The sequence below is a fragment of the Actinoplanes sp. NPDC051411 genome (genome assembly GCF_040682075.1).
Taxonomy (GTDB): domain Bacteria; phylum Actinomycetota; class Actinomycetes; order Mycobacteriales; family Micromonosporaceae; genus Actinoplanes.
This window is the reverse complement of sequence record NZ_JBFBAD010000008.1, coordinates 113,348-166,567: the sequence shown is the minus strand read 5'-3', so window position 1 is coordinate 166,567 and position 53,220 is coordinate 113,348. Positions and strand designations below refer to the sequence as shown.

The 53,220-nt window shown below is 71.5% G+C and carries 54 protein-coding genes and 2 pseudogenes (1 of these 56 running past the window's edge); 24 read left to right on the top strand and 32 right to left on the bottom strand.

Annotated features, from left to right (window positions below; translation table 11 throughout):
* Positions 1–801 precede the first annotated feature (801 nt).
* The 3 genes from AB0M88_RS07000 to AB0M88_RS06990 are packed head-to-tail and all read left to right on the top strand — an operon-like array spanning position 802 to position 4,760.
* Positions 802–1,581 (top strand): enoyl-CoA hydratase-related protein, encoded by a 780-nt coding sequence (locus AB0M88_RS07000; RefSeq protein ID WP_364096607.1) that lies wholly within the window; start codon positions 802–804, stop codon positions 1,579–1,581.
* Between the two features lie 42 nt (positions 1,582–1,623).
* Positions 1,624–3,096 carry a glycosyltransferase family 39 protein gene (locus AB0M88_RS06995; protein WP_364096604.1) on the top strand — a complete coding sequence of 491 codons (1,473 nt, stop codon included), beginning with the start codon at positions 1,624–1,626 and terminating at the stop codon, positions 3,094–3,096.
* Positions 3,097–3,125: 29 nt separating this feature from the next.
* Positions 3,126–4,760 (top strand): amidohydrolase, encoded by a 1,635-nt coding sequence (locus AB0M88_RS06990; RefSeq protein WP_364096602.1) that lies wholly within the window; start codon positions 3,126–3,128, stop codon positions 4,758–4,760.
* Positions 4,761–4,818: 58 nt separating this feature from the next.
* Here the strand turns inward: AB0M88_RS06990 and AB0M88_RS06985 are convergent.
* The 5 genes and pseudogenes from AB0M88_RS06985 to AB0M88_RS06965 form a co-directional block, all read right to left on the bottom strand.
* A pseudogene (locus AB0M88_RS06985) lies at positions 4,819–4,914 on the bottom strand (hypothetical protein); the annotation flags it as partial.
* A 734-nt stretch (positions 4,915–5,648) separates the two neighbouring features.
* Positions 5,649–5,952: pseudogene (locus tag AB0M88_RS06980) on the bottom strand (IS5/IS1182 family transposase); the annotation flags it as partial.
* Positions 5,953–6,055: 103 nt separating this feature from the next.
* Positions 6,056–7,537 (bottom strand): alpha-amylase family glycosyl hydrolase, encoded by a 1,482-nt coding sequence (locus tag AB0M88_RS06975; RefSeq protein WP_364096599.1) that lies wholly within the window; start codon positions 7,535–7,537, stop codon positions 6,056–6,058.
* 236 nt (positions 7,538–7,773) lie between these two features.
* Positions 7,774–8,031 carry a hypothetical protein gene (locus tag AB0M88_RS06970; RefSeq protein ID WP_364096596.1) on the bottom strand — a complete coding sequence of 86 codons (258 nt, stop codon included), beginning with the start codon at positions 8,029–8,031 and terminating at the stop codon, positions 7,774–7,776.
* Between the two features lie 60 nt (positions 8,032–8,091).
* Positions 8,092–9,546, bottom strand: coding sequence for an MFS transporter (locus AB0M88_RS06965; RefSeq protein WP_364096593.1), 1,455 nt, complete (start codon positions 9,544–9,546; stop codon positions 8,092–8,094).
* A gap of 44 nt (positions 9,547–9,590) precedes the next feature.
* On the opposite strand from AB0M88_RS06965, the gene AB0M88_RS06960 reads away from it, so the two are divergent.
* Genes AB0M88_RS06960 through AB0M88_RS06945 form a run of 4 tightly spaced genes read left to right on the top strand, consistent with a single transcriptional unit; the run spans position 9,591 to position 13,400 of the window.
* Positions 9,591–11,012: a DHA2 family efflux MFS transporter permease subunit gene (locus tag AB0M88_RS06960; RefSeq protein WP_364096590.1), complete on the top strand. Its 1,422-nt coding sequence runs from the start codon at positions 9,591–9,593 to the stop codon at positions 11,010–11,012.
* A 15-nt stretch (positions 11,013–11,027) separates the two neighbouring features.
* Positions 11,028–12,107: a hypothetical protein gene (locus tag AB0M88_RS06955; protein WP_364096588.1), complete on the top strand. Its 1,080-nt coding sequence runs from the start codon at positions 11,028–11,030 to the stop codon at positions 12,105–12,107.
* Positions 12,108–12,141: 34 nt separating this feature from the next.
* Entirely contained in the window at positions 12,142–12,918 is a 777-nt protein-coding gene (locus AB0M88_RS06950; protein WP_364096585.1) for a methyltransferase domain-containing protein, read from the top strand.
* A complete protein-coding gene (locus AB0M88_RS06945) occupies positions 12,915–13,400 on the top strand; it encodes an AAA family ATPase (RefSeq protein ID WP_364096582.1) in 486 nt (161 codons plus the stop codon). The genes AB0M88_RS06950 and AB0M88_RS06945 overlap by 4 nt, the downstream gene beginning before the upstream one ends.
* On the opposite strand, the gene AB0M88_RS06940 is transcribed toward AB0M88_RS06945, so the two are convergent.
* Both AB0M88_RS06940 and AB0M88_RS06935 read right to left on the bottom strand, forming a co-directional pair.
* Entirely contained in the window at positions 13,384–14,367 is a 984-nt protein-coding gene (locus tag AB0M88_RS06940) for a hypothetical protein (RefSeq protein WP_364096579.1), read from the bottom strand. The genes AB0M88_RS06945 and AB0M88_RS06940 overlap by 17 nt on opposite strands.
* Positions 14,364–14,714 carry a GntR family transcriptional regulator gene (locus AB0M88_RS06935; RefSeq protein ID WP_364096576.1) on the bottom strand — a complete coding sequence of 117 codons (351 nt, stop codon included), beginning with the start codon at positions 14,712–14,714 and terminating at the stop codon, positions 14,364–14,366. Before AB0M88_RS06935 ends, AB0M88_RS06940 begins: the two co-directional genes overlap by 4 nt.
* 46 nt (positions 14,715–14,760) lie before the next feature.
* Here AB0M88_RS06935 and AB0M88_RS06930 point away from each other — a divergent pair, with 46 nt between their 5' ends.
* The 4 genes from AB0M88_RS06930 (at position 14,761) to AB0M88_RS06915 (ending at position 17,353) form a co-directional block, all read left to right on the top strand.
* Positions 14,761–15,369 (top strand): DUF1214 domain-containing protein, encoded by a 609-nt coding sequence (locus AB0M88_RS06930; RefSeq protein ID WP_364096574.1) that lies wholly within the window; start codon positions 14,761–14,763, stop codon positions 15,367–15,369.
* A complete protein-coding gene (locus tag AB0M88_RS06925) occupies positions 15,366–16,046 on the top strand; it encodes a DUF1254 domain-containing protein (protein ID WP_364096571.1) in 681 nt (226 codons plus the stop codon). The genes AB0M88_RS06930 and AB0M88_RS06925 overlap by 4 nt, the downstream gene beginning before the upstream one ends.
* Before the next feature lie 349 nt (positions 16,047–16,395).
* Positions 16,396–16,689, top strand: coding sequence for a hypothetical protein (locus AB0M88_RS06920; protein WP_364096568.1), 294 nt, complete (start codon positions 16,396–16,398; stop codon positions 16,687–16,689).
* Positions 16,690–17,038: 349 nt separating this feature from the next.
* Positions 17,039–17,353, top strand: coding sequence for a hypothetical protein (locus tag AB0M88_RS06915; protein ID WP_364096565.1), 315 nt, complete (start codon positions 17,039–17,041; stop codon positions 17,351–17,353).
* A 50-nt stretch (positions 17,354–17,403) separates the two neighbouring features.
* Here AB0M88_RS06915 and AB0M88_RS06910 read toward each other — a convergent pair whose 3' ends face one another.
* Together AB0M88_RS06910 and AB0M88_RS06905 are read right to left on the bottom strand one after the other, a co-directional pair.
* Positions 17,404–18,150 carry an ABC transporter permease gene (locus tag AB0M88_RS06910; protein WP_364096562.1) on the bottom strand — a complete coding sequence of 249 codons (747 nt, stop codon included), beginning with the start codon at positions 18,148–18,150 and terminating at the stop codon, positions 17,404–17,406.
* Position 18,151: 1 nt separating this feature from the next.
* Positions 18,152–18,958, bottom strand: coding sequence for an ABC transporter ATP-binding protein (locus AB0M88_RS06905; protein ID WP_364096559.1), 807 nt, complete (start codon positions 18,956–18,958; stop codon positions 18,152–18,154).
* Between the two features lie 55 nt (positions 18,959–19,013).
* Here AB0M88_RS06905 and AB0M88_RS06900 point away from each other — a divergent pair, with 55 nt between their 5' ends.
* Entirely contained in the window at positions 19,014–19,646 is a 633-nt protein-coding gene (locus AB0M88_RS06900; RefSeq protein WP_364096556.1) for a TetR/AcrR family transcriptional regulator, read from the top strand.
* 57 nt (positions 19,647–19,703) lie between these two features.
* Here the strand turns inward: AB0M88_RS06900 and AB0M88_RS06895 are convergent, their stop codons facing one another.
* Complete coding sequence (locus AB0M88_RS06895; RefSeq protein ID WP_364096553.1) at positions 19,704–20,954, bottom strand: erythromycin esterase family protein; 1,251 nt, start codon at positions 20,952–20,954, stop codon at positions 19,704–19,706.
* 119 nt (positions 20,955–21,073) lie between these two features.
* A complete protein-coding gene (locus AB0M88_RS06890; protein WP_364096550.1) occupies positions 21,074–22,357 on the bottom strand; it encodes a beta-ketoacyl-ACP synthase II in 1,284 nt (427 codons plus the stop codon).
* An 81-nt stretch (positions 22,358–22,438) separates the two neighbouring features.
* Here AB0M88_RS06890 and AB0M88_RS06885 point away from each other — a divergent pair, with 81 nt between their 5' ends.
* Positions 22,439–22,786, top strand: a complete 348-nt coding sequence (locus tag AB0M88_RS06885; protein WP_364096547.1) for a hypothetical protein — start codon at positions 22,439–22,441, stop codon at positions 22,784–22,786.
* A gap of 113 nt (positions 22,787–22,899) precedes the next feature.
* The gene (locus tag AB0M88_RS06880; RefSeq protein WP_364096544.1) at positions 22,900–23,220 is read left to right on the top strand and encodes a hypothetical protein; all 321 of its coding nucleotides are present in this window, start codon (positions 22,900–22,902) and stop codon (positions 23,218–23,220) included.
* 47 nt (positions 23,221–23,267) lie between these two features.
* Here the strand turns inward: AB0M88_RS06880 and AB0M88_RS06875 are convergent, their stop codons facing one another.
* Both AB0M88_RS06875 and AB0M88_RS06870 read right to left on the bottom strand, forming a co-directional pair.
* The gene (locus AB0M88_RS06875; RefSeq protein WP_364096541.1) at positions 23,268–23,678 is read right to left on the bottom strand and encodes a GNAT family N-acetyltransferase; all 411 of its coding nucleotides are present in this window, start codon (positions 23,676–23,678) and stop codon (positions 23,268–23,270) included.
* Entirely contained in the window at positions 23,675–24,085 is a 411-nt protein-coding gene (locus tag AB0M88_RS06870) for an NUDIX domain-containing protein (RefSeq protein WP_364096538.1), read from the bottom strand. The genes AB0M88_RS06875 and AB0M88_RS06870 overlap by 4 nt, the downstream gene beginning before the upstream one ends.
* A gap of 103 nt (positions 24,086–24,188) precedes the next feature.
* On the opposite strand from AB0M88_RS06870, the gene AB0M88_RS06865 reads away from it, so the two are divergent.
* Both AB0M88_RS06865 and AB0M88_RS06860 read left to right on the top strand, forming a co-directional pair.
* Positions 24,189–25,328: a serine hydrolase domain-containing protein gene (locus AB0M88_RS06865; RefSeq protein WP_364096535.1), complete on the top strand. Its 1,140-nt coding sequence runs from the start codon at positions 24,189–24,191 to the stop codon at positions 25,326–25,328.
* 57 nt (positions 25,329–25,385) lie between these two features.
* On the top strand, positions 25,386–25,901 hold the full coding sequence (locus tag AB0M88_RS06860; protein WP_364096532.1) for a hypothetical protein: 516 nt from the start codon (positions 25,386–25,388) through the stop codon (positions 25,899–25,901).
* Between the two features lie 85 nt (positions 25,902–25,986).
* Here AB0M88_RS06860 and AB0M88_RS06855 read toward each other — a convergent pair whose 3' ends face one another.
* From AB0M88_RS06855 to folE, 5 genes are all read right to left on the bottom strand, one after another.
* Entirely contained in the window at positions 25,987–26,463 is a 477-nt protein-coding gene (locus tag AB0M88_RS06855; RefSeq protein WP_364096529.1) for a hypothetical protein, read from the bottom strand.
* Between the two features lie 72 nt (positions 26,464–26,535).
* A complete protein-coding gene (locus AB0M88_RS06850) occupies positions 26,536–27,156 on the bottom strand; it encodes a hypothetical protein (protein WP_364096526.1) in 621 nt (206 codons plus the stop codon).
* Between the two features lie 42 nt (positions 27,157–27,198).
* On the bottom strand, positions 27,199–27,387 hold the full coding sequence (locus tag AB0M88_RS06845; protein WP_364096519.1) for a hypothetical protein: 189 nt from the start codon (positions 27,385–27,387) through the stop codon (positions 27,199–27,201).
* Positions 27,384–28,604: an FAD-dependent oxidoreductase gene (locus AB0M88_RS06840; RefSeq protein WP_364096516.1), complete on the bottom strand. Its 1,221-nt coding sequence runs from the start codon at positions 28,602–28,604 to the stop codon at positions 27,384–27,386. Before AB0M88_RS06840 ends, AB0M88_RS06845 begins: the two co-directional genes overlap by 4 nt.
* Before the next feature lie 16 nt (positions 28,605–28,620).
* Entirely contained in the window at positions 28,621–29,217 is a 597-nt protein-coding gene (gene folE, locus AB0M88_RS06835) for a GTP cyclohydrolase I FolE (RefSeq protein ID WP_364096513.1), read from the bottom strand.
* A 90-nt stretch (positions 29,218–29,307) separates the two neighbouring features.
* On the opposite strand from folE, the gene AB0M88_RS06830 reads away from it, so the two are divergent.
* Both AB0M88_RS06830 and AB0M88_RS06825 read left to right on the top strand, forming a co-directional pair.
* Positions 29,308–29,925 (top strand): helix-turn-helix domain-containing protein, encoded by a 618-nt coding sequence (locus AB0M88_RS06830; RefSeq protein ID WP_364096511.1) that lies wholly within the window; start codon positions 29,308–29,310, stop codon positions 29,923–29,925.
* Positions 29,926–29,937: 12 nt separating this feature from the next.
* Positions 29,938–30,645, top strand: a complete 708-nt coding sequence (locus tag AB0M88_RS06825) for a type II CAAX endopeptidase family protein (protein WP_364096508.1) — start codon at positions 29,938–29,940, stop codon at positions 30,643–30,645.
* Here the strand turns inward: AB0M88_RS06825 and AB0M88_RS06820 are convergent.
* Together AB0M88_RS06820 and AB0M88_RS06815 are read right to left on the bottom strand one after the other, a co-directional pair.
* Positions 30,637–31,473, bottom strand: a complete 837-nt coding sequence (locus AB0M88_RS06820; RefSeq protein ID WP_364096505.1) for a helix-turn-helix transcriptional regulator — start codon at positions 31,471–31,473, stop codon at positions 30,637–30,639. The genes AB0M88_RS06825 and AB0M88_RS06820 overlap by 9 nt on opposite strands.
* Position 31,474: 1 nt before the next feature.
* Entirely contained in the window at positions 31,475–31,828 is a 354-nt protein-coding gene (locus AB0M88_RS06815; RefSeq protein WP_364096502.1) for a VOC family protein, read from the bottom strand.
* Positions 31,829–31,971: 143 nt separating this feature from the next.
* On the opposite strand from AB0M88_RS06815, the gene AB0M88_RS06810 reads away from it, so the two are divergent.
* Together AB0M88_RS06810 and AB0M88_RS06805 are read left to right on the top strand one after the other, a co-directional pair.
* Positions 31,972–32,457, top strand: a complete 486-nt coding sequence (locus AB0M88_RS06810; RefSeq protein ID WP_364096499.1) for a VOC family protein — start codon at positions 31,972–31,974, stop codon at positions 32,455–32,457.
* A 214-nt stretch (positions 32,458–32,671) separates the two neighbouring features.
* Positions 32,672–33,220 carry an AAA family ATPase gene (locus AB0M88_RS06805; protein ID WP_364096496.1) on the top strand — a complete coding sequence of 183 codons (549 nt, stop codon included), beginning with the start codon at positions 32,672–32,674 and terminating at the stop codon, positions 33,218–33,220.
* A 355-nt stretch (positions 33,221–33,575) separates the two neighbouring features.
* On the opposite strand, the gene AB0M88_RS06800 is transcribed toward AB0M88_RS06805, so the two are convergent.
* From AB0M88_RS06800 to AB0M88_RS06785, 4 genes are all read right to left on the bottom strand, one after another.
* Positions 33,576–33,920: a helix-turn-helix transcriptional regulator gene (locus tag AB0M88_RS06800; protein ID WP_364096493.1), complete on the bottom strand. Its 345-nt coding sequence runs from the start codon at positions 33,918–33,920 to the stop codon at positions 33,576–33,578.
* A 382-nt stretch (positions 33,921–34,302) separates the two neighbouring features.
* Positions 34,303–36,153, bottom strand: a complete 1,851-nt coding sequence (locus AB0M88_RS06795; protein ID WP_364096490.1) for a SpoIIE family protein phosphatase — start codon at positions 36,151–36,153, stop codon at positions 34,303–34,305.
* A 183-nt stretch (positions 36,154–36,336) separates the two neighbouring features.
* Positions 36,337–36,651, bottom strand: a complete 315-nt coding sequence (locus AB0M88_RS06790; protein ID WP_364096487.1) for a type II toxin-antitoxin system PemK/MazF family toxin — start codon at positions 36,649–36,651, stop codon at positions 36,337–36,339.
* Positions 36,652–36,715: 64 nt separating this feature from the next.
* Positions 36,716–38,131 (bottom strand): diguanylate cyclase, encoded by a 1,416-nt coding sequence (locus tag AB0M88_RS06785; RefSeq protein WP_364096484.1) that lies wholly within the window; start codon positions 38,129–38,131, stop codon positions 36,716–36,718.
* Positions 38,132–38,243: 112 nt separating this feature from the next.
* Here AB0M88_RS06785 and gndA point away from each other — a divergent pair, with 112 nt between their 5' ends.
* On the top strand, positions 38,244–39,686 hold the full coding sequence (gene gndA, locus AB0M88_RS06780) for an NADP-dependent phosphogluconate dehydrogenase (protein WP_364096481.1): 1,443 nt from the start codon (positions 38,244–38,246) through the stop codon (positions 39,684–39,686).
* Between the two features lie 177 nt (positions 39,687–39,863).
* A complete protein-coding gene (locus AB0M88_RS06775) occupies positions 39,864–40,424 on the top strand; it encodes a hypothetical protein (RefSeq protein WP_364096478.1) in 561 nt (186 codons plus the stop codon).
* Positions 40,425–40,489: 65 nt separating this feature from the next.
* Here the strand turns inward: AB0M88_RS06775 and AB0M88_RS06770 are convergent, their stop codons facing one another.
* Both AB0M88_RS06770 and pgm read right to left on the bottom strand, forming a co-directional pair.
* On the bottom strand, positions 40,490–42,784 hold the full coding sequence (locus AB0M88_RS06770; protein WP_364096475.1) for a bifunctional diguanylate cyclase/phosphodiesterase: 2,295 nt from the start codon (positions 42,782–42,784) through the stop codon (positions 40,490–40,492).
* A 76-nt stretch (positions 42,785–42,860) separates the two neighbouring features.
* Positions 42,861–44,501, bottom strand: coding sequence for a phosphoglucomutase (alpha-D-glucose-1,6-bisphosphate-dependent) (pgm, locus tag AB0M88_RS06765; protein ID WP_364096472.1), 1,641 nt, complete (start codon positions 44,499–44,501; stop codon positions 42,861–42,863).
* 127 nt (positions 44,502–44,628) lie between these two features.
* Here pgm and AB0M88_RS06760 point away from each other — a divergent pair, with 127 nt between their 5' ends.
* Positions 44,629–46,281: a copper resistance protein CopC gene (locus AB0M88_RS06760; protein WP_364096469.1), complete on the top strand. Its 1,653-nt coding sequence runs from the start codon at positions 44,629–44,631 to the stop codon at positions 46,279–46,281.
* Here AB0M88_RS06760 and AB0M88_RS06755 read toward each other — a convergent pair.
* The 6 genes from AB0M88_RS06755 to AB0M88_RS06730 all read right to left on the bottom strand — a co-directional run bounded on the left by AB0M88_RS06755 (position 46,278) and on the right by AB0M88_RS06730 (position 51,655).
* On the bottom strand, positions 46,278–47,834 hold the full coding sequence (locus AB0M88_RS06755; RefSeq protein ID WP_364096466.1) for a molybdopterin-dependent oxidoreductase: 1,557 nt from the start codon (positions 47,832–47,834) through the stop codon (positions 46,278–46,280). The two genes, AB0M88_RS06760 and AB0M88_RS06755, sit on opposite strands and share 4 nt — an antisense overlap.
* Positions 47,834–48,472, bottom strand: a complete 639-nt coding sequence (locus AB0M88_RS06750) for a fasciclin domain-containing protein (RefSeq protein WP_364096463.1) — start codon at positions 48,470–48,472, stop codon at positions 47,834–47,836. The genes AB0M88_RS06755 and AB0M88_RS06750 overlap by 1 nt, the downstream gene beginning before the upstream one ends.
* 70 nt (positions 48,473–48,542) lie before the next feature.
* The gene (locus AB0M88_RS06745; RefSeq protein WP_364096460.1) at positions 48,543–49,277 is read right to left on the bottom strand and encodes an anti-sigma factor; all 735 of its coding nucleotides are present in this window, start codon (positions 49,275–49,277) and stop codon (positions 48,543–48,545) included.
* Between the two features lie 46 nt (positions 49,278–49,323).
* Positions 49,324–49,944, bottom strand: coding sequence for an ECF RNA polymerase sigma factor SigK (gene sigK / locus AB0M88_RS06740; RefSeq protein ID WP_364096457.1), 621 nt, complete (start codon positions 49,942–49,944; stop codon positions 49,324–49,326).
* Between the two features lie 208 nt (positions 49,945–50,152).
* Positions 50,153–50,869 (bottom strand): DUF1775 domain-containing protein, encoded by a 717-nt coding sequence (locus AB0M88_RS06735; RefSeq protein WP_364096454.1) that lies wholly within the window; start codon positions 50,867–50,869, stop codon positions 50,153–50,155.
* Positions 50,870–50,938: 69 nt separating this feature from the next.
* Positions 50,939–51,655: a sulfite exporter TauE/SafE family protein gene (locus tag AB0M88_RS06730; RefSeq protein ID WP_364096451.1), complete on the bottom strand. Its 717-nt coding sequence runs from the start codon at positions 51,653–51,655 to the stop codon at positions 50,939–50,941.
* Positions 51,656–51,790: 135 nt separating this feature from the next.
* On the opposite strand from AB0M88_RS06730, the gene AB0M88_RS06725 reads away from it, so the two are divergent.
* Positions 51,791–53,220: the 5' portion of a reverse transcriptase family protein gene (locus tag AB0M88_RS06725; protein WP_364096448.1), read on the top strand. The gene runs 58 nt beyond the window's last position; only the first 1,430 of its 1,488 coding nucleotides appear in the window; the start codon lies at positions 51,791–51,793; its stop codon lies off the right edge, out of view.

Below are 53,220 nucleotides of genomic sequence, written 5' to 3'. Positions count from 1 at the left end.
GGCGGGGGTCGGGCCGGGCCTGGCCAGAAGAGGGCGGGGGTCGGGCCGGGCCTGGCCAGAAGAGGGCGGGGGTCGGGCCGGGCCTGCCCAGAAGGGGGGCGGGGGGCGGGCCGGGGCCTGGCCAGAAGAGGGGCGGGGGTCGGGCCGGGCCTGGCGCCGCAGACTGTGGACAACTTCCGAGAACTGTCAGTCCCGTCTGCTTCACTGCCCCCACCCATTTGAGGGCGGGGGACGGAACACCCTCGCCGGTCCAAGACCGGGGTCAGAGCAACCCACCCCTGCGGGGCGGGAGACAGAACGCCCACCCACTGAGGGAAGCAGTCACAGCACCCTCGGCCGGCAGACGGAACACCCCAGCCACTCGAGGAAGAGGTCGGAACTCCCTGAGGAACGGGAGACGGAACACCCCCCAGCCACTCGAGGGAGACGTCGGAACACCCTCAGGAACGGGAGACGGAACACCCCCCAGCCACACGGGGAGAGATCGGAACACCCTCAGGAACGGAAGACGGGACACCCCCAGCCACACGGGGAGAGGAGAGATGAGGGAAGCCCTGGAGGCGGAGAGGAAACACCCGCGTACGGGGAAGACGGCAGAACGCCGTACCCACCCAGGCCGGAGACGGGACCGCGCGGCGGAACAGCCGGTACGGGTGACGGCACGAAACAGCCACGCGGCAGCAACGGGTTGAACGGCGCCGGAAAGTCTCACCGGGCTGGGCGGCGGGAGAGGACCGACGACGAGCCGGCTGGCGATTCAGGAATGCTGGATGTGGGACTAGGTGGGACGGGAGAACGGGCATGGGCGGAACCGACAGCGACGTGCAAGTGATGGGGCACGGGCGTATGGCGGAGATTCGGCTGAACCGGGTGGGGGCGCGGAACGCGCTCTCTACGCGGATGGCTGAGCTCCTAGCGGAGGCGGCCAGGGAGGTCGAGGGCGGCGGGGCGCGGGCGGTGGTGCTGAGTTCGGCGGTGCCGGAGGCGTTCTGTGTGGGGGCCGACCTCAAGGAGCGGAACGGGCTCAGTGACGCCGGCTTTCTGAAGCAGCGGGAGGTGTTCCGGGCGGCGTTCGGGGCGGTGCGAGGGCTGGCGGTGCCCGTGGTGGCGGCGGTGCACGGGTTTGCGCTCGGGGGCGGCTTTGAGCTGGCGCTCTGCTGCGACCTGATTGTGGCCGACCGGACCGCGGTGGTCGGGCTGCCCGAGGTGACGCGGGGAATTGTGCCGGGTGGGGGTGGGACCCAGCTGTTGCCGCGGAGGGTGGGTGTGGGGGTCGCGGCGGATCTGATTCTCACCGGGCGGCATGTCGAGGCCGAGGAGGCGGCGCGGCTGGGGCTGGTCGATCGGCTGGTCGGTGCGGGGGACGACGGCGAGGTGGCCCGGGAGATCGCCGGGCGGATCGCGGCGAATTCGCCGGTTGCGGTGCGGAACGCGCGGGACGCGGTTCGGCGGGGGATCGACGTGGATCTCCGGGCGGGCTTGGAGATCGAGGATGCCGCCTGGCGGGCGGCGGTCTTCTCCGATGACCGCCGGGAGGGTGTACGGGCGTTCATCGAGCACCGCCCACCGAACTGGCCGTGAAACGGGGGCATACGGAGAGCGATCTTGCTCTATTTTGTACGCATGATCGCCCGCCCCCCGTTCGCCTGGCGACCCGTGACGCTCATCGCGGGCCTGGTCACCGTCCTTTTACTGGCCACTTCCAACGGTTACGGCTACCACCGCGACGAGATGTACTTCCGGATCCTCGGGCATCACCCGCAGTGGGGCTACGTCGATCAGCCTCCGTTCACGCCGTTGCTCAACCGGCTGAGCATCCTCGTGTTCGGCGATTCCCTGTGGGCGATCCGGGTGCCGTTCGCGCTGATGATCGGGGTGTTCGCGGTCCTGCTGGCGCTGCTCGCCCGTGAGGTGGGCGGCGGGCGGACGGCGCAGGCGCTCGCGGCCGCCGGGTCGACGGGCACCTTCGCGCTGGTCGGCGGGCACGTCGAGACGACCGCCACGGCCGATCTGCTGGTCTGGGTCGGGGTGCTGATCTTCATCGCCCGGGCGTTGCTGCATGACCGGCCGCGCGCGTGGATCGCCGCCGGGGTGGTGACCGGGGTCGGGTTCTACAACAAGAACCTGGTGATTCTGCTGCTGATCAGCCTGGTGACCGGGTTTCTGATCGTGGGGCCGCGCCGGCCGCTGCTGAGCCCCTGGCCGTGGCTCGGCGCGGGCCTGGCGGTGCTGATCGGCCTGCCCAACTTCCTCTACCAGATTCTCAACGACTTCCCGCAGGCCCACATGGCGTCCGCGATCGCCGACACCAAGGGGCCCGACGACCGGGTGCAGCTGGTGCCGTTCCAGCTGATCCTGCTCGGGCTGGCGTTCGTGCCGGTGTGGGTGGCCGGCATCGTGACGCTGCTGAGAAACCGCGAGCTCCGGCCGATCCGGGCGTTCGCGGTGGCATATCCGATTCTGCTCGTGCTGGTGTTCGCGAGCGCCGGGCAGCCCTATTACACGTTCGGGCTGGTCGCCGGGCTCTTCGCGGTCGGGGCCGTCGCCACCGAGCGCTGGCTGGGCGGCCGCCGGGCGAGACGCGCTCTGATCATCGCCGCGGTCGTCGTCAACGTCGCGGTGTCGGCGGTGTTCTCGCTGCCGCTGCTGCCGGCCGACCGGGCCGGCTTCATCGCCGACGCGAACTCGACCGTCGCCGACCAGATCGGCTGGCCGGACTACGTCCGGCAGGTCAAGGGCGTCTACGACCGCCTCTCCCCCGACGACCAGCGGAAGGCGGTGCTGTTCACGGGAAACTACGGCGAGGCGGGTGCGCTCGACCGGTACGGCAAGCCGCTCGGGCTGCCGGCGGTGTACAGCGGGCACAACGAGCTGTGGAACTACGGGCCGCCGCCCAACGACAAGACCGTGGCCATCGTCGTCTCCGAGGCCGAGCCGGCCCAGGTGCGGGCACGGTTCGGGACGTGCGAGGCGGGTCCCCGGCTGCGCAACAGCGCCGGAATCGAGAACGAGGAGTCGGACGCCTCCGTCTACGTCTGCCGCCAGCTGCCCGGCACATGGCAGGATCTGTGGCCCGAGCTGCACCATTACGACTGAACAAGGTTCCCTGAGGGTCGAGGCGTGACATGGCTACGGCGTACGCGGAGAAGCTTTTCACCAACGGCCCGGTGTTCACCGGGAGCGGGACCACCGAGACGCAGGTCGCCGTGCGCGGCGGCCGCGTCGTGGCCGTGGGGCCCGACCTCGCCGACCTGGCCGGGCCCGCGACCGAGCGCATCGATCTGGCCGGGCGCCTGCTGATCCCGGGGTTCCAGGACGCGCACATCCACGCGGTGATGGGCGGGGTCGAGCTCGGGCAGTGCGACCTGACCGGAACCGTCGACCTGGACGAATACCGGCGGCGAATCCGGGCGTACGCCGATGCCCATCCGGACGCGGAATGGATCACCGGCGGCGGCTGGTCGATGGAGAGCTTCGAGAACGGGGTGCCGAGCCGCCGCATTCTCGACGAACTGGTGCCGGACCGGCCGGCCTATCTGATGAACCGCGACCATCACGCCGGCTGGGCGAACAGCCGCGCACTGGAATTGGCGGGCGTCACCGCGTCGACGCCCGATCCGGCCGACGGGAGAATCGACCGCGACGCCGACGGCGAACCGGTCGGCGGCCTGCAGGAAGGCGCGATGAGCCTGGTCGCCGCGGTCATCCCGCCGGTCACCGCGGCCGTACGGCTGAGCGGGTTGACACGGGCACAGGAACTGTTGCATTCGCTCGGCATCACGGCCTGGCAGGACGCGATGCTCTGTGCGACCAACGGTTATGCCGACGTCTCCGACGCGTACCTCGAAATGGCGCGCACCGGCGCGCTCAGCGCGACCGTCGTCGGGGCCCTGTGGTGGGATCGTGACCGGGGCGCCGAGCAGATTCCGGACTTGGTCGCCAAGCGCGAGTCGATGACGATCGGGCGGCTGCGCTGCGGCTCGGTGAAGCTGATGCTGGACGGGATCGCGGAGAATTTCACGGCGGCGATGACCGCGCCGTACCGGGATTCGTGCGGGCACGCGACCGCGAATTCGGGTCTGTCGTTCATCGACCCGGCCAAGTTGCCGGAATATGTGGCCGAGCTTGACCGGCAGGGATTCCAGCCGCATTTCCACGCGCTCGGTGACCGCGCGGTGCGGGACGCGCTGAACGCGGTCGAACGGGCACGGCGGGAAAACGGTGCCAGCGATACGCGGCCGCATCTGGCGCATCTGCAGGTGGTGCATCCGGATGACGTGCCGCGCTTTGCCGCGCTCGGGGCGGCAGCCAACATCCAGGCGCTGTGGGCCACGCACGAGCCGCAGATGGACGATCTGACATTGCCGTTCCTCGATGAGGATCTGGGCCGGTGGCAATATCCGTTCGGCGATCTGCACCAGGCCGGGGCGCGGCTGGCGGCCGGCAGCGACTGGCCGGTGAGCAGCCCCGACCCGCTCCAGGGCATCCACGTGGCGGTCAACCGGGTGCTGATCGGAACGGGCCGCGAACCGTTCCTTCCCGAGCAGAGGTTGTCGCTCGCGGTGGCACTCGAGGCCTACACGGCCGGGTCGGCATTCGTGAACCACCTCGACGACACCGGGCGCATCGAGCCGGGTTTCCGGGCGGACCTCGCGGTGCTCGACCGGAACCCGTTCGCCGGGCCGCCCGAGGAGATCGGAGAGACCCGGGTCGCGATGACGTTCGTAGTGGGAAACGCGGTATTTCGGCGAGCGGACTAGACGACATCTCGGTAGGGCTGACTGCGCACAACGCGGCGAAAGATGCCTCACTGCTGAGTCGTCGTGGGTTGTCGCCGGCGGCCAGGAGAAGAGCTGCCGCGGTGTCGGGCCCGACGCCGGGTCGTTGCAGGAGCTCGGGCGTGTGAGCGGGCACGGCGTTGAAGATGCGGCGGTTCAGCTCGTCGACCTCGCGAGTGAGTCCGATGAACCGGCGAGCCAGCAGACGCAGGGTGTATGCCGCAGCCGACGTGGGATCGTCGGTGGTGTCCGGGTCGAGGTCGGCGCACGGGCGAACCAGCTTGGGCAGGCTGAGTCCGGTCCTCGACTCACGCGGGTTCGGGTCGACGCCGACGAGGACGGCTTTGAGCTGGTTGATCGCCCGGGTCCGGGCTTTGACAGCGGAGGTTCTGGCCAGCTTGAACAGGCGGATCCGACATGGCCGTCGCTGGTCTTCGCGATGGCGGTGGCTCGCCCGGACAGAACCGCTCGGCCTGCGGCCTGCGCGTCGATCGCGTCGGTTTTGCCGCGTCGGCGACGGTTGGCCTGGTCGGGCTGGCTGACCTCGACCACTGTCAGCCCTGCAGACAGCAGATGTCGAGTGTCCTTGTGGGTGTCAACGCCGGGGATCACCTCATCGGAGGTGTCGTGCTGCTCGGGCGGCGACGGGTGGGACATGCTGGGCACGGTTGTTCGGCTGCTGACGGCTCGGGAACGGATGGGCCGTCGCCGGGCCGGCGAAGAGCGGTCAGGACTGTGATGGCGCCTTGTAAGCGGCAAGGCCCTTATCGGGACCCGTCCCGCCGGTCCGGCGGCAGCAAGCACCGCCCGAGGCCCGAATCGACAGATCAAATTCAAGCCACCCAAGGCCCGTCGTAGCGCGGGTCAGACTCAACCCCCGGGTGGCACTCGATCATCCTCACAGTCGTAGCGGGTGGCAACACCGCGGTGCCGTTTGAGTCGAGCGATGTTGTTCTCAACGGCGTGGCGGAGCCGGGAGGGCGGCGGGTCGAACTTCGGCGGACGCCTGCTGCGGCAGGCCTTTGGCCTTGCGGTGGGCGTCCTGGCCGCTTTTGCCGGGGATGCAGGCCTTGATCCCGCATGAGCACAGATGTCGGCGGTCGGCCGGCACGAGCACCGGACGTGATCGGGCGCGGCCGACGCCGAGCCGGCTGACCCGGATGCGGCGCAGGACTAAGGGCATGCCGCCTCGTCACCGCTGAGGCGGCCACGAGGTCTCCGGTACCAAGTTCTTGCTCGGTCGCAGAACCATCTACCGGAGGCCTCTGAAACACGCGTTAGGAACGCCGCGTAGTGGTGACGGCCAGGAGGTGGGCGCCCCACGGTGGGAGGTCGACGTAGAGGCCGGGGCCGGCCAGGTCTTCGCCGCCGCGTTCGAAGGCGCGGCCGTCGAGCAGGTCGACCAGGCGCCAGCCGCGGCCGCGCAGCTCGTCCCAGGGCAGGGGGATGCGGGCCTGGGCCGGCTCGGCCGACAGGTTGACGACCACGATGTGGTGGGGGCGGCCGTCGTGCCAGGCCCAGGCGAGCACCGACTCGCCGGTGTCGTTGCCGGGCCAGCCGTGCGTGTCGAGTAGGCGCCACTCGCCGCGGCGCAGGCCAGCCGCGACCTCGACCAGCCGGTGGTAGAAGGTCAGCCGGGCGTCGTCGACCGGCTCGGCCGGGGCTCGGTTGAGGAAGACCGGCAGCTGGACGCGGCGGCCCTCGAACTGGCCGTCGTGCCAGAGCGTCGCCCCCGGCAGCGTCGCCGCGGCGACCGCCGCCGCGCGGTCGCGGCCGCCCGGCATCGCCGTCGCCGCGCGGGGCTCGTCGTGGTTCTCGGTGAAGCGGATCAGGCGCCGCTGGAACTCCTGGTCGCCGGAGAGGTGGACGCGTACGGTCGCCGCGGTCTCGTGGGCCAGGCGGTCGTAGAGGCGCTTGTCGTAGCAGAAGTCGAAGCCCTGCTGCTGGAGCGCCCACTCGGTGTCCCAGTACGCCTCGGCGATCAGGACCGTCTGCGGATGCTCCTTGCGCAGCCGGTCGATCGTCTCGGGCCAGAACTCGGAGTCGGGTGCCGGGCCGGCCCGGTCGCCCCAGGTCTGGGCGAAGATCTCGTTGGTGACCAGCATCGCCATGTCGACGCGCATGCCGTCGCACTGGTCGGCGATCGCGATCATCGTCTCGGCGGCGGCCGCCCGCAGGCCGGGGTCGAAGGCGTTCAGCTGGGCGACGTCGGGCCAGGGCGGCAGGTACGGGTCGCGGCCGCGGGCCACGATGTGGGCGCCGGCGCGGAACCAGCCGGCGGGGTCACGAGCCATTTCGTCCTCGGTGCCGGTGACGAACCACGACGGGTACCGGTGGATCGCCGGGTGGTCGGGGGCGACGTGGTTCGGCACGTAGTCGAGGATCAGCTTGAGACCGCGGCGCGCCAGCTCGGACCGGGCCACGGCGAGACCGGTGCGGCCTCCCAGGCGGCCGTCGGGCTCGTAGCGGCGTACGGAATAAGGGGAACCACTGACGTCCTCGCGGCGGACGTCGGGCAAGGCCCGATGGATGGCTTTTTGAAGGTTTTCGTCGTGGCGGGCCACGGCGAGACCGGCGGGACTGCGCTCCCACACACCCATCAGCCAGACCGCGTCGATCCCCGGGCGGGCGAGGTCGTCCCAGACCGCGGCCGGTACGTCGGTGAGCGTGACCGCCTGCCCGACCCGGTCGCCGATCGCGGTCAGCCAGGGACGGGTGTCGATCTCGTAGATCACCGGTGCGGTCGGCCAGCCGATCATCGTGCCCCTTACTGCGCGCCGTCGCGCGCAGCCTATCGGGCGGGTCGCGCCACCATCTTGCCGCTCGGGGCCATCAGGTGAACCCCGGCCGAACTCGCGGCTCCGCCAAGCCGAGCGGTGCCGCGTCGGCGTGGGAGCCTGGTGGCCGGCCGAGGGCTGAGCGGCTGAAAGACCTCGACGGGCCGGCCCGGGTCGCTGAGGGCGTCGGGCCGGCCCGGCACCACCGAGGAGGTGGGTCAGTTGGCGGCGCTGTAGACGATCGCGCCGAGGATCATGCCGATGATGGCGCCCGCCGCGCCGGCGCCGGCGGCGTACCAGCCCAGGGGCTTGTCGCCCTGGGTGGCGGCGATCACGCCGAGGATGACCGCGATGAGGCCGAACAGGATCGGGATGAAGAAGACCGCGATCACCGCGAAGGCGAAGGCAACGATGGTGCAGATGCGGGCGCCTCTCCCCACACCGGCGGGAACGGGGGTGGTCCCGGGATCGACCATTTTGACATCCTCCAAATCAGACGTGGCTGCGCCTTACCCAGTTGCCACATAGAGCAACCGTCAGGCCGTCGATGGGGACGCGGCCGAGAGCGGGGTTGCCAGGTCTTCGAGACTCTTGCGCTCGGCGCGTACGCCCAGGACCAGCTCGACCAGGCCCGCGACGATCATCAGGATGGCGCCGATGACGAACGCGACCACGGTGTCGCCGACCTTGCCGGTGCCGACCAGGTGGGCGAAGAGCAGCGGGCCGGTGATGCCGCCGGCCGCGGTGCCGACCGCGTAGAAGAAGGCGATGGCCAGCGCCCGGGTCTCCATCGGGAAGATCTCGGAGACGGTCAGGTAGGCCGAGCTCGCCCCGGCCGAGGCGAAGAACAGCACCACGCACCAGCAGACCGTCATCGTGACCGCGTTGAGCGCTCCGGCGTGGAAGAGCCAGGCCGTGACCAGCAGGAGTACGCCCGATCCGACGTAGGTCGCGGTGATCATGAACTTGCGGCCCAGGGAATCGAAGAGGTGGGCCAGCAGGAGCGGGCCGGCGAGGTTCCCGACCGCGATCACCGCGAAGTAGTAGCCGGTGCTGCCGGGCGGGACCTTGAAGAACGTCTGGAGGATCTGGGCGTACCCGAAGGTGATGGCGTTGTAGAGGAACGCCTGGCCGATGAACAGGGCGAGGCCCAGGCCGGCCCGCTTGGGGTAGTCGCGGATCAGGGTGCCGGCGATCCTGGCGAAGCCGATCGACTTGCGCTGGTGGATCTCGATGTACTTCTCGGCCGGCTCGAGCTCGACGTGATCTTCCTCGGTGACCGTGCGCTCGACGCCGGAGACCAGCGATTCGGCCTCGTCGCCGCGGCCGTGGATGAACAGCCAGCGCGGCGACTCGGGCACGTGCCGGCGTACCAGCAGGATCACCAGGCCGAGCACGACGCCGAGGCCGAACGCGAGCCGCCAGCCCCACGACACGGGCAGCTGGGTGAGGATCGGAACGGTCAGCAGCGCCCCGAACGCGGCACCCGCCCAGTACGTCCCGTTGATCACGATGTCGATGCGGCCGCGGTGCCGGGCCGGGATCAGCTCGTCGATCGCCGAGTTGATCGCCGCGTACTCGCCGCCGATGCCGGCGCCGGTGACGAAGCGGAACAGGAAGAACCACCAGGCGTGGAACGACAGCGCGGTCATCGCGGTGCCGAGCAGGTAGACGCCGAGGGTCAGCATGAACAGTTTCTTGCGGCCGAACCGGTCGGTCAGCCAGCCGAAGAACAGGGCACCGACGCACGCGCCGAGCACGTACGTGGCGGCGCCGAAGCCGGTGATCTGGGACTGGGTGATCGGCAGCCCGCTGCCCTTCTCGGCCAGCCGGCCGGAGAGGTTGCCGACGATGGTGACCTCGAGGCCGTCGAGGATCCAGACGGTGCCCAGCCCGATGACGATCATCCAGTGCCAGCGGGACCAGGGCAGGCGGTCCAGCCGGGCGGGAACGTTGGTGCGTACGGCGTCCATGTGACGATCGCTACCCACCTGGAAGCTGCACTATACAATAGTTATAGTGTTATAACTAATTCATGCGCCATCGCTACCTGATCCTGGCCATCTGCTGCATGAGCCTGCTGATCGTGAGTCTCGACAACACGATCGTCAACATCGCGCTGCCGTCGCTCCGGACCGACCTGCACGCCTCGGTGTCCGGGCTCCAGTGGACCATCGACGCGTACACGCTGGTGCTGGCCAGCCTGCTCGTGCTCTCCGGATCGACCGCCGACCGGGTCGGGCGGCGGCGCACCTTCCAGACCGGTCTGGCGCTGTTCAGCGTCGGCTCGCTGCTGTGCAGCCTGGCGCCCAGCCTCGGCTGGCTGATCGCGTTCCGGATGCTGCAGGCGATCGGCGGCTCGATGCTCAACCCCGTCGCGATGTCGATCATCACGAACACCTTCACCGAGCCCCGGGAACGGGCGCGGGCGATCGGCGTGTGGGGTGCGGTGGTCGGCTTCAGCATGGCGCTCGGCCCGCTGGTCGGCGGCGTACTGGTCGACTCGCTCGGCTGGCGCTCGATCTTCTGGATCAACGTGCCGGTCGGCATCGCCGCGTTTCTGCTGGCGGCCAGGTTCGTACCGGAAAGCCGGGCGCCGCACCCGCGGCGCATCGACCCGGTCGGCCAGATCCTGGTTCTCCTGACCTTGGCGTCGGTGACGTTCGGGATCATCGAGGGACCGGAGCGGGGCTGGGGGTCGTTCGAGATCATCGGCTGCTTCGTGCTCGGCGTGCTCGCGCTGACGACGCTGCTGATCTGGGAGTCGCGGCGGCCGGAGCCCCTGCTCGAGCTGCGGTTCTTCCGGAGCGTGCCGTTCAGCGGGGCCACGTTGATCGCGGTGTGCGCGTTCGGGGCGCTGGCCGGCTACCTGTTCCTGACCGCGCTCTATCTGCAGGAGGGCCGTGGGCTGTCGCCGCTGCACGCCGGCCTCTACACGCTGCCCGCCGCCGCGATGATGGCGCTGGTCTCGCCGCTCTCGGGACGACTGCTCGCGGCGAAGGGGCCGCGGCTGCCGCTCCTCCTGGCCGGCATCGGCTTCACCGCCGGCGCCCTGCTGCTGACCGGCATCGACCCGGCGACCCCGTTCTGGCGGCTGATGATCGCCTACCTGGTGTTCGGAAGCGGGTTCGCCCTGGTCAACCCGCCGATCACCAACGCCGCGGTCTCCGGCATGCCGCGGGCCCAGGCCGGGGTGGCGGCGGCGATCGCGTCGACCAGCCGGCAGGTCGGCGGAACGCTCGGCATCGCGGTGATCGGAGCCTCGGTGGCCGGCGCGACGACCGCGTCGAGCGGTCCCGCGCTGGCCGCGGCCACCCACGTCGGCTGGTGGATCATGGTCGGGCTGGGGGTGGCGGTGCTGGTGTTCGGCCTGGTCACGACCGGACGCTGGGCGCGCGGGACGAGCCACCGGGTCTCGGCCGAACTCGAGGCGGACCTGGCACCGGCGAACGCGTGAGCCCACAATGAGGGCGTGCGGATCCGGCGGGCCCTGGCCCTGATTCTGGCCGTGTTGATCGCCCTGGGCGGCGGTTATGCCGGCTACAGCGCCGTGCGGTCGCAACGGCCGGTGAGCCTGGCGCCGAGCGGGCCGTTCGCCGTCGGGCGGACGGTGTCGGAGTGGCGCGATCTGTCCCGCGATTCCCGGCCGTTGTCGGTGTGGCTGTGGTACCCGGTCAAGACCGGTGTTTCCGGCAGCGCCGCCGCCCCTTATGCGCCGGGCGACTGGTCGCATCTGCACAAGTTCGGAATCGGGCAGACCGCCTTCGGGCGCATCAAGACCGGCACCCTGCTCGAGGCGCCCATCGCGGACGGCGTCTTCCCGGTCGTCGTGCTGCTGCCGGGAATGGGGTTCTCGGCTCCGCAATACGCGACGATCGCCGCCTCGCTGGCCGCCCGCGGATATGTCGTCGCGGGCGTCACTCCCACCTACAGCGCCAATGTGACCGTGCTCGACGGCCATCTGGTCACCGCTTCGGCGGATGGCGATCCGTCCACGCTCACCGCCGACAAAGCCGATAAGTTGGTCGAAGTGTGGGCCGGCGACGCGCTTTTCGCCGCGCGACAGGTCGCCGCCGCCTATCAAGATCATGTGGACGCCCGGCACATTCTCTATATCGGACACTCGTTCGGCGGGGCGGCCTCCCTCGAAGCCTGCCGCCAGGACGCCTCCTGCGCCGGGGCGGCCGATCTCGACGGCACGCCCTATGGGCCCGTCGTCGCCAGTGGGCTCCGCAAACCTCTGCTGCTGCTCAGTTCGGGAAATGACGGAGCGGCCACCGACCCGTCGACCCGGCTGCTCTTCCACGCCAGCAAGGGATCGTCGCACGCCTATACGATTCCCGACGCCCGGCACTTCGACTTCACCGACTATGCGGCGTATTACCTGGCCGCTCCCCTGCGGCTGCTGCTCCCGCTGGGCGGCCTCGACGGCCGGCGCGTGCTGACCATCACCAGCGGATATCTGGGCGCCTTCGCCGACTCGGCGGCCCGCGGCAGCCCGTGGACCGCGCCGACCTATCCGGAGATCCGGCCGGTTGAGATGCTGGGCTGACGGGGACGGCGGGCTGATGGGAGATGCTGATCCAATGAGCGAGTCGATTGTGGACGTCTTCGACCAGGCTTCCGGCAGCTATGACAGCGTCGGAGTCGATTTCTTCACGCCGATGGGAGCCGCGCTGGTCGAGGCGGCCCTCTTGAAGCCCGGCGAAACGGTGCTCGATGTCGGCTGCGGGCGAGGCGCGGTTCTCTTTCCGGCGGCGGCCGCGGTCGGACCGACCGGAGCGGTGACGGGCATCGATCTGGCGCCCGGAATGGTGTCGCGCACGGCAGCCCAGGCGGCGCCCATTCCCTGGGTATCGGTGCGGCTCGGCGACGCACAGGCGCCGGACTTTCCCGACGGCACGTTCGACGCCGTCACGGCGGGACTCGTGCTGTTCTTCCTGGCCGATCCGAAAGCCGCGCTCACCGCGTACCGGAAGCTTCTGAGGCCCGGGGGCCGCCTGGCTTTCACCAGTTTCGCGGAGCATGACCCGCGATATCCCGAGGCTTTGAAGATTTTGGCGCGGCACGCCGAAGGCGCGCCGCCGCCGCGCCGCAACGACGACCTTTTCCAAACCGCCTCATCGGTGACGGCAGCCTTGCGGGAGGCGGGCTTTGCGACGATTTCCGTACGCGACGTGACCGTCGACACCAGCTTCCGCGACGCCGGACAACTCTTCGACTGGGTCGGATCGCACGCCGGCCGGCAATTGGTCCAGCACATTCCGGCCGCCGGCCGCCCGGCCGCGATCGCCGAAGTGGCGGAAGCGATGGGCGCGCCGATCACCTTCCACACCCAGTTGCGAATCGTGCTGGCCTCGTGACCCTGATCGTCGTCAGCGGCCCGCCCGGCTCCGGCAAGAGCACCCTGGCCGGCCTGCTGTCCCAGTCGCTGGGCTGCCCGCTGATCAGCCGGGACGAGATCCGCGAGGGCGTCGTCCACGCCGGCACCCCCGACCCCGACATGCGCCACACCTACCGGGTCTTCACCGACACCGTGACGACTCTGGCCCTGGCCGGCGTCACCGTGGTCGCCGAGGCCGCCTTCCAGGATCACCTGTGGCGCCCGATTCTGGCGCCGCTGCTCCCCCGTGTTCCGGCCCGGGTGATCCGCTGCCAGGTCACCACGGTGACCGCCGGGGCCCGGATCGCGGCCCGGGCCGCCGCCGGCCGGGCCGCCCACCAGGGCAATCCGGTCGCGGCTGACGCCTGGATCCCGATCACCCTGGAGGTCCCGACCCTCACCGTCGACACCACCGACAGCTACGACCCCTCCGTGGCGGCGATCGTCACGTTCGCTTCGTGACGTAGGTCTCGAGGACCGCGGCCGCCGTGCCGGCGTCGTCGACCGTGACGACGATCGAGCGGCCGTCGCGGCGTACGACCTCGAGACCCGCCCCGCGGTGGGTGACGATGCCCCACCGGCCCCGATGGCTCGGGCCGATCACCCATCGGATTCCCCAGCCGCCGAAGTCGGCCATGGGATCGACCTGGACGACTCCCGCTTTCGCGAGGGACCCGGCCGGGACGCTGAGCCGCGGCCAGCCGAGCGCCGATCGGACGATGAATCCGCGCGGTCCCGCGGTGACGACGAACTGCGCCGTGGCCAGGAGCACCACGAGCAGGAGCACCGGCGAGAGGAAGATCGGCCAGATCTTCCCGCCGACGGTGAGAAGCAGGAACACGCCGAACACGATGAGCGCCGCGGCCACGGCGGCGATGAGGGAGACGAACCAGGCGGGCAGGTCGACCTTCCCGGTCCATCCCGCCACCTCGCCCGGCCGGATCGGCAGCATGTCGGCGGCCTCGACACCCTGGCTCGCCGACGCCTCGCGTGGCAGCAGCCACCAGGTGAGGAGCGCGGCGGCGACCGCGAGGAGGACGCCGCCGCCGAGCGGCAGGGCCGGAGCGAGCCGCGAGTCGTTGAGCACCACCGAGCCGACGCCCATGCCGACGGCGTGGAAGACGGTGACCCCCATCGCGATGGCCGGCATCCAGGCGTTCGTCCCCGCCATCCGCGTCGCGCGGGCGATGAAGAAGCCGATGAACGCGATGACCGGGAACCCGATCGCGGCGACGAGGACCGCGTACGTCCACCACGGCCCGGTCCGGTCGGAACCGGCGCCCCAGTGGACGATGAGCCGCGGGCTGCCCGTGGCGCCCACGCCGATGATCACCGCTTCGGAGGCGACGACGATCGCCAGCGGTGCCCAGATCGCGGCGACGAGCGCGGCCCGCCGGGCGGTGGCGTGGTCGACGATGCGACCGGTCATGATTCGTATTCCTCTCGGACGAGGGCCAGCAGGGTGCCGATCGGGATTCCCGCGCTCTTGGCCTCCGCGGCGGCCCGTGCGACCGCCTCGCGGACCCGGTCGGCGGTCGGCGCGCCGACGACGACGGCGCCGCGGCCCCGGCGCAGTTCGATCTGGCCCTGGTCGCGGAGTGCCTGATAGGCGCGCAGGACCGTGTGGACGTTCACCCCGAGGGAATCCGCCAGGTCCCTCGCCGCCGGCAGGCGCGCGCCGGTCGCGATCGTCCCGGTCGCGATCTGGGTGGCGATCGACGCTTCGATCTGGGCGAACACGGGAGTCGTCGCCGTCGGGTCGATCAGCACGAACATATAGTTATTCTAGTTCAGATAGAACAATCATGCTATGAAGATGGGCATGAGTCTCAACGTGAGCGGCGTCCTCGCCTGGGTGGCGGGTTCCGGCGCCGTGCAAGGCCTGATCATCGGTGCCACCTTCGCGTACCTGACGACGGTCCTGATCCTGGATGCCGTGGCGAGAGCCGAGACGACGACCGTCCACGGCTGGAGCGCGATCCGCAGGGTCGGTCAGCCCGGAAACGGAGTGCTGGTGCGGGCCGCGCTGCAGAAGGCCCTGCCGGTCGTCAACGTGTTCGAAGAAGCCGCCTACTGGACCGCGACCAGAGATGGATCGGGAAAGCGGCTCAGTGGCGAGCACGCCTACCGTCTTCACTTCCCGGCCGGTCAGCTTCCACCCGGCGACGCCTTCTGGTCGCTCACCGCAACGGACACCGTCGGCTACCTGGTCACCGGCCCGACGGGCCGGTCGAGCGTGGACGACCACTCCGGTCTGGTGAAGAACGCCGACGGCTCGGTCGACGTACTGCTGCAGTCGCGGCAACCGCCCGGCGCGGCACCGAACTGGCTGGCGACGCCGCCGGGTCGCTTCAAGCTCATGCTCCGGGCCTATCTGCCCGTCGCGGACGCCGACTACGAGGTTCCGCCCGTGGTCGAGGTGCGGTCATGAACCGCCTGATCCTGAAACACGGCCGGCCGGTCACGGTCGTCATCCTGGCGGTCTTCGCGTGGGTCGTCTACACCCGGATCGCCGGCCGGGGCGTCATCCCGCTCGCCACCACGGCGGTGATCGTATGGGTGCTCGGAACGTTCGCCTTCATCTACTTCTGGCCGTGGATCACGGTCAACGGCTTCCGGCGCATATTCGTCCATCACGGGCTGGGCGGCGGCCCGATCCCGGTGAACACGCTTTACGCCGTGCCGGACAGCCCCTCGGAGGCGGCGTCGACCAGCAGCGTCATCGCGACCGGCACCGATAACCTCCTCTACCTCGGCGGCTGGCTGGACGTGAAGGCCGGGCCGCGGGTGCTGCACGTGCCCGAGATGAACGGCCGTTATTACAGCGTGCAGTTCACCGACCGGGCCAGCGGCGCCAACTTCGCCTACGTCGGCAAACGGACCACCGGAACGGCCACCGGCGATTTCCTCCTCTGCGAACCGGAGTGGACCGGCGACACGCCGGAGGGCATGACCCGGATCGAGGTGCCGCACCGCGCCGCCCTGCTCGTCGGCCGGGTGTTCGTCGCCGACGAGGACGACCGGCGCGCGGCCTACGCACTCGCGAAGCAGATCCAGCTCACGCCGCTGAAACCCGAGCACGAACGGCAGCGCGGCCGATCAGCGTGACGGGCCCCGGCCAGCCGCTCGGCTGGGCCAGGACGGTGTTCCAGGTGCCGTTGCGCTGCCGGCGGCGGAACAAGGCCGTCGACGGTCGGCCCGGACGGATAGTCCGCTGGAATGTGCGGATCCGTTCGCGTCCGCGGCGTTGGGCGGCCGGGACGTGGGGTGGCGGGCGTTGGCATTGGCATTGGTGCAGGTCGGATCGGACGGCGTCCGGCCGCTTCGCCCGGATCGACCTGAGGGTGACGAAGGTGTTCGCGGCTGACGCCCCCGGGGCACTAAATCGTTGACCGGCAATTCGGTGCTGTTGGCGACACGTACGGCCCGGTTCGTGACGTGAAGACGAAGAGTGTCCATGATCGGCGTTGCTTACCCGAACATCAGACCTCACAAGGAAGCCGTGTTGGACGCCGACCTGGACACTCTTCTGATCGCACTGTACGTGGAACTCGACGACCGGATCATCGCGGCCTCACGCCCGGCACGGGCCCGTCGTGGTCCCGGCCGCCCACCACTGGTCACGGACGCGGAACTGCTGTGCCTGGCCGTGGCACAGGTCCTGCTGCGCTACAACGACGAGCACCACTGGCTCCGCGCCGCCCCCAGCCCGGGTCGGACACCTGTTCCCGCGGCTGCTGCGCCAGAGTGAGTACAACCAGCGGCTCTGAAACACCGCGTCACTGCTGGAAGCGGCCCTGCGCTGGCTCGCCGCCGTGACGCCGGGCAGCGCCGAAACGCTGCGGCTGATGGACGCCACCCCGATCGGGTGCGGGCAGTCGAAGACCACCACGCAGCGCTCGGACCTGTTCGGTTAGGCCGGCGACGGCTACGAATCAGCCCACTCCCGCTGGTACCGGGGCGCCAAACTACTGCTGATCACGACCCCGGACGGCACGGTCACCGGGTTCAGTCTGGCCAACCCGAAACTGGCCGGCGAACGCGAACAGACCCGCCAGACCCTGACCCACCGGCCGGTCAACCGGCCCTGCCCCGACAGCGTGATCGTCACCGACAAAGGCCTTTCCGGCGCCGACGTCGAGGACTTCTTCGCCGACCTGGACCCCACCCTGCTCCGCCCCGCCCGCCGGGACGAGAAAACCCCACGCCCGTTCCCGAACTGGCTACATCAACGCACCGAAGCGATCATCTGGACCCTGAAAAACCAGCTCGGCCTCGAACACCACAACGCCCGCGTACCCACCAGCCTCTGGACCCGAGTCCTGCAACGCCTCCTCGCCCTCAACACCATGATCTGGCACACCTGGACCATCGGCGCACCGATCAAACGATCACTGATCGCCTACGACCACTGACACCACCACCAGCACACAATTTCCGGTCAACGATCTAGCGGGGGCGGGGGCTAAAGCAGGGTGGCGCGGCCCCAGCCGCGGGACAGGCGCCAGCCGGCCAGCAGGGCTGCGGCGAGGCCGATCGCGAGCAGGACCGCTGCTGGGAGCAGGGTGGCGGTGAGGTCGCCGCGGAGGGCGGACCGGAGCATTTTCAGACCCCAGTAGCCCGGGGAGAGCGGGGCCAGCGGGCGGAGCCAGGCCGGGAACAGGGAGAGCGGGACCAGCGCGCCGCCCAGGGTCGTGACCAGCAGGGCGCCGAGGTCGCTGAGGACGGAGAGTTCGCCGTGGCTGCGGACCACGGTGGCCAGGGCGGTGCCGACCGCCAGCAGGACGGCGCCCCACACCGCCACCGAGACGGCGAGCAGCCAGAGCGGGCCCGCCGGGTGGACGCCGATCACCGCGGCGGCGAAGAACAGCAGGGTGAACTGCTGGAACAGGAGCACCGCGTAGACCGGGAGGGCCTTGCCCAGCAGCAGCTCGGGGGTGGTGGCCGGGGTGGAGCGGAGGCGGTCCCAGGTGTGCCACGAGCGTTCGGTCAGGGTGGAGTTGCCGACGATGCTGAGGGCGAGGACCGAGAACATGATGAGCAGGCCGGTGGCGATCTGGGTGGCGCCGCCGGGGATGGCTCGTTCGTAGATCGGCTTGAAGACCGGCATCAGGACCATCGGCATGATCAGGTAGCTCACGAGCTGGCCTGGGTCGCGCCGGCGCAGGAGCAGGTTGTGGCGGGCCAGGGTGGCGATGCGGTAGGCCTTCATGTCAGGCCGCCAGGGACTGGTAGAGGTCGTCGAGGGACGGCTTGCGCAGGTCGATCTCCTCGATCGGGCCCGGGGTCGCCTCCAGCAGCGTGACCAGGGCCGCGGCCGGGTCGCAGGTGCGCACGCGGACCTCGTCGCAGCCGGCGGCGCGGAGGCGGACTTCGCCCGGCAGGTCGCCGAGCAGGTCGGCCGCCGAGCCGCGGGCGATGACGCGGCCCCGGCGGGCCACCGCCAGGGTGGCCTCCAGCTCGACCAGTTCGGGCAGGTAGTGGGTCGTGTAGAGGACGGCCGCGCCGTCGAGCGCCCGGCGGCGGAGGGTGGCCAGGAGCGAGCGGCGGGTCGGCGGGTCGGCGCCGGCGGTCGGCTCGTCCATCAGGATCAGGCCGGGGCGGTGGAGCAGGGCGGTCGCGGCCTGGACGCGGCGCTGCTGGCCGCCGGAGAGCAGGCCGGCCCGCCGATCCAGGAAGTCGCCGAGGGCGAGCGAGTCGATCACCTCGTCGATGGCCGAGGCGAGGGCGCGGCGGCGCAGGCCGGCCAGGCGGCCGAACAGGCGCAGGTGCTCGCGGGCGGTCACCGCCGGATAGAGCGCGATCTGCTGGGGTGCCACGCCGAGGTCACCGCGGCCGGCGATCGTGACCGTGCCGGCGTCGGGGCGGACCAGCCCGCACACCACGTCGACGAAGGTCGACTTGCCGGCGCCGTTGTGGCCGATCAGGCCCGTGACCTCACCCGCGGCCACGGTGAGGGTGAATCCGTCCAGGGCGCGCACGGCGCCGTACCGCTTGGTCAGATCGACTACCTCGAGCATGATCTCCTCCTTGGTCTACACCGTAGACTGACGGTCTACACCGTAGACTGCTCCGGTGCGGAAACTCAAGGACTCCCGGCGGCCGGAGATTCTCGGAGCGGCGCTCGCGCTGGCCGACGAGCGCGGGCTGGCCGCGGTCTCGATGCGGGCGGTGGCCCAGCGGCTCGGGCTCACCCCGATGGCGCTCTACGGCTACTTCCGCAACAAGGAGGAACTGCTCGACGGCGTACTCGGGCAGATGCTGTCCGAGGTCGAGCTCCCGGCCGACGGCATCGGGTGGCGGGAGGCGCTGGAACGCCTCGCTTACGGCGTACGGGAAATCGGCGCAAGCCATCCGGCGGCGTTCCCGCTCCTCCTGGCCCGGCCCGCGGTGAGCCCGGCGGCTCTTCGCCTCGTCGAGGCGGTCTATCGGCTGCTGCTGGCGGCCGGGGTGCCGCCGCAAGAGGTGCCGCGGCTGGAACGGATGCTCGGCACGTTCGTCCTCGGGCACGTCACGTCGGAGGTCAGCGGGCGTTTCGGGGCCGGCACGCTCGATCCGGCCGAACGGCGGGCGCAGTTCGAGACCGGTGACCTGCCGGGGCACGAGGCGGTGGCCGGCTATCTGGACCACTACCCGGACGCCGGCGCCGAGTTCCGGGCCAACCTGGACGACGTGATGACGCTGGTCGAACGGGCGGTCGCGCGGTGAGCGGGCGGTCAACGACGCGCGCCGGGCGGCGATCCCGGCCCGGCACGGGACCGTCGATCAGACGCCGCTCGGGTAGGTCTCGGGCTCGCGGCGGTCGACCTTGAGGGTGTGCAGCGGGCGTACGGCGTGGGTCTCGTCGAGCCAGACGAACGCGTCGTAACGGTCGCCGAGCACCGTCGGGACGTAGTTGCCCCAGCTGTCGCGCTCGGGGCGGTAGACGACGCCGATCGCGCGGTGGCCGATCTCGTCGACCAGCAGGTCCGGGCGCCGGCCCACGGGCGGGAAGACGAAAAGGGCGTTCTCCGGCGCCTTCTCGTGCAGGACGTCCTCCAGCGAACCGCGCCGGGCCGCCGGGGCACCCATCAGCTCCATCGGGGCACCCCAGTCGCGGCCGGCCACGACGGTGCCGTGGTGGGAGCCGAAGCCGATCAGGAACACGTTTTCCGGGCCGTACCGTTCCCGGGCCAATTCGCCCAGGGTGACCTCGCCGTGGCGAGCCTGGTCGGTGGCCCTCGCGTCGCCGACGTGGGTGTTGTGGGCCCAGACGACGGCTTTGGCGTCGTCTCCGTAACTCCTCATGAGACGGTCGAGGGTCTCGTCGAAGTGGCGGTCGCGGACGTTCCACGACGCGGGGCCGCCCTGGATCATCGTGCGGTAGTAGCGCTCGGCGCCGGCCACTACCTCGGCGTTCTGCCAGGCCGGGAGTTTCCGGCCGCGCATCTCGACCAGCATGCGGACGACCGCGTCCTCGCAGTTGTGGTCGGCGAAGCGGGTGGCGTAGGCGTAGGCGTTCGGGTCCTCGTGGAAGGGTTCGAGGCAGTGGTACGCCTCGAGTGCCGCGGGGACTCCTTCCGGGTCGTGTTCCCGTAGCCACACCAGCACCTCGTGGAGGGATTCCCACAGGGAGTAGAGGTCGAGGCCGTGGAAGCCGACGTTTCCTCGTTTCCCGGTATTGACATGGGCAAGCCACCTCGTGAAGTCGACGACCTCCTCGTTGGCCCACATCCAGGTCGGCCAGCGTTCATAGGCGAGCAGCGCCGCCCGCGGGTCGTCGGGCGCGCCCGGCTCGCCCCGCACGGCGGCGTCGACCCGGGCGCAGTCCGGCCAGTCCCCCTCGACCGCCACCAGGTCGAAGCCGCACTCGGCGATCAGCCGCCGGGTCAGCGCGTCCCGCCACGTGTAGAACTCGTGAGTTCCGTGGCTGGCCTCCCCGATCAGCACGACCCGGGCACGGGCGGCCCGGTCGAGCAGGACGTCGAGATCCCCCTCGTCGCGCAGCGGGCGGGCGATCGCCGCGATGTCGGTCATGACAGAGGCCTACCCGGTGGTTTGCGGCGTATACGTCCGACTTATGGGGTTTGCCTGAGCCGCGGTGAGCATGGAAGACGGAGGGGTCGTAGCTGTAGCTCATGCGTGCACGTTTCGTGCTATTTGTCTGCTGTGAACACCGCCACGCAGTTCTGTCCCCCGAAGCCGAACGCGTGGGCGGCAGCCGCCCGCACCGGCATCTCGCGGGCCACGTTCGGCACATAGTCGAGATCGCAATCCGGGTCGGGGGTCGTCAGGTTGATCGTCGGCGGCACCTCGGCGTCGCGGATCGCGAGCACGGCGGCCATCGCGCCGAGGGCGCCGGCCGCGCCGATCAGATGCCCGGCCATCGACTTCGGGCTGCTCACGGCGATATTCGCCGCGCTTTCGCCGTACGCGTGGTGGATCGCCATCGTCTCGGTGCGGTCGTTGGCCTTCGTGCTCGTCCCGTGCGCGCAGATGTAGTCGATCTCGGACGGGTCGACGCCGGCGTTGGCCAGCGCCCGGGTGATCGCCCGAGTGGCGTGGGTGCCCTCGGGCGAGGGTGCGCTGACGTGGAAGGCGTCCGAGGTCAGCGCGCCACCGGCCATCACGGCGTAGACCCGGGCGTTGCGCCGCTCGGCGTGGCTTCGCGACTCCAGCACCATGATCACGGAGCCCTCACCGAACAGGAACCCGTCCCGGTCGGCGTCGAACGGCCGGCTGGCCGCGGCCGGGTCGTCGTTGCGCTTCGACAGGGCTCCCATCACCGAGAGTCCGGACATCAGGCTCTCGGTGACACCGGCGTCGGTGCCCCCGCAGACGACGACGTCGGCCTCACCCGAGCGGATCAGGCGGGCCGCCTCGACCAGGGCGTAGTTGCCGCTCGCGCAGGCCAGCGCCGAGGCGGTGACCGGGCCGTGCACGCCCAGGTCGATCGCGACCTCGCAGGCCGGCATGTTGGTCAGCGACGAGGCCACGAAGTAGGGCCCCGGGCGGCGCTCGTGCAGGATCAGCGAGGCCGCCTCGATCGTGTCGAAGCCGGCCACCCCGGCATTGATGACGACACCCGTACGGTCGGGGTCGAGCGTGACGCCGGTCCCACCCTCCGGCGGCGGACTGGGCACGGCACCGCCCGCGTCGGCCGTGGCAGCCAGGCCCGCGTCGGCGATCGCCTCGCGGGCGGCGGAAATGGCGAACTGGGTGAAGCGGGCGGAGCGGCGCAGGCGTTTGCCCTCCAGGACGGTCGCCGGGTCGAACCCCTTCACCTCGGCGGCGAACTTCGTCGGCAGCCGCGACGCGTCGAAGGCGGTGATCGGGCCGGCCCCGGAACGGCCGGCCAGCAGCGCGGCCCAGGTGCTCTCCCGGTCGAGCCCGAGCGGCGTCACCGCCCCGATGCCCGTAATCACGACACTCTCGGCCATCGGCGACGCCTCCCACCAGTGGATCTTCGTCCTTCACCCTAGACCCGAAGCTTGCATGGGCAATAGTGACGGCGGCAACCATTGGTTTCTGCTCCTCTACGAAGCCGCCGGCGCCTGGCCGACCCGGTGCTGGAGCATCCGTTCCCGCACGGGATGAGCCCCGCCCGCGCCCAGCGGCTGGCCGACTACCGGGGCGAGGCGCTGGGCGGGCCGGCGGTGTATTCGTCGCGGTACGGCGGCCAGCTGGTCAGAGCGGGACTGTGGGAAGGCAGCACGGCGGACAGGTCGTCGGACGTGATCGGTGACCTGACCGTGTGCGGCCGGCCGGTCTATCCACCATCGAGCCTGCGCGGAAACCTTTTGCTGATCACGGTGGCCGCTGCTAGCTTTCCGGGGCCGTGCAAGAGACTGAGGAGGTGGTACCCGTGAACGTTTCGACATGGGTGCTCCCCTTCGGGGTCACGGTCGGGCGATAGGTCGCCCGGGAGCGCCGTTCGCGAGCACTCGTCCTGCTCGGCCATCCCGCGCTCGGATTGCGCAAGATGTATCCCCGTCTGGCGGCTCGGGCCCGGCGCTGCGCGGCGGAGGGCTTCGCCGCGGCCACCATCGAGCTTCCCGGCAGCGGTGACCGGCCCCGCTGGGCCGCCGCCGAGCAGGCCCGAGCCGACCTACGCCGGGCGCTGGAGGCAGGCAAGCCGGTCAGCGACGAGATCATCGACGCCCTCGTCCTCCCGCTCGTCGACAGGGCGGTCCCGGAATGGCGGGCCGCCCTGGACGCCCTGCTATCGCTGCCGGAAACCGGCGGCCCGGTCGGATACTCGGGGGGAGTGATTTGCGCTGATGCCGTGACAACGAGGATTTGAGAGGTGTTGGGGTCAGGCTGCCCGGGCGGCAGGTTGGCCCCAGCCGCTCAGGTGAGGTCGATCAGGCCGGCTCGGGTGGGGCGAAAGCCGTTGCGGTCGAGGTAGAAGTCGGTCAGGTGGTCCTCGAAGTCGACGTGGAGCCAGTCGCAGCCGGCGTTGCGGGCCTCGGCGGTGGCCGCGGCGACCAGGGCGCTGCCGATGCCCCGGCCCTGGGCGGACGGGTCGACCATGGTGTCGAGGATGAACGCGTGGGCGCCGCCGTCCCAGGCGACCTGGACGAAACCGACCAGTGCTCCCCCGTCGAACGCGCCGATCCAGGTCAGGGCGTGGTTGCGGAGGCGGGTCGCCCACGGGTCGGCGTCGGCCGGGGCGGGGTCGCCGCCGCCGAAGGCGCGGGCGTGCAGGGCGCTGAGGGCGATGTCGTCGACCGGGAAGCGGACCGCCAGCTCGACGGTCACGACGGGCGGGCCAGGGCGAGCGTCGCCGGGAGCTGGGAGTGGAGCGGGGACGGCAGGCCGGACGGCGTGAACCAGCCGAGATCGTCGAACTTGTGGGGCTCGCCGATGCGGACGGCGGCCGGGTCGACGCGGACGGCGAAGATCACGGCCACCCAGTGGGAGGGCGGGTCGTCGCGGAGGACGTTGCGGACGCCGCGGAGGTCGATCGAGAGCGGGGCGGTCGAATATTCCTCGGTGACCTCGCGGGTGACGGCCTCCTCGAAGCTCTCGCCGAACTCGATCGCGCCGGCGCCGCAGTCCCAGGCTCCGGGCTCGTCGCGGGCGCCGGCCGAGCGGCGGGCGAGCAGGATGCGGCCGTGGCCGTCGTGGCAGACGAAGACGCAGGACACGTCGGGTTTCCGGGGCACGACGGAATTTTCGCAGCTCCCCGCGAGCCGGGCACCCGAATAAAGCGGGCGGAAGGGCGAGGCGGGGTCGCGCTACCGGACACAGTGGACGCAGACTGATTCGATGACGGTCTCTCCCCGTACGGTTGCTGTCGCTCTTGCCGCCGCGATCGCGGTGGCCGCCTCGCCCGGCCCGGCCCGCGCCGAGGCCGCGGCAGGCCTTCCCCCGCTCGATGGGGACAGACTCGCCGCCGCGATCGCCGGGTTGCCGAACGGCGAGGCGAGTGCGGCGTTGGTGCAGGTCAGAGGGTCGGCCGGCGAGTGGGCCGGCACCTCGGGAATCACCTCGCTGCACGATCCGGCGCCGCCGCGAGCGGACAGCCGGTTCCGGGTCGGGTCGATCACCAAGGTGTTCACGGCCGTCGTTGTGTTGCAGTTGGTGGCCGAGCACAGAATTGATCTCGAAAAGCCGGTCGAGTGCTATCTTCCGCGCGAGTTCCCGAAAGGCTATCCGGCCATTCCGGTTCGCGATCTGCTCGACTTCACGAGCGGGCTGAACAGCGTTTTCAACGTCGACACCAAGGATCCGGAATGGTTTCTGGAGCACCGGTTCGATCACGTGCCGCACGACGCGCACCTCGACACCTCGCGGTGGCCGAGTTTTGCGCCCGGGTCGGCGCAGCGGTACGCCGACATCGACTACCTGGTGCTCGGCCTGCTGGTGGAGCGGGTGACCGGGCACAGCTGGGCGTCCGAGGTGCACCGGCGAATCATCGACCCGCTGCATTTGGCCGGCACGAGCACGCCGGCCGACGATCCGCGAATTCCGGGGCCCCATGTGCACGGTTATGAGGCGGCCGATGAGGGCTGGATCGATATCAGCGCGGCGAATCCGTCGTTGCAATGGTCGGCCGCGTCGATGATTTCGACCGCGCCCGATCTGGACCGGGTGCTGGTGGCGCTGTTCGGCGGGCGGCTGCTGCCGCCGGCCGAGCTGGAGGAGATGTTCACGATTCCGGACGTGCCGGTGTTCGGGTCGGCGACGAAGCGGGCGGACATCGGGGCCCCGTTCACGCGGACGGTCCTCAACGGGGTCACGATCTGGGCGAAGAGCGGCGACCGGCCGGGCTACAACAACGCGATGGCGTCGACCGGTGACCTGTCCCGGCGGCTCGTCTATTCGGTGAATCCGCTTCACATGGGTGCCCCCGAATCGCCCGCCGTTTCCCGGGCCGTGGTCAACGCGACCTTCACCGGTCTCTGACCTGGCAGTTCATCGAGCCGCTTCTCGGTTCAACGACCGGGAGGAGTTGGCACAGCCATGCATGGCCGGGACATCGAGGGCACGCTGCTGGCGGCGGTGCCGCCGCCCTCGACGCCGCTGGGACCGTTCGTGGACAGCTTCGTCTCGTGGACGACCTGGACGGTGCCGGCCGGCCGCCGGGCCGCGTTCTGGGCCCCGGCGCTCCGGGCGGCCGGCGACACGCGGCCGGTGCGGGTGATCCTGCTCCGCGAGTTCCCGGTGACGGTCGCCCTCGAGGTGCTGCTCGGCCTCAGCGTGCTGATGGTCGCGCCGTTCCTGCACGGCTCGGCCCGCAACCAGGCCTTCCAGGCCGACGCCGCGAAGGTCGCGCCGGCCGGCACGAAGGCCGGGGACCTGCCCGAGGCGCCGCCGAAGACCGCGTCGGCCTCGACGAGGGTCTACGGCCCGGCCGAGACGGTTCTGGTCGTCGTCGTGATGGCGGGCGGCCACCGGGTCTCGGGCCGGCTGGCCCGGCGCCGGGTCGGCGCTTCCCATTCCTCCGGTACGCCGGAGCCGGCGCTCGCCGAAGCCTGACCAGCGGCCACTCCTGTGAGCCGGACAGTGGCTCAGGGGCTCGTGTCGCGCGCCGAGAATCCCGAGCGTCCCGGCGGGAACGGGCTCAGCTGGGGGTCGGGCGCGCGCTCACCCGCCCGGCCGTGATCCTGGCGTCGACGGCCCGGCAGTCCGGCAGGTGGGTGACCTGGAAGGTCGCGCCGGCCGTGCCGAGGTCGCGGAAGGTGATGGTGTAACACTCCTGGATGTCGTAGGCGCCGAGCAGTCCGCCGGTCCGTTCGCCGGCCTTGACCCAGAGCGCGGTGAGGGCGGTGCCGGAGCGTTCGGCGACGTAGTCGAGCGACCCGCGGTAGGACGGCTCCCGCAGGTCGGCGGCGGGCGGCCCGGCCGGGGTCGGGCTCGCCGCGACCACGCGGGCCGCGTACGCCTCGACGTGCTGCTCGATCTCGGCCCGCCTCTGGCTCGCGGCCTTTTCGGCGTTGTGGCTGGCCAGCGCGAACAGCAGGGGCGGCAGGAAGGCGACGGCGACCATGGCGGCGACCACCAGCGACAGCACCAGCACGACCGGGCGAAGTGCTCGCACGCCACTCTCCATCGGGATACGGCCGGGTGGCACCGCGACCGCGGCGCCGCCCGGCGAGGGTACAGCGACCGATCAGCAGGCGCCGGAGTCGGTGTCCAGCTCGGCGACGGCGCCGTTCGGGGCGTCGAGGCCGGTCGAGTCGGCCGCGGACACGCCGGTGGCCGAGTTCAGCGACAGGCCGACCCGGAAGGACAGGTCGACGTCGGTGGCGCAGTCCGACCACGGGTCGAAGTGCGAGCCACCGCCCTGGGCGAACGGGCCGACACTGCCGGCCGGCCACGTGGTGCGCTGGCCGTACCAGTTCGTGCCGTCGAGCGAGCTCTCGAAGAAGCGGCCGGCCGAGGTGCCGGCGGTCGTGGAGACCGAGCCGGTCAGCACGTACTGCGAGGCGCGCACCCGGGCCGGCTGGTCGAGCTGGAGGTGGACCTCGAGCACGCATTCGGTGGCGGTGGCCGAGCCGCCGGAGAGCAGCAGCGACGAGTCGGCGCCGGTCTGGGCCTGGACGGAGAGCGTGCCGTCGCCGAGCTGAACCGCCGGCTGGGCGCAGCCGTCACCCTGGGCCGACGTCAGGTCGGCCGAGAGGACGACCGAGGCGTCACCCGGGGCGGCGAGGGCGGGGGACGAAACGCCGGCGACGAGGCCGGTGGCGGCGGTCAGGGACAGCAGTACGGCACGCGGCCGAGAGATCCACATAGGAATGACACTATTCGAGCGGACTTCTTCCCGCCGCCCCGTTCAGTCCTCGCCGGCCGCGCGGTCCACATAGTCGAGGACCTCGCGGTCGGCGGTGACGATGCGGTCGACCTGCTCACCCGCGTCGCAGGTGAGCAGGGCGATCTCGACGTCGCCGGGGCGGCGCACGACGATACGCCAGGTGGCGCCGGAGTCCTCCCAGCGCCGCAGGCGGTCGAGGGCCTCGCTCATGAGAGCAGGCCGTCCAGCGGGACCTCCGGGTCGGCCAGGCGCGCCGCGTCGACCGTCGTGCCCTTGAGCCCGGCCCGGATCAGGTCCTGGATCTGATCGCTGACGTCCCAGACGTTGACGTTCATGCCGGCCAGCACCTTGCCGTCCTGGGTCCAGAACGCGATGAACTCGCGCCCGTCCAGGTCGCCGCGGATGACCACCTCGGGCTTGGCGTCGGCGGCGACCCAGCCCGCGTACTCCATGCCGAGGTCGTACTGGTCGGTGAAGAAGTAGGGCAGGAAGTCCTGCTCCGCGTCCTGGCCGAGCATCGACTTGGCGGCGACCGGGCCGCCGTTGAGCGCGTTGGCCCAGTGCTCGACGCGTACGCGGGTGTGCAGCAGCGGGTGATCGACCGCGGCGATGTCGCCGGCCGCGAAGATGTCGGGGTCGCTGGTGCGCAGGCGGGCGTCGACGAGCACGCCGTTGTCGACCGCGAGCCCGGCGTCGGTGGCCAGGCCGACGTTCGGCGCGACGCCGACGGCCAGGATCACCTCGTCGGCGTCGAGTTCCTCGCCGCCGGCCAGGCGTACGCGGTCGGCCGTGATCTCCTCGATCTGGGCGTCGAAGCGGAAGTCGACGCCGTGCTCCCGATGGATCTTCGCGAACACGGACGCCATCTGGTCGCCGAGCACGCGCTGCAGCGGCAGGGAGGCCGACTCGACGATCGTGACCTGGGCGCCGCGCTCGCGGGCGGCCGCGGCCACCTCGAGACCGATCCAGCCGGCGCCGATCACGACCAGCTTCGTGCCCTCGCGCACCTGCGCGGCGATGCGGTCGGAGTCGGGGTAGGTGCGCAGGGTCAGGGCCCGGTCGACGCCCTGCACCGGGATCGTGCGCGGGGAGGCGCCGGTCGCCAGCAGCAGCTTGTCGTAGCCGATGGTCTCGCCGTCGGCCGTACGGACGGTGTGGGCGGCCGGGTCGATCTCCGTGACGGTCACGCCCGTCCGCAACTCGACGTTGTTCTCGGCGTACCACGACTCGGGGTGGACGAACGGCTCGTCGCGGTCCGCGGTGCCGAGCAGCAGACCCTTGGAGAGCGGCGGACGCTCGTACGGTCGCTCGGTCTCCGACCCGATGAGCAGGATCCGGCCCTCGAAGCCCTCGCCCCGCAGGGTTTCGGCGGCCTTGGCGCCGGCGAGGCCGGCGCCGACGATGACGAACGTGCGGTCGGCAGTCATCTGGGAATACCCTCTCTCATTTCGGCCCGACCGCAGCCGCGGCCAGGAACTCGGCGCGAGAACGAGCGTCGTCGCGCAGAGTACCCAGCATCGTGCTGGTCACCGTGCGGGATCCGACGGCCTGCACGCCGCGCAACGTCATGCACATGTGCTCGGCCTCGATCACCACGCCCACGCCACGCGGGCGTAGGTGCAGGTCGAGCCAGTCGGCGATCTGCTTGGTCAGCCGCTCCTGCACCTGGGCCCGGTGGGCGAACAGCTCGACGACCCGGGCCAGCTTGGACAGGCCGAGGATGCGCTCGCCGGGCAGGTAGCCGACGTGGGCGACGCCGACGAACGGCAGCAGGTGATGCTCGCAGACCGAGCGGATCGGGATCGAGCGGGCTAGGACCAGCTCGTCGTAGCCCTCGTCGTTGTCGAACGTGGTCAGCGCGAAGTCGCGCGGGGTGAGCAGCTCGGCGTAGGCCCGCGCCATGCGGGCCGGCGTCTCGGCGAGGGACGCGGACGTGATGTCCAGCCCCAGCGCGGTGAGAAACGCGGCGGCCGCGCGCTCGGCCTCGCCGGGATCGCGAACGGCCTGCTCGTGGGTGATGCGCTCGGCCTGGATGGTCATCTCGGGCTCCTCCGGTCGGGTCCGACCCCGTCATCCTGCCCCGGAGATAGTTCGAATTTCAATAGCGCTCGTTGGTGATATTCTCGGCCGATGCCGGACCGCTGGGATGTCGTCGCGACGTTGGTCGATCCATCCCGGCGTGCGCTGTTTGACTATGTTCGGCGCCAGGATCACCCGGTCGGCCGCGAGGAGGCGGCCGCCGCGACCGGGGTGTCGCGCGGGCTGGCCGCGTTCCACCTCGACAAGCTGGTCGAGGCCGGGTTACTGGAGGCGCGCTACGAGGCGCCGGCCGGCCCGCGCGGCCGGGGGCGCACGCCCAAGGTCTATCGGCCCCTCGGCGAGGTGGCGATCACCATCCCGGCGCGGCGCGACGACCTGATCGCCGACGTGCTCGCGGCCGCCTACCTCTCACACCGGCCGCCGGACGACGTGGCGTTCGACCAGGGCACCGCACACTCGGTGGCCGACCTGGCGGCGCTCGGGTTCGAGCCCGACATCACGGACGACCTCATTCGCCTGAGGAACTGCCCGTTCCATTCGCTGGCCGCCCGGCACGGGTCGCTGATCTGCGGGATCGCGCTGTCGTTCGTCACCGGCATGGCCGGCAGTTCGCCCGGCTACGCGGCGATTCCCGACTCCTCGCCCGGCGGGTGTTGTGTCGCACTTCGGCGGACGCCCCCGCCGTCCTCCCCGCCGGCCGGCGGGTAGCGTTGCCCGGCGATGCCTATCTCGCGACGACGCCTCCTCCTGGTCTTCGGTGCTGTGCTGGCGATACTGGCCGCGGTCAACGTGGCCGACAAATACGGGCCCCGGCACACCGGGCTCGTCGCGGGACCCCTGGTCGCGGCCGGGCTGGTGCTCCTCGCCCGGCAGGCCGGGCTCGGTTGGCACGACCTCGGGCTGTCCCGGCGCACACTGCTCCCCGGCCTGAAGTACGCGGTCGGAGCCGTGCTCGCGGTGGCCGTCGTCTACGGGATCGGGATCGCCCTGCCCTGGACGCGGCCCGCGTTCCACGACGTGCGCTACCACCTGCACCTCGGGGCGGCGCTGCTGACGGCCTTCATCGTCGTGCCGATCGGGACCGTACTGCTCGAAGAGGTCGCGTTCCGCGGCGTACTCCTGGGTCTGGTGCGCAAGCACCGGGGGGCGACCTGGGCGAGCGTCACCTCGTCGGTCCTGTTCGGCCTGTGGCACATCCTGCCGTCGCTGCGGCTCGGACAGGCCAACCAGGCCGTCGGGGCCGTGCTGGGAGCGTCGCGCATCTGGCCGGTGCTCGGGGCCGTGGCCTTCACGGCGCTGGCCGGGCTGCTGCTGTGCGAACTGCGGCGGCGCAGCGGGAGCCTGCTCGCGGCGGCCGCGCTGCACTGGGCGACCAACGGGCTGGGGCTGCTGCTGGCCGCCGCCCTGGCCACGACCCGGCTAGCCTGACAGTTGGGCCTTGATCAGCGCGTTCGTCGCGAACTCGTCGAGGCAGGACCGGCTCAGGCGATCGAATCCGGCCCGCCAGTGGCGCACCTCGTCCGGATTTTTGATGTAGTGCTGCTGGCCGAAATCCTCGGCGTAGACGACGTCGAGCCCGGGGGCGTCGCGGAACCCGAGAATGGCCATCGAGGCGCCCAGGAACGGGTGCTCGCCCGCGGCGTAAGGAAGGAGGCGCAACGTCACCGACGGCAGTTCCGACAGCTCGATCAGATGGCCGAGCTGTTCGCACATGACCTGCGGACCGCCGATCTGCCGGTGAATGACCGACTCGTCGATGAGCGCCGACAACTCGATCGGATGGTCGCCGGTGAGACGGCGCTGCCGCTCCCGGCGAATGGCGACCGACCGCTCCCCGGACGCCTCGGGATGAACCGAGAAGAGCGCCCGCATGTACGCCTCGGTCTGCAGTAGCCCTGGAACGACATCGGGCTCCCAGTTGAGCACTTCGGACGCCTCGGACTCCATCGCGATGTAGGAACCGGGACGGACCACATCACGGTATTCGGACCACCACGCCTTCTCCCGGGACGCGCGGGCGAGATTGAGCAGTTCCTCGCGGTAGGCCTCGTCGTGGACCGAGTAGAGGTCGAGCAGATCGCGCACATCGCGGGGCGTGACCGAGACCCGGGCCGTCTCGATGCGGTTGGCCTTGGCCGCGTGCCACTCGAACCGGCGCGACACCTGCTCCTGGGTCAGGCCGGCGGCCTCGCGGCACCGCCGGAGCTCGGCGCCCAGCCGCCGGCGCCGCAGTGTCGGACCCTCGTCGACGGGCACGCTACCCCCTTCGGGCTTTCGAAAGATCGAGCAGGCACACGGGATTTCCGTACGGATCCTCCAGCACCGCACATCGTCCCACGGGAATATCGAACGGCGCTGTCCTTGTCACCGCTCCCCGCTCCGCGTAGGTAGCGACTGCGGACAATACATCGTCGACCAGGTAGTGCACGTTCACGTCGGACGGCAACGCCATCGTGTGCAGCACGATCTCGGCGTCGGTCTCCGGCATCCCCAGCGCGACCGACGATTCGTCCTGCCACAGCCGGCGCAGATCGAAGACCCGGGTGTAGAAGGCGGCCGCTTCCTCGAGATCCCCGACCGGCACCATGACACAGTCGATCTTCTTGATCATTGTCCCGCCTTCTCTCTCGGATTTTCTCCCTTGTCGCGGTCGGGCTTTCTCCCGTGTTGCGGTCGGGCTTTCTCCCGTGTTGCGGTCGGCTTTCTCCCTTATTGCGGTCGGGAACTGACCGTATGAAGCGCGAGGATGGCGGCATGATTCTTCTTCCCGACCAGACTGTGCCCACCGGCAGTGCGGTGGTCAACCCGTTCGTGATCGTCGACGACGCGGCCGGCTTCGTCGACTTCGTGGCCGGGGTATTCGACGTCGCGGAGACGCCGGAGGCCCGCACGCCGATGCCGGACGGCAAACTCATCCACGCCCAGCTGCGCCTCGGCACGGTCGACCTGATGGTCGCCGACCGGCTCGACGGCTGGCCGGCCCGGCCCGCGCTGCTGCAGGTGTGGGTGCGCGACGTGGCGACGGTGCTGCGGCGGGCGGGTGACCGGGGCGCCCGCACGGTCACCGAGCCGACCCCGTTCTACGGCGAGGCGACCCTCGGCCGGATGCTCGACCCCTGGCGGAACATCTGGTGGCTGTACGCCCCGGCACCCGGCCAGCCCGACCCGAAGCCGCACTGGGAGGGCGGCTCCGACAAGGTTTTCACCACGCTCGACGCGGCCCTGCGCGAGCTAGGTTGATCCGCGAGGCCGCGCAGCAGCCCGGCCCGATTGGCGCCGAGCGTCGGGATCACACCGACCAGCCGCGGGCGGCGTCCCTTGCCCGGGGCCGTGATGATGGCGGCCATCTCGATCGGCAGCCTCGCGCTCGGCGCCACTACCTACTCGACCGGGCTGATGGTCGGACAGGCGATCGGCGCGGCGGCCGGCCGTGATCGCACGGTAGGGTGCCCGAATGGCAGTATTTGTCCACCTCAACGGCCCGCCGGGCATCGGCAAGTCCACACTGGCCGGGCTCTGGGCCGGCCGGCACCCGGGCACCCTCAACCTGGACGTCGACACCCTGCACCTCCTGGTCGGCGGCTGGCAGGACGAGCAGACCGACACCTGGCCGGCGGTGTGGTCGCTGATGCGGGCGATGGCGGCGACCCACCTGGACGGCGGCTATGACGTCGTGCTGCCGCAATATCTGGCGAGCGCCGACGAGATCGCGGGCATCGAGAAGCTGACCCACGACCATGGCGCCGACTTCCGCGAGGTCATCCTGCTCGCCGACCGCGAGGCGGCGATCGAACGCTTCACCCACCGAGCCGAGACCAGCGACGACCCGTGGATCCGCCACCACCACCGGCTCCTCGAACAGAGGGGTGGCCCGGCCGCCCTGGCGAAGATGCACGACGACCTGCTCGACGTCGTCCGCCTGCACCCGGAGGCGGTCGTCGTGCCGAGCACGGCCGGAGCGGTGGACGAGACCTACGACCTGCTCGCCGAGGCGCTGAAGTAGGCCGCACCGGGGACGAGCCGGCCCTGCCTCGCCGGGCGCGGACTGACGCCGCCGAGTAAGGACCGGCCCGTAGGCGCACCGGCTGGCGGTCCGGCGGCCGAGTGCGGCCGCAGGATCGCGGGCCGCCAGGTGCGGGTCGCGGCCAGGTTGCGGGCCGCCGGATACAGATCGCGGGCCGGGAGCTGCTGACGGCAGTCCCAAGTGGTGGGCCTGCGGGCCGCGCGGGTCGGGGCTGCTGAGCGCAGTCCTCCGTCGTGGGCCCGCGGGCCGCACGAGTCGTGGGCCGGCGGGTGAGCGGCGGGCCGGCGGCACCACCCGCGGTGGCTGGTGGCCTTCCCCTGTGGGGCTGGGGTCCCTAGGCCGGGCAGCTGCGGGCCGGTGGTGCCGCCGGGCCTCGGCGGACGGCCGGGTAGACCTCGTCGAACTTGGTCAGCCAGCGGATCTGCTCGCGGGGTGGGACCCCGCACCCCCGTAGGAATCCGACCAGCGTGTCGCGGCGGGGGACGCCCCCGGCCGCGCTGATGAGGTTGTGGACGGTCGCCCGGGAGATCGGCGTGCCGGCGTCGCGGCTGCGGCGGGCGACGCTGTCTAGTGAGCGTCGGCGAGCGGCCATCAGCGCCCTCAGGCGGTGGGCGAACTCGGTCGGCGTGGCGGCGCCGGTGGGATCCGGCGGCACCGTCTGCATCGTTGCGGCGGTCATCAAACCTCGCCTCGCTGTGACTGGCCTCCATGGCCGGAAGTCCCGGCCACCGCTGAGCTTTGTTCGACCACCAGGCCAGAACAAGGACGCAACTGCGAACCACTTGGGAGGCACCCGACACCGTTGTCAGCGCGGAAAACGGCTGACGAGCGAAGCCGTACTTCGGCGAAGCTCGAAGCAATGAAACCGTGGGCGGGCGGGCCCGGGGGCCGGGAAACCGCAGGATGACCTGCGGCCGCGATTTCGAGCTGTTTCCCGGGCCAGTGGGCGCGGGGGCGGCGCGACGACGACGGCGGTGGCTGATCCGCCCGGACCGCCCCGGTCGTCCTTTTCGGTCACCAGGCGACCGCGGGAGGTCACCACGTCGTCGGTGGCGGGAGGCTCAGCCGCGGTTGAGGTAGCCGCGCAGGTCGCGGGTCGCGCCGGTGGTCGGGCGGACGGCGAGGATGCACGTGTCGTCGTCGGGGTTGGCCTGGCGGAGGCGGGACAGGACCTGGCCGAGTGGCTGTTCGGGCGAGGCGCGTACGGCGTCGTCGACCGCGGCGATCACGCTGGCCAGGCCGTCGTCGAGGCCGCGGCGCCGGTGTTCGACCAGGCCGTCGGTGTAGAGCAGGAGCAGGTCGCCGGGGTGGAAGTCGAGGCGGGCGGTCGGGTAGGCGGCGTCCTCGACCACGCCGAGCAGCGGGCCCGATGGGCGGCGCAACGGCGCGGTGCGGCCGCCGCGGCTCAACAGCGGAGGCGGGTGGCCGGCCTGGGCCCAGAGCAGCTCACGGCGTACGGGATCGAAGCGGGCGATGACCGCGGTGGCCGACAGTTCCGGGGTTTCCCGCTCGAGGTCGCAGACCAGTTGGTTGAGGTGGCCGAGCAGCGTGCCCGGGTCGCCGGTCGTCACCGACAGCGCGCGCACCGCGTGCCGCAGCTGGGCCATCGTCGTCGCCGCGGGTGTGCCGTGACCGGCCACGTCGCCGATCGCCAGCAGCACCGAGCCGTCGCGCAGTTCGGCCGCGTGGTACCAGTCGCCGCCGACCAGGCCCTCCTGGCCGGCCGGCAGGTAGCGGACCGCGACCTTGACCCCGGGCAGCTCGATCGGCCCGTCGGGCAGCGGCAGGATGATGCGCTGCAGCTCGCCGGCCATCTTGTGCTCGGCGTCGAGGGTGCGGCGCTGCTCGTCGAGCTGCCGCTCGACCTCGGCCAGGCGCCGGGCGCCGGCCTCGGAATCGGTGACATCCTGGACGATGCCATAGACCCGCAGGGGGTTGCCGGCCGCGTCGCGGACGGCGTCAGCGACCGTACGCAGGTGCTTGATCCGCCCGCCCACCCGCATCCGGGTCGTGATGTCGATCGTCTCCTGGCGCTGGAAGGCGTGCAGCGCGGCGACCCGGAGCGAATGGTCGTCGGCCACCGCCATCGCCTCGCCCTCCTCGATGCTGTGCGGGCCGAGGTCCGGGTCGCGCTCGTAGATCCGGTAGAGCTGCGGCGACCAGTAGATCTCGCCGCTGACCAGGTCCCACTCGCCCCAGCCGAGGTTGCCGAGGCGTTCGGTGCCGGCGAGGCGCTCCGCCGCCCCCGGCCGCTCCCCCGCCTGCCGGATCCAGTTGACCACCAGGCCCTGGCCGAGCCGGTGCGCCCGCACCGAGAACGTGGCGTCGCCGACCCGGAACGGGGTGACCTCGGCCGGGCACCCGGTGTCGAGAACGGACTCGTAGGCCGTCCACCGCTCGCTGCCGACCACGCCCGGCAGGGCGCTGACCCGGGTGCCGATCAGGCGGCTGCCGCGCAGACCGTTGACGGCGACCGCTTCGGGGCTGGCCGCCGCCCAGATCAGGTCGGTCAGGGCGCCGCGGTCGTCGCGCTCGGGGACCAGGAACGCCGTCATGCCGGGCACGACGTCGAGGACCCGTTGCACCATGGCCAGCCACGGCTCGAACCGGCGGAACGGGGCGACCGGCGGCGCCAGGCCCGGGCCGTCCAGCGCGGTGTCGACCATCCGGGGCAGCGATTCGGGCAGACCGGCCGGGTCGGCGGTGTCGAGCAGGCGCAGCACCGACGCCGCGACCTCGGCCACCGCCTGGTGCCGCTCGCCGGCCGTGCGCAGCAGGTGCCGGTGCGCCTCGGCGACGCGGCAGCGGGCCCGGCCGGCCAGCAGACCGACCGCCCGGTCGATCGTGCCGCGCTCGGCCTCGCCGTCGGCCGGGCGTAAATGGCCGACCGCCTCCGCATAGACGCCGTTCACCTTTTCTTCCTCCCCAGGACGGATGCGGTTCCTGCATACGCCGTGGGCCGGAGGGGGCGCATCAGCCGATCATCCGGACCGGGCCCGGACCTGCGGTGTCTTACCACACAGGTCACCCGGCAGGGCGTCAGCCGATGGAGTGCGTCGAGGGTTTGCGATCTCTCAGATCTCGACCTGAATCTCTTAGATCTCGAAGAGATCGCGCATGGCCTCGGTGAGCCGGACCATGCTGGCGCCGGTCACCATGCCGAGCCGCTCGGCGCCGACCGCGGCCGGCAGGCGGCGCATCCGGTTGACCACGACCACACCGGTTATCGGGTCCTGCTCGCTGAGGGCGATCGCGAACGGCGGCAACTCGGTCGCGCCGCGCTGGCGGACGATCGGGGCACAGAACGGAGCGGCGTTTTTCCGGTCGTTGAACATGTCGCCGGAGAGCACGAGCACGCGGTAGCGCAGATCGGTGCGGTCGCCGATGGTCCAGATCTCGCCGCGCCTCATCTCGTGCCGGACTCCAGCAACTGGGTTCCCGTCGGCATGGCTGGAAGAGTACGCCGCCCGGATCTTAACCGGCGCGCACCCCCGCCCGGTGTCGCTGCTTCGCCGCGTACATGGCCTGGTCGGCGCGGGAGATCAGTTCGTCCGGTCCGAGCGTGCCGTCGGAGACGACGGCGCCGATGCTGGCACCGACCGTGACCTGCTCGCCGGCCAGCCGGAACGGGGCGGCGAGGGCGTCCTCGACGTGTGCGGTGAGGCGGCGCGCGGTCTCGTCCTGCTCCCCCGGTGCGGAGCTGAGGACCAGGAACTCGTCACCGCCGTACCGGGCCACGGTGTCACCGGCCCGCAGGCCGGCGCCGAGCCGGGCCGAGACCCCGGCCAGCAGCTGGTCGCCGGCCTCGTGGCCGAGCCGGTCGTTGACCTGTTTGAAGCCGTTGAGGTCGCAGAAGAGCAGGACGACGGCCGGTTCGCCGCCGCGCTCGGCCCGCAGCTCGGCGGCCAGCCGGGCCAGCAGCTCGGCCCGGTTGGGCAGGCCGGTGAGCTGGTCGTGGGTGGCCTGGTGGCGCAGCCGGTGTTCGGCCTCCTGGCGCTGCTTGGCGAGCCGGCCGACGCGGATCATGACCAGCGGCGTGACCAGCAGGCTGCCGATGGTCAGCAGCGGGCCGTCGGCCGGCAACCCGAGCATCTGCCGGACGCCGGCGGCCACCGGGTCGGCGAGCAGCGCCAGCCCGAGGAACAGCAGGCGGCCGGTGGTGAGCTGGTCGGCCGGGGCCCGGCCGGGACGCATCAGCTCATCGACCGACGGCGAGAGCATGGCCAGGCCGACACAGCCGTACGCGACCATGAAGATCACTTCGATCGCGCCGCCCCGGCCGGTGACGATGTTGCCCTGGAGGCGGGCCAACAGGGTGTTGGCGACCAGGGCGAGCACCAGCGCGGTCAGGAACCAGCCGACGGTCGGCTGCCGGCGGTCGGTCAGCCACAGTCGCAGGAGGGCCCCGAGCACCCCGGCCAGCACCAGGATGCTGACCAGGATCGCGGTCTGGTCGCCGGTCGCCGCGCCGAGCTCCCGCAGCCTCGGATACAGCAGCGTGGTCCAGGCGAGCCCGCCGACCGCGACCGCGGCCACCGAGAGGTCGAGGATGCCGCCGATGTCGTTGCGGCCGCGCAGCAGAACCAGGGCGATCGCGGCCGCGAGCAGACAGCCGTGGCCGATCGTGACGCACATCTCGGCCATGCCGGTCAGCCTGGTGCCGCCGAACGCGTTGACCGCGTTACCCAGCGAAAGAACCGCCATCGCGGCCAGCAGGAGCGCCCACGGCGCCCGGGCCCCGCGCGGCGCCCGGCGCAGCACGAGGAGGATGGGCGGAAGATTGAGAGCGGCCGAGACGAAGTAGGTCACGGCCCGGGCGTCCGAAGCGAGGAACGGGTGGGCGAGGGTCGCCAGGCCGGTCACGGCCACGAACCACCGGCGTCCGTTCATCACTCCCCCGCACATCGGCTGATTTGGGATCGGAATGAGAGATCGAACCGTGATCATCAAGATCCCGTAAGAATGAACGCGTAGTCCGCAGAGTCAGGGAAGGACGTCAGTCATGTCCGAGAAGGCACAGATCGGAGTCACCGGTCTCGCGGTGATGGGGCGCAACCTCGCGCGCAACTTCGCCCGGCACGGTCACACGGTCGCCGTGCACAACCGCTCGTACGGCCGGACCAAGGAGCTGGTGGACGCCTACGGGCACGAGGGAACCTTCCTGCCGGCCGAGACGGCCGAGGAGTTCGTGGCCAGCCTCGAGCGCCCCCGCCGGGTGATCATCATGGTCAAGGCGGGTGGCCCCACCGACGCGGTCATCGACGAGTTCGCGCCGCTGCTCGAAGAGGGCGACATGCTCATCGACGCCGGCAACGCGCACTACCTGGACACCCGTCGTCGCGAGGCGGCCCTGCGCGAGCGCGGCCTGCACTTCGTCGGCACCGGCGTCTCGGGCGGCGAGGAGGGCGCGCTGCACGGCCCGTCGATCATGCCGGGCGGGTCGAAGGAGTCATACCAGGCGCTGGGACCGCTCCTGGAGGACATCGCGGCCAAGGCCGACGACGGCGAGACCTGCTGCGTGCACGTCGGCCCGGACGGGGCCGGCCACTTCGTCAAGATGGTGCACAACGGCATCGAGTACGCCGACATGCAGCTCATCGCCGAGGCGTACGACCTGCTGCGCCAGGTCGGCGGGCACTCGCCGGCCGAGATCGCGGATGTGTTCCGGGGCTGGAACGAGGGCCGCCTGGGCTCCTACCTGATCGAGATCACGGCCGAGGTCCTCAAGCAGACCGACGCGGCGACCGGCAAGCCGTTCGTCGACATCGTGCTCGACCAGGCCGAGCAGAAGGGCACCGGCCGCTGGACCGTGCAGGCCGCCCTCGACCTGGGCGTGCCGGTCAGCGGCATCGCCGAGTCGGTGTTCGCCCGGGCGCTGTCCGGCGGCGCCGACGTGCGCAAGGCGGCGGCCGACGCGGGGCTGCCGGGCCCGTCGGCAGGCGCCGGCGCCCACGCGGGCAACCTGCAGGACGACGTCGAGCAGGCGCTGTTCGCGTCCAAGATCGTGGCGTACGCGCAGGGCTTCCAGCAGATCCAGGCCGCGTCGGCGGAGTACGACTGGGAGATCGACCCGGGCGCGATGGCCAAGATCTGGCGGGCCGGCTGCATCATCCGGGCCAAGTTCCTCGACTACATCAAGCAGGCGTACGACAAGTCGCCGTCGCTGGCGACGCTGCTGGTCGACGACTACTTCCTCGACGCGGTGAGCGGCGCCCAGGACGCGTGGCGCCGGGTCGTGGCGACAGCGGCGGCGCAGGGGATTCCGGCGCCGGGGTTCGCGTCGGCGCTGGCCTACTACGACGGGTTGCGGGCCAAGAGGCTGCCGGCGGCCCTGATCCAGGGGCAGCGGGACTTCTTCGGGGCGCACACCTATCACCGGGTGGACAAGGACGGCTCTTTCCACACGATGTGGGCGACCGACGAGCGCAACGAGGTCGACGCCTAGAGCAGGACATCGGACGCCCGGCCGGGATATCCCCGGCCGGGCGTTTCCTGTCTTTGCCACGTCGAGTCTTTGCCACGTCGAGCCACCCCCTAGGCAAGAGACGTCCGGTCTCTTGACTAGTAGTCATGCTCTGAGGGAAGCTTTTCCCCCGCGCCACCGACAGGCGCGGAAGCAACCATGACCAACACCCGCACGCAACACCGGATCCACCAGATCGCCGTCTGGCCGCTCGGCGGCGGATATTCGGGCCGTTTCCGCCGCGACCAGGCCCGGCTCGACTACCGGTCGGTCAACGTACCCGACGACCTCGACCCCGGCGCACTCCTGGACAGCCCGCTCGCGCCACTCGCGTTGTGGTCCCAGAAACCACCCCACGACCTCGTAGAACGGGTCGCCGACCGGATCGCCACATCCGGCCCCCTCGAGGAACAGCTGGTCCAGATCGAGCTGGGTATGCTCGTGGGAGGTCCACTCGCCGCCCAGGTTCTCGAAGCACTGCGAAGGAGAGGCATGAACGACGTTCTCGAGCAAACGGAGTCGGGCCGCGAGATCGCTCGCCGGAACCGGGAGCAAGGCTTGGAGCAGGGCCGCGTCGACGGGATGCGGGCGGTTCTGCGGGCGCGATTCGGCGACCTCAGCGACCTGGATGACCTCGCCCGGCGGCTGGCCGACGCCGACCACGACGGAAACATCGCCCGCATCGTCGGCGGTGCGACCTTGGCGGAACTACGTCCGTGAGGTTGGCGCGCTGATCACGCCGTACGGGAAAGGGCTCGGTCCGATCGGACCGAGCCCCTTTCTCTCTAGGCCGCCGGCAGCACCGGGACCGCCATCAGGGCGCCCGCCTCGCCGGCCGGCAGGGGCCTGGCCATGAAGAAGCCCTGGCCGAGGCGGTAGCCCATGTCACGCAGGCGGTCGAGCTGGGCCTCGCTCTCGATGCCCTCGGCGACCGCCGACAGCTGGAGGTATTCGGCCAGCTGGGCCACCGCCGCCGCCACCGCGAGGCGGCCGCGGTCCTCGCCGTCGGCGATGCCGTCGACGAATGACTTGTCGAGTTTCAGGACGTCGACCGGGAAGGCGCGGAGCAGGCTGAGCGACGAGTGGCCGGTGCCGAAGTCGTCGAGCGCCAACCGTACGCCCATCTCGTGCAGCGCCTGCAGGGTCTCGCGGACCTGGCGGCCGTCGGCGACCGACGACTCGGTGACCTCGAGGACCAGGTTGCGGGGCAGCAGGCCGGTCTCCGAGAGGACCGCGGCGACGTCGTCGACGAAGCCGGGCTCGCGCAGCTGGCGGACCGCGACGTTGACGTTGATCGCCTCGATCGCGCCGTCCCCGTGCTCGCCCTTCCAGAAAGCGAGCTGGGAGCACGCCTCGCGGAGCACCCAGGCGCCGAGCGGCACGATCAGGCCGGAACGTTCGGCGACCGGGATGAAGTCGCCCGGCGAGACGAGGCCGCGGACCGGGTGCCTCCAGCGGACCAGCGCCTCGACGCCGTGCAGGCGGCCGGTGACGATGTCGAACACCGGTTGGTAGAGCAGGAACAGCTCGTGCCGGATGATCGCGTTGTGGAGTTCGCTGCCGAGGCGGGCGTGGTTGACGACCTCCTGGCGCATGCGGGGCTCGAAGCGGACCCAGGCCGCCTTGCCGGCTTCCTTGGCCGCGTACATGGCGATGTCGGCGTTGCGCAGCACCTCGTCGGCGCCGTCGCCCGGGCCGGCGATGGCGACACCGACGCTGGCGTTGGCGAGCAGGTGGTGTTCGCCGACCGTGAACGGCTCGGCCAGGGCCTGCTGGATGCGGGCGGCGGCGTCCTCGGCGTCGGCCGCCTCGTCGAGCGAGAGCAGCACCGCGAACTCGTCGCCGCCGAGGCGGGCCGGGAGCTCGCGGACCGCGCTGTTGTTCCGCAGCCGCTGGGCGACCTGGTAGAGCAGCTGGTCGCCGAGGGCCGGGCCCATCGTGTCGTTGATCATCTTGAAGTCGTCGATGTCGATCAGCAGCACGGTCACCGGCTGGTGGGAGTCGAGCCGCTCGGACAGCACGCTGCCGAACCGGGTGCGGTTGGCCAGCCCGGTCAGCGGGTCGGTCATCGCCAGCTTCTCGAGCTCGGCCTGCTGGGTGCGCATGCTGTCGGCCAGGCGCCGGTTCTCGCGCAGGCCGAGCAGCTGACGGGACACGACCAGGAAGGCGATCAGCACCGTGCCGATGATCACGCCGCGCTGGCGGGCGGTCATCTGCTCGAGCGAGACGGTGACGACCAGGCCGGCGGTGGCGGCCACGGCCAGGAGCGGCAGCGCGCCGTGGGCGGTGCGGTTGCGCGGCGACCGGGTGGCCGGCGGGCGGCCGAGCATGCGGCGCTGGCGGTACGCGGCGGCGGCCATGGACAGCGCGGCCAGTGGAAGGGCGAGCGGCGACAGCCACATCCGGCCGGTTTGACCACCGGCGACCAGCATCGTGGCGGTGGCGATCCCGACCGCCGGGCCGGCCGCCAGGATCCGCAGCGAGAGCGGGTCGACCGGGCGCTCCGGGCTCATCACGGCCGCCCCGATCAGCACCAGGGCGAGCAGGCCGGCGACCGCGACACCGGCGGCGCCGCCCCGGGTCGACTGCGGGGTGCCGGCCGGACCGAGGTCGAGGACGACGTACCAGAAGACGAGGGCCCCGCAGACCGCGACCGTGGCGCCGTCGATCAGCAGGCGGGCCCAGGCGAGCGGCCCGCGCCGGCCGAGTGGCAGGTAGCCGTAGGCCGACATCGCCATCAGCACGCCGAGCACGGACGGGGCGGCCACGAAGATCGAGAGGCCGGGATCGGCGTTGTGGCGCACGATCGCGACGACCGAGGCGATCAGCAGCACGATGCCGGCGTGCGAATAGCGGCGCCAGAAGCCGCGGACCGGCCGCGGCAGCATGATCATCGAGCCGATCCGCTGGCAGGCGACCGTGCCGGCGAGCAGCGCGACCGGCCCGGCGAGCAGGCCCACGACGACTCCGCCCGGGCGACCAGCGGCCAGCCAGGCGATGACCGCCACGGTTGTGGCCGCCGCGGCCAGCACCGGGGCCAGGCCGGCCGTCCGGCCGCCGGCCACCACGCGTTCACTCATCGGCGTCCTACGGCTCCCGGCTAGTCGGTATGTCTGCGGCATACCTGTCGGCCGGAAGCCTTCGGAGCTGAGAAGATCAGCCCTTCAGGGCGGCCGACACCACGGCCCGCGCCTCCTCTTGGATCGTGGCGAGGTGGTCGGGGCCCCGGAACGACTCGGCGTAGATCTTGTAGACGTCCTCGGTGCCGGACGGCCGGGCCGCGAACCAGCCGGTCTCGGTCGCCACCTTGAGACCGCCGATCGCCGCGCCGTTGCCGGGCGCGCTGGTCTGCACCTGGGTGATCGGCTCGCCGTCGAGTTCCTTGGCCGTGACCGCCTCGGGCGAGAGCTTGGCCAGGACCGCCTTCTCCTCGCGGGTGGCGGGCGCGTCGATCCGGGCGTACGCGGGCTCGCCGAACCGGCCGGTCAGGTCGCGGTAGTGCTCGCTCGGGGTGCGGCCGGTCACCGCGAGGATCTCGGACGCCAGCAGGTCGAGCAGGATGCCGTCCTTGTCGGTGCTCCACGGGGCGCCGTCGCGTCGCAGGAACGACGCGCCGGCGCTCTCCTCGCCGCCGAAGCCGACCGAGCCGTCGCGCAGGCCGGGCACGAACCACTTGAAGCCCACCGGCACCTCGAGCAGCGGCCGGCCCAGGTCGGACGCGACCCGGTCGATCATCGAGGAGGAGACCAGGGTTTTGCCGACCGCGGCGCCGCCCGGCCAGTCGGCCCGGGAGGAGAACAGGTATCGGATCGCGACGGCGAGGTAGTGGTTGGGGTTCATCAGGCCGGCGTCGGGGGTGACGATGCCGTGCCGGTCGGCGTCGGCGTCGTTGCCGGTGGCCAGCTGGAAACGGTCCTTCTGGGCGATCAGCGACGCCATCGCGTACGGCGAGCTGCAGTCCATGCGGATCTTGCCGTCCCAGTCGAGCGTCATGAAGCGCCACGTCGGGTCGACGTCGGGGTTGACCACGGTCAGGTCGAGGCCGTGGCGTTCCGCGATCTCGCCCCAGTAGGCGACGCTGGCGCCGCCGAGCGGGTCGGCGCCGACGCGGATCCCGGCGTTGCGGATCGCGTCGAGGTCGATCACGGCCGGGAGGTCGTCGACGTAGTTGGCCAGGAAGTCGTAGCCGCTGATCTTGTCGGACGACCGGGTGTTCGCCGCGCTGACCCGCTGCACGCCGCGCATGCCGTCGGAGATGAGCTGGTTCGCCCGGTCCTGGATCCACTTGGTGGCGTCCGTGCCGGCCGGGCCGCCGTCCGGCGGGTTGTACTTGAAACCACCGTCGTCGGGCGGATTGTGCGAAGGCGTCACGACCACGCCGTCGGCGAGGCCGGAGGCACGCCCGCGGTTGAAGGTCAGGATCGCGTGCGAGACGGCCGGCGTCGGCGTGTATCCGTCGCGGCTGTCGATCAGCGTGGTCACGTCGTTGGCCGCGAACACCTCGAGCGCGGTGATCATCGCGGGCTCGCTCAGCGCGTGCGTGTCGCGGCCCATGAACAGCGGGCCGTCGGTGCCCTGCTCCCGGCGGTATTCCACGATCGCCTGACTGGTCGCCGCGATGTGGTCCTCGTTGAACGCGTTGCGCAGGCTCGAACCGCGGTGGCCCGAGGTGCCGAACGCGACGCGCTGGGCGACCGCCGACGGATCGGGGTGCTCGGTGTAGTAACGCGAGACGACCCGGGGCACGTCGATCAGATCACGGGGCTCGGCCGGCTGGCCGGCACGGGGATCGGGCATGGGACCTCCTCGGGGCGATGATCTCCATGGAGCGTATAGATACCGGATGCCCCCAGCATCCGGCCGGCAGTTGAACCTTTCCCGTTCCTTATCCGAACTACCCCGTGTGACACGAGCCCCTATAAACTTGAAAAAGCGTCAAGAGGGGCGCGTACTGCTGCTTTTGCTGATCGCGCTCGGAGCTCTGTTCGCCCCGGCGAGCCCGGCCAGCGCCCACGCCGCGCTGATCGGTTCCAACCCGGCGCCCGGAAGCACCATCGGTGACTCCCCCACCGAGATCACGATCACCTTCAGTGAGCACGTCAGCGTGGTCGAGGGCAAGGTCATCGTGCTCGCGCCGGACGGCAAGAAGATCTCCGGCCCTCCGAGCGTCACCGGCGACGTCCTGCACATCCCGGTCCGCAAGGCGGCCAAGCCGCTCGGCACCTACCTGGTCAGCTACCGGGTGATCTCGGCCGACACCCACCCGGTCGGCGGTGCCGTCACCTTCTCGGTCGGCGCGCCCTCGGCGACGCCGCCGCAGGCTTCCGACACCACCACCCATCGGTCGGTCGCCCTGGCGACGCCGGTCTGGCATTTCCTGGGGTACGCCGGTCTGGTGCTCTCGGTCGGCCCGGCGTTGTTCCTCGCCCTGCTGTGGCCCCGGACGCGGTCCCGCCGCGGGGCGGTCCGGCTGGTCCGTGGCGGCCTCGGGCTGATCGCGGTGGCGACACTGGGCGCGTTCTGGACCCAGGCGCCGGCGAGCAGCGGGGCCGCCCTGTGGGACGTGAGCCCGGTCGAGTTGGGCCAGGTCGCGGCCAGTTCGTTCGGCGCGACCCTGATCGCGCGGCTGGCCGTTCTCGGTCTGATCGCGGCCCTGATCACGCCGGTGCTGCGCGGCACCGCTCCGCGCGGGTTGAAGGTCGCGATGCTGATGCTGGCGGCCGGCGGGCTGGTCACGTGGCCGCTGACCGGGCACCCGAGCGTCGCCCCGCTGGCGCCGGCGATCGTGGCGTCCGACATGGTGCACCTCGCGGCCATGTCGATCTGGCTGGGCGGGCTGGCGACGCTTTCGGTGTTTCTACTCCGGGGCACCCATCCGCGGGTGCTCGGCGTGATCCTGCCGGCCTGGTCGCGCTGGGCGGCGCTGTCGGTGGTGTGGCTGATCGCGGGCGGAACCGTGCAGGCGGTGGTGCAGATCGGGCGGCTCGACCTGCTCTGGAGCACCTCGTACGGCAAGCTGCTCCTCGCCAAGATCATCATCCTGGGCGGGACGCTGCTGGTGGCCTCCTACGCCCGGCGGCTGGTGCGGCGGGCCCAGGTGCCGTCGGCGAGCGCCGGCCGCCTGCGCTGGACGGTCGGGGCCGAGGTGCTCGCCACCGCGGTGGTGATCGGGCTGAGCGCGGTGCTGGTGCAGGTCAACCCGGCGCGCACCACGCCCGTCGACCAGGGCGCGGTGCGCAACCAGGGCGTGTCGGGAACCCTGGCCGGCAAGCTGTACACGCTGCAGTTCAACATCTTTCCGGTCGAACTGGGCGACGACAACACGGTGCACGCGTTCCTCTACACGGCGGCCGGGGCTCCGCTGCCGGCCGAGCAGTGGACGATCACGTCGCGGCTCCTCGGCCACGACGACCTCCAGCCGGTGAGCCAGCCGATGCTCGGGCTCCGGCCGAAGAACCACGCGGCCGGGGCGATCACGTTCCCGTTCCCCGGCACCTACCAGGTCAAGTTCACGATCCGGACGACCGAGCTGGACGAGGACACCGTGACGACGACCATCAAGGTGCCGGCGACCTAACCCACGGTCACGGTGATCGTGTGCCAGCCGGTGGCGCCGCTGGGGAACGGGGTCGCCCGCGCCCCGGTCTGCACGGCGCCGGTACCGTCGGTCGCGCGCACCTTGATCGAATGCGGTCCCTTGGTGGCGCGCCAGGTGTAGCGCCACTGCACCCAGGTGTCGGTCGACGGGACGGGCAGCAGTTCGGCCCGCTGCCAGGGGCCGTCGTCGACGCTGACCTCGACCGCCCTGATGCCGCGCCGCTGCGCCCAGGCCACCCCGGCGACCGTGGTGTCGCCGGGATTCAGGCGAGCGAAGGGCTTCGGCCGGTCGACGCGGGAGGCCGTCCTGACCGGGCCGGCGCGGGCCCAGCCCCGCTTCACCCAGTAGGCGTCGAACCGGTCGAACCGGGTCAGCTCGATCTCGTCGAGCCACTTGCAGGCGCCCGCGTAGCCGTAGAGCCCCGGCGTCAGCATCCGCACCGGAAAACCGTGCTCGAGCGGCAGAGGAGCACCGTTCATGCCGACGACGAGCATCGTGTCGCGGCCGTCGAGGGCGGTGGTGACCGGCGTGCCGATCGTCATGCCCTCGGTCGAGCGGGCCACGATCTGGTCGGCCCGGGGCTCGACGCCGAGCTCGCGCAGCAGCGGCCCGAGCGGCACGCCGAGCCACCGCGCGGTCCCGATGTAGGGGCCGCCGACCTCGTTGGAGACGCAGTTGAGCGTGATGTCCCGCTCGATGAGAGGCCGCTTCAGCAGGTCGTCGAACGACAGCTTGACCTCGTGGCCGACCATCCCGTGAATCCGGAGCCGCCAGGCGGACGGGTCGATCCGGGGCACGGTGAGCGCCGTGTCGACCCGGTAGAACGCGCCGGCCGGCGTGGTGAAGCCGGGCCCGGCTCCGCCTGGCAGCGGCTTCGCCGGGTCGGTGGCGGCCGGCAGTTTGATCGCGGCCCGCGATTTTCCGGCCGCGCCGCCGCGGGACCGGGTCACGAACTGGGCGCCGGCTTCGGCCACGATCGCCCCGCCGGCGACGAGCGCGGCCGCCCGCAGAAAGGCCCGCCGGTCGGCCGCCGGCTTCAGCCGAGGCCGCGTGTCTTGCGGCGACCGGCTTTCTTCCGCCGCCTTCAGCCGAGGCTGCCCGCCGGCCGGCGACAGCCGGCGTAGCAGCCAATGGAGGAGGGCGCCGGCGGAAACGGCCGCGAGCAGGGCCGGCACGGCGTCGAAGGCGGTTGCGGTGGGGCGAGACAGGGCGGCGGCGGCCCCGGCCGCGGCGAGCACGGCGACGCCGGCCGGAAGGAGGAACCGGCGCCACAATGCGGCGATGCCGACGGCCGCGGCGAACACGGCCAGGGCCAGGCCGATGCCGGCCAGGAGGGCGGGTTTGTCGTTGGTGCCCAGCTCGCGTACGGCGAACTCCTTGACCGGAGTCGGGGTCGCGTCGATGACGGCGCCGCCCACCGCGATCAGCGGGGCGGCCCCGGGCCGGGTCGCGGCGGCGAAGAGTTCCGCCACCGCGACCCCCGAGGCCGCCGCCAGCACGCCGGCGGCGGCCGCTTTCCAGCGGTCGGTCATCAGCTCTTCGGCATCAGGACGGAGTCGATGATGTAGACGTTGGCGTTCGCGGTCTGCACGTTGCCGCAGATCACCGTGGCCTTGCCGTCGACCTTGAAGTCCTGGCCGCTGCCGCTGACCATCAGGTCGGCACCCTGCAGGGTCTTGTGGTCACCGGCCAGGTCGGCCGGCGTCAGCTTTCCCGGTACGACGTGGTAGGTCAGGATGCTCGTCAGCGTCTTCTTGTCGGCCAGCACCTTGTTCAGCGTCGCCGAGGGGATCTGCTTGAACGCGTCGTTCGTCGGCGCGAAGACCGTGATGCCGTCGGCCGAGTTGAGCGAGTCGACCAGGCCGGCCTTCTTGACCGCCGAGACCAGGGTCGACAGCAGCGGGTTGCCCGACGCGGCCGTGGCCACCGGCACCTGGGCCATCGACTGGAAGCTGCCCTTGTTGGCCGGGTCGGCCGGCACCGCGGAACAGCCGGCGCCGAAGTTGGTCATCATCGCGTCGGAAGAGGGCGCCATCGACGGAGCCTCCGTGGTCGGCATCATGCTCGGGGCCGACGCCGCCGCGCCCGAGTCGTCGTTGCTGCCGCAGGCCGCCAGCGAGATCGAAAAGACGGTCGCGGCGGCCACCGCGGTGAGCTTGGTTGCACGCATGGTTCGTTCCTCCTCATTAGGTACTTTCACCCTTGATTCGGTACGAACCACCGCGCGGATTGGTGCGATCTCAGGTCAATTTGACGTCGCCGACCATCGGCAGCGTCGGCGTGGCCGAACCACCGTGGTGCTCGACCGTGACGCCGACTTCCGACGAACCGGGCAACCCCTCGACGACCTGCAGAACGTGCGTCTGGCCCGGGTCGAGAGTGCCGGCCGGTGCCGCGTTCGCGCCGTGCAGCGTCCACAGCTCGAAGACCCGGTCCTCCGGCGGGGCCTCCGAGGCCGTCAGCAGGATCACGCCCGCGTCCTGCAGAGTGGACGACGCGACGGTCACCTTGCCGCCGGTCGTCAGGTCCCTCTGCCGTACGACCAGGTCGGGGGCGGCGAGGATGGCCCGCACCCGGTCACTGCCGGAACGCGCGGCCTCGGCGAGCGCGCGCTCCTGGCGTACGCGATCCTCCTGAACCACGAACACAGCCGTGCCCGCCGTCACCGCCGCGACCACCGCGGCGGCCGCGGCCGTCAGGCGGAGCCGCAGCGAGCCGGACCGGCGGGACCGGGCCGGAGCGAGCGGCGCGACCTGACGGGTCGTCGCGATCTCGGCCAGCACGTTGTCCTTCAGCGAGGGCGGCGGCACCGACCAGGTGCCGTCGGCCAGCCGGGCCGCCGTCGCCTGCAACTCGGCCACCTCGACCCGGCAGGCGTCGCAGTCACGCAGATGCCGGTCGAAGGCGGCCCGCTCGACGTCGTCGACCGCGTCGAGCGCGTAGGCGCCGACCAGCGCATGGATCTCGTCGCTCATGCTGACACCTCCGTGCGGCCGTTCACCGGTCCGTCGACGCGGGCGATCATGCCGTCACCCCCGCGCCGAGGCAGTCCCGCAGGCGGATCAGACCGTCGCGCATCCGGGTCTTGATGGTCGGCAGGGGCGCGTTGAGCAGCTCGGCGACCTGCGGATAACTGTGGCCCTGGTAGTAGGCGAGGGTGACCGCCTGACGCTGCAACTCGGTCAGGACGTCGAGGCAGCCGCGCACCTGCTGGCGTTCGAGACGGCCGGAGACCTCCTCGGCGACCACGTCGTACGGGGTCTCGACCGAGGCCGCACCGGCCCGCAGCACCCGGTCGGCCGCCGCCTGCTCGGACCGCACCCGGTCGACCGCCCGGCGATGCGCGATCGTGAAGACCCAGGCGGTCGCCGAACCGCGCGACGCGTCGAAGCGGGCCGCCGTGCGCCACACCTCGACCAGCACTTCCTGGGCGACTTCCTCGGCCTGCGCCGGGTCGCGCAGGACCCGCCGGATCAGGCCGTAGACCCGGGGCGCGACCAGATCGTAGAGCCGGCCGAACGAGCTCTCGTCGCCACGGGCGACCGCCCGCAGCAGCTCACCGGGGTCGGCCGGGCCCGCCGGGTCGGGTGGGGGCACCGGCCTCAAGTGCTCCGGCCGGCGGCTGGTGCCGCGCTCCGCCATGGGGGTCCGCCTTTCGCCGCTACGTCATTCGGCGAGGGATTCGGCGCCCGGCCGGCCGCGGATGGGTCCCACTTTTCCACGTCCCGGCGGCGCCGGATAGGCGGCGGAGCCGGCCCGCCGGCTTCTTCGTGCCGGCCCGGGGACGGGACGGGCTCTTCACGCCAGCCCGGCGCACGGGTTCTTCACGCCGGCCCGGCGCACGGGTTCTTCACGCCGACGCGGTCCGGCGTCGCCAGAGCAGCAGGCCGGTAACGGCGGCGATCAGGACGACGGCCGGGACGATCCACCAGACGGCGCCCGATCTGCCGGATTCGACCGGGTCGGCCCGGTCGGCTGCGGCCGTGGAACTCCCGGCGGCGGCCGGAGCGGCGCTGGTCTCGGCCGGGGCACTCGGGGCGGCGCTCGGGCCGGCGCTCGGGGCGGCGGTCGGACCGGCCGGCTCGGCGGCGGCCTTCAGCTTGATCGTCGGGGCCGGGTGGTCGGGTTCGGGCCGGCCCGCCTCGGGCAGTTCGATCCAGCGGGCGATCTCGCCGTCGCCGTAGGTCTCGAGCGTCTTGAACGACAGCGTCGTCGCGTCGGCCGGGAGCTGCGCCAGCCGGACCGCGAACTCGGCGTCCTGCCCGACCTTCAGCGCCGGCCCGGCGACCGTGAACCCGTCCGCCGCCGCCGTGAACTTCCAGCCCGTGGGCGCCTTCACCAGCCGCACGCCGGCCGGCGCGATGCCGCTCGGCAGCACGACCCGCTCGGACCGGATGCCCGCACTGCCCGACTCGGCCTCGCCATGGAAGGTCACCGTCACGTCGCGGGCCCCGGCCTGCGCCTTGTCGGCCTCCACCTCGACGTGAGCGAACGCGGGTGCGCCGGCCAGGCCGGCCCCGAGCACTCCCACCGACACGGCGACGACCACGCGCGCGCTGAACGCCATACCGTTGATCTCCTTGATTGGACGGTTTTCGAGTAGTCGCCGCACCGGCCGCGGAAGTTCCCGGCGACATCACAGGCCGGCGAGAAACAGGATGCCGGCGGCGACCAGGCCGATCTCGACCAGGAGCACGAAGACCCGGTCGCTGATCCGTCCGACGACCCTCTTGCCCACCCAGACTCCGGCCAACGTGGCCGGAGTCAGCGCGGCACCGTAGAGCAGGACCTTGCCGGTCAGCAGGTCGCCGGCGCCGTAGGCCGCGATCTTGGACAGGTGCATGGTGAGCGCACCGGCCGCCTCGGTGCCGATGTAGGCGGCGCGTGTCAACCCGTACGCCAGGAAGAACGGCCCGGTCAGCGGCCCGACCGAGCCCAGGAGGGCCGAGCCCAGACCCGAGGCCGCCCCGACCGCGGCGAAGCTGGGGTCGGCCGGCTTGCGGGGGTGCGGATTCCACCGCCGCCAGACCACGACGCCGATCAGGAACGCGCCGAGCAGCCGCTGGAGTGCCCCGAGCGGCGCGTGCGCGAGCAGCAGTCCGCCGGCGACCGCGAACGGCACCGCGCCGGCGGCGAACCAGCCGATCAGCCGCCATCGCAGCTCCCGCCGGTTGAGCCAGACCCGGAACCCGTTGCTCGACACCTGCGTCAGCGTCAGCATCGGCACGGCCACCCGCAGCCCGAACAACGCGGTGAAGACCGGCAGCAGCAACACCCCGCCACCGAAGCCGGCCACCGCCGACAGAAGCGCCAGTCCGAAGGCGGCCACCGATCCCAGCGCGAGCGTCGTCATCCGCCCAGCATGCAACCGGCCGTCACGGCTGGACCGAGGTCCTTATGCTGCTCGGATGGCAGCGTGTCCCGAGCTGACCGTCGCGCGTCTCCGACGTGCCGAGGGTCTCTTCGGGGTACCCCCGAGGGCGAGCGATTGACCACCGCAGCGCATCGCCGGCGCGCTTCCGCGCTTCGCGCAGTCCGGCGCCGGCACGACCGGGAATCGTCGGGGCACGCTGCCTTCGCCCCGCGTAAGCAGCCGCGGGGCCACGTCGCGGCCGCCCTGGCCGACGCGCTGCTCGCCGTCGAGTGGCGGCGCGACGCGATGCTCGAGGCCGTCCGGGGCACGGTCGGCGGCCGGCCGCGGTGGCGGCGGCGGCTGGTTTCGGAGGTGCTCCGGGCCTATCCGCATCAACCGGCCGACCGGCCCCGCGAGTTGAGCCGGTTCCTGCTGAGCCTCGGCCGGCAACCAGGGCGAGACCCGCAACCAGGGCGAGACCCGCAACCAGGGCGAGACCGGCAAGCCGCCGGGCGAGACCGACCGGCCCCCGAACAAGGCCGGCGGGGCGGAGAAGCGGAGGCGCCGTGGGGCGGCCTCGTGGAATGGGCCGTCATCCGGCGGCGGCTCGTGGTGCCGACCCGGGCCGTACGGATGCGATGGGAGCTGCCCGCCCTCGGTGACCTGGCCGAGTTGGCCGCGTTTCTCGGCCTGGACGGCGACGCGCTGGACTGGTTCGCCGACCGGCGGGAGATCAACCGCTACGCGCGGGACGAACGGCTGCGCCACTACCGCTACACCTGGCTCCCCCACCGGCTGATCGAGGCGCCCAAGCCCCGGCTCAAGGCGATCCAGCGGCTGCTCCTCGAGCAGATTCTGGCCGTGGTGCCGGTGCACGAGCGGGCCCACGGTTTCGTTCCCGGCCGCGGGGCGCACACCTTCGCCGCCGGGCACGCCGGGCGGGCCGTGGTGGTGAGCCTCGACCTGCGGGCGTTCTTCTCCAGCGTCACCGCGGCCCGGATCTACGGGCTGTTCCGCGGCGCCGGCTATCCCGAACCGGTCGCCCACACCCTGACCGCGCTCACCACCACCCGCACTCCCGCCGCCGTCCTTCGGGCCGCCCCCGATCCCACCCTGGCCGCCCTGCTGCGCACTCCGCACCTTCCGCAGGGCGCTCCGACCTCGCCGGCTCTGGCCAATCTGTGCGCCTACCGGCTCGACCGGCGCCTCGACGGGCTGGCCCGCGCCTCCGGCATGTCCTACGGCCGCTATGCCGACGACCTGGCTTTCTCCGGCGACATCGAAGGGGGAAGGGTACCGGCCCGGCTCATCGCGACCGTCGAGCGGATCGTCCTCGAGGAGGGCTTCCGGGTCCGGCCGGACAAGACCCACGTCGGCCGGCGGTCGCAGAGCCAGCGGCTGGCCGGGCTGGTGGTCAACTCGCGCCCGGCGGCACCCCGCCAGGAGTACGACCGTCTCCGCGCGATCCTCCACGACGCCGCCACCAACGGGATCGCCGCGGCGAACCGGGACGGCCACCCCGACTTCATCGCCCACCTGACCGGCCGGGTCGCCTGGGTCGGTCA

Bases quoted from the DNA above. Each gene is read 5' to 3' on its own strand.
- AB0M88_RS07000 (WP_364096607.1), top strand. From the start codon at position 802: ATGGGCGGAACCGACAGCGACGTGCAAGTGATGGGGCACGGGCGTATG.
- AB0M88_RS06995 (WP_364096604.1), top strand. From the start codon at position 1,624: ATGATCGCCCGCCCCCCGTTCGCCTGGCGACCCGTGACGCTCATCGCG.
- AB0M88_RS06990 (WP_364096602.1), top strand. From the start codon at position 3,126: ATGGCTACGGCGTACGCGGAGAAGCTTTTCACCAACGGCCCGGTGTTC.
- AB0M88_RS06975 (WP_364096599.1), bottom strand. From the start codon at position 7,537: ATGATCGGCTGGCCGACCGCACCGGTGATCTACGAGATCGACACCCGT.
- AB0M88_RS06970 (WP_364096596.1), bottom strand. From the start codon at position 8,031: ATGGTCGATCCCGGGACCACCCCCGTTCCCGCCGGTGTGGGGAGAGGC.
- AB0M88_RS06960 (WP_364096590.1), top strand. From the start codon at position 9,591: ATGCGCCATCGCTACCTGATCCTGGCCATCTGCTGCATGAGCCTGCTG.
- AB0M88_RS06950 (WP_364096585.1), top strand. From the start codon at position 12,142: ATGAGCGAGTCGATTGTGGACGTCTTCGACCAGGCTTCCGGCAGCTAT.
- AB0M88_RS06940 (WP_364096579.1), bottom strand. From the start codon at position 14,367: ATGACCGGTCGCATCGTCGACCACGCCACCGCCCGGCGGGCCGCGCTC.
- AB0M88_RS06935 (WP_364096576.1), bottom strand. From the start codon at position 14,714: ATGTTCGTGCTGATCGACCCGACGGCGACGACTCCCGTGTTCGCCCAG.
- AB0M88_RS06930 (WP_364096574.1), top strand. From the start codon at position 14,761: ATGAGTCTCAACGTGAGCGGCGTCCTCGCCTGGGTGGCGGGTTCCGGC.
- AB0M88_RS06925 (WP_364096571.1), top strand. From the start codon at position 15,366: ATGAACCGCCTGATCCTGAAACACGGCCGGCCGGTCACGGTCGTCATC.
- AB0M88_RS06920 (WP_364096568.1), top strand. From the start codon at position 16,396: ATGATCGGCGTTGCTTACCCGAACATCAGACCTCACAAGGAAGCCGTG.
- AB0M88_RS06910 (WP_364096562.1), bottom strand. From the start codon at position 18,150: ATGAAGGCCTACCGCATCGCCACCCTGGCCCGCCACAACCTGCTCCTG.
- AB0M88_RS06905 (WP_364096559.1), bottom strand. From the start codon at position 18,958: ATGCTCGAGGTAGTCGATCTGACCAAGCGGTACGGCGCCGTGCGCGCC.
- AB0M88_RS06895 (WP_364096553.1), bottom strand. From the start codon at position 20,954: ATGACCGACATCGCGGCGATCGCCCGCCCGCTGCGCGACGAGGGGGAT.
- AB0M88_RS06890 (WP_364096550.1), bottom strand. From the start codon at position 22,357: ATGGCCGAGAGTGTCGTGATTACGGGCATCGGGGCGGTGACGCCGCTC.
- AB0M88_RS06880 (WP_364096544.1), top strand. From the start codon at position 22,900: ATGTATCCCCGTCTGGCGGCTCGGGCCCGGCGCTGCGCGGCGGAGGGC.
- AB0M88_RS06865 (WP_364096535.1), top strand. From the start codon at position 24,189: ATGACGGTCTCTCCCCGTACGGTTGCTGTCGCTCTTGCCGCCGCGATC.
- AB0M88_RS06860 (WP_364096532.1), top strand. From the start codon at position 25,386: ATGCATGGCCGGGACATCGAGGGCACGCTGCTGGCGGCGGTGCCGCCG.
- AB0M88_RS06850 (WP_364096526.1), bottom strand. From the start codon at position 27,156: ATGTGGATCTCTCGGCCGCGTGCCGTACTGCTGTCCCTGACCGCCGCC.
- AB0M88_RS06845 (WP_364096519.1), bottom strand. From the start codon at position 27,387: ATGAGCGAGGCCCTCGACCGCCTGCGGCGCTGGGAGGACTCCGGCGCC.
- AB0M88_RS06840 (WP_364096516.1), bottom strand. From the start codon at position 28,604: ATGACTGCCGACCGCACGTTCGTCATCGTCGGCGCCGGCCTCGCCGGC.
- folE (WP_364096513.1), bottom strand. From the start codon at position 29,217: ATGACCATCCAGGCCGAGCGCATCACCCACGAGCAGGCCGTTCGCGAT.
- AB0M88_RS06830 (WP_364096511.1), top strand. From the start codon at position 29,308: ATGCCGGACCGCTGGGATGTCGTCGCGACGTTGGTCGATCCATCCCGG.
- AB0M88_RS06825 (WP_364096508.1), top strand. From the start codon at position 29,938: ATGCCTATCTCGCGACGACGCCTCCTCCTGGTCTTCGGTGCTGTGCTG.
- AB0M88_RS06815 (WP_364096502.1), bottom strand. From the start codon at position 31,828: ATGATCAAGAAGATCGACTGTGTCATGGTGCCGGTCGGGGATCTCGAG.
- AB0M88_RS06810 (WP_364096499.1), top strand. From the start codon at position 31,972: ATGATTCTTCTTCCCGACCAGACTGTGCCCACCGGCAGTGCGGTGGTC.
- AB0M88_RS06805 (WP_364096496.1), top strand. From the start codon at position 32,672: ATGGCAGTATTTGTCCACCTCAACGGCCCGCCGGGCATCGGCAAGTCC.
- AB0M88_RS06800 (WP_364096493.1), bottom strand. From the start codon at position 33,920: ATGACCGCCGCAACGATGCAGACGGTGCCGCCGGATCCCACCGGCGCC.
- AB0M88_RS06790 (WP_364096487.1), bottom strand. From the start codon at position 36,651: ATGAGGCGCGGCGAGATCTGGACCATCGGCGACCGCACCGATCTGCGC.
- AB0M88_RS06785 (WP_364096484.1), bottom strand. From the start codon at position 38,131: ATGAACGGACGCCGGTGGTTCGTGGCCGTGACCGGCCTGGCGACCCTC.
- gndA (WP_364096481.1), top strand. From the start codon at position 38,244: ATGTCCGAGAAGGCACAGATCGGAGTCACCGGTCTCGCGGTGATGGGG.
- AB0M88_RS06775 (WP_364096478.1), top strand. From the start codon at position 39,864: ATGACCAACACCCGCACGCAACACCGGATCCACCAGATCGCCGTCTGG.
- AB0M88_RS06770 (WP_364096475.1), bottom strand. From the start codon at position 42,784: ATGAGTGAACGCGTGGTGGCCGGCGGCCGGACGGCCGGCCTGGCCCCG.
- pgm (WP_364096472.1), bottom strand. From the start codon at position 44,501: ATGCCCGATCCCCGTGCCGGCCAGCCGGCCGAGCCCCGTGATCTGATC.
- AB0M88_RS06755 (WP_364096466.1), bottom strand. From the start codon at position 47,834: ATGACCGACCGCTGGAAAGCGGCCGCCGCCGGCGTGCTGGCGGCGGCC.
- AB0M88_RS06750 (WP_364096463.1), bottom strand. From the start codon at position 48,472: ATGCGTGCAACCAAGCTCACCGCGGTGGCCGCCGCGACCGTCTTTTCG.
- AB0M88_RS06745 (WP_364096460.1), bottom strand. From the start codon at position 49,277: ATGAGCGACGAGATCCATGCGCTGGTCGGCGCCTACGCGCTCGACGCG.
- sigK (WP_364096457.1), bottom strand. From the start codon at position 49,944: ATGGCGGAGCGCGGCACCAGCCGCCGGCCGGAGCACTTGAGGCCGGTG.
- AB0M88_RS06735 (WP_364096454.1), bottom strand. From the start codon at position 50,869: ATGGCGTTCAGCGCGCGCGTGGTCGTCGCCGTGTCGGTGGGAGTGCTC.
- AB0M88_RS06730 (WP_364096451.1), bottom strand. From the start codon at position 51,655: ATGACGACGCTCGCGCTGGGATCGGTGGCCGCCTTCGGACTGGCGCTT.